This window comes from Streptomyces sp. NPDC006529 (genome assembly GCF_040611795.1).
Taxonomy (GTDB): Bacteria; Actinomycetota; Actinomycetes; order Streptomycetales; family Streptomycetaceae; genus Streptomyces.
The window spans coordinates 53,765-110,786 of record NZ_JBEXPB010000015.1; the positions used below are offsets into that span (position 1 = coordinate 53,765).

General features: G+C 73.6%; 48 protein-coding genes, 3 pseudogenes and 1 riboswitch (2 of these 52 cut by a window edge). Of the genes and pseudogenes, 23 read left to right on the forward strand and 28 right to left on the reverse strand.

Annotated features, from left to right (window positions below):
• Positions 1–414, reverse strand: the start of a protein-coding gene (locus ABZY31_RS14070) for an alpha/beta fold hydrolase (RefSeq protein WP_356409131.1). Its footprint begins 735 nt before the window's first position; only the first 414 of its 1,149 coding nucleotides appear in the window; its start codon is at positions 412–414; its stop codon lies beyond the left edge, outside the window.
• Positions 415–735: 321 nt separating this feature from the next.
• Here ABZY31_RS14070 and ABZY31_RS14075 point away from each other — a divergent pair, with 321 nt between their 5' ends.
• From ABZY31_RS14075 to ABZY31_RS14105, 7 genes and pseudogenes are all read left to right on the forward strand, one after another.
• On the forward strand, positions 736–2,007 hold the full coding sequence (locus ABZY31_RS14075; RefSeq protein ID WP_356409134.1) for an inorganic phosphate transporter: 1,272 nt from the start codon (positions 736–738) through the stop codon (positions 2,005–2,007).
• A gap of 20 nt (positions 2,008–2,027) precedes the next feature.
• The gene (locus ABZY31_RS14080) at positions 2,028–2,249 is read left to right on the forward strand and encodes a hypothetical protein (RefSeq protein ID WP_356409137.1); all 222 of its coding nucleotides are present in this window, start codon (positions 2,028–2,030) and stop codon (positions 2,247–2,249) included.
• 112 nt (positions 2,250–2,361) lie between these two features.
• Positions 2,362–2,501: riboswitch (cobalamin riboswitch) on the forward strand.
• 36 nt (positions 2,502–2,537) lie between these two features.
• Complete coding sequence (locus ABZY31_RS14085) at positions 2,538–3,524, forward strand: cobalamin biosynthesis protein (protein ID WP_356409138.1); 987 nt, start codon at positions 2,538–2,540, stop codon at positions 3,522–3,524.
• Positions 3,521–5,038, forward strand: a pseudogene (locus ABZY31_RS14090) (cobyric acid synthase); the annotation flags it as partial. The gene ABZY31_RS14085 and the pseudogene ABZY31_RS14090, both read left to right, overlap by 4 nt.
• Positions 5,039–5,222: 184 nt before the next feature.
• Entirely contained in the window at positions 5,223–7,355 is a 2,133-nt protein-coding gene (locus ABZY31_RS14095) for a putative cobaltochelatase (protein WP_356409141.1), read from the forward strand.
• Positions 7,355–7,954, forward strand: a complete 600-nt coding sequence (gene cobO, locus ABZY31_RS14100; RefSeq protein ID WP_356409143.1) for a cob(I)yrinic acid a,c-diamide adenosyltransferase — start codon at positions 7,355–7,357, stop codon at positions 7,952–7,954. Before ABZY31_RS14095 ends, cobO begins: the two co-directional genes overlap by 1 nt.
• A gap of 5 nt (positions 7,955–7,959) precedes the next feature.
• A complete protein-coding gene (locus ABZY31_RS14105; RefSeq protein WP_356409146.1) occupies positions 7,960–9,444 on the forward strand; it encodes a cobyrinate a,c-diamide synthase in 1,485 nt (494 codons plus the stop codon).
• A gap of 2 nt (positions 9,445–9,446) precedes the next feature.
• Here the strand turns inward: ABZY31_RS14105 and ABZY31_RS14110 are convergent, their stop codons facing one another.
• Entirely contained in the window at positions 9,447–10,193 is a 747-nt protein-coding gene (locus ABZY31_RS14110; protein WP_356409149.1) for a ZIP family metal transporter, read from the reverse strand.
• A gap of 104 nt (positions 10,194–10,297) precedes the next feature.
• Here ABZY31_RS14110 and cobC point away from each other — a divergent pair, with 104 nt between their 5' ends.
• Positions 10,298–11,734 carry an Rv2231c family pyridoxal phosphate-dependent protein CobC gene (gene cobC, locus ABZY31_RS14115; RefSeq protein ID WP_356409152.1) on the forward strand — a complete coding sequence of 479 codons (1,437 nt, stop codon included), beginning with the start codon at positions 10,298–10,300 and terminating at the stop codon, positions 11,732–11,734.
• A 112-nt stretch (positions 11,735–11,846) separates the two neighbouring features.
• The gene (locus tag ABZY31_RS14120; protein WP_356409155.1) at positions 11,847–13,100 is read left to right on the forward strand and encodes a CapA family protein; all 1,254 of its coding nucleotides are present in this window, start codon (positions 11,847–11,849) and stop codon (positions 13,098–13,100) included.
• Positions 13,101–13,123: 23 nt separating this feature from the next.
• Here ABZY31_RS14120 and ABZY31_RS14125 read toward each other — a convergent pair whose 3' ends face one another.
• Both ABZY31_RS14125 and ABZY31_RS14130 read right to left on the reverse strand, forming a co-directional pair.
• Positions 13,124–14,077, reverse strand: a complete 954-nt coding sequence (locus ABZY31_RS14125) for an SCO1860 family LAETG-anchored protein (protein ID WP_356409158.1) — start codon at positions 14,075–14,077, stop codon at positions 13,124–13,126.
• A 262-nt stretch (positions 14,078–14,339) separates the two neighbouring features.
• Positions 14,340–15,434, reverse strand: a complete 1,095-nt coding sequence (locus ABZY31_RS14130; RefSeq protein WP_356409161.1) for an amidohydrolase family protein — start codon at positions 15,432–15,434, stop codon at positions 14,340–14,342.
• A 64-nt stretch (positions 15,435–15,498) separates the two neighbouring features.
• Here ABZY31_RS14130 and ABZY31_RS14135 point away from each other — a divergent pair, with 64 nt between their 5' ends.
• Entirely contained in the window at positions 15,499–16,596 is a 1,098-nt protein-coding gene (locus ABZY31_RS14135) for an aminotransferase class V-fold PLP-dependent enzyme (protein ID WP_356409164.1), read from the forward strand.
• Positions 16,597–16,664: 68 nt separating this feature from the next.
• Here ABZY31_RS14135 and ABZY31_RS14140 read toward each other — a convergent pair whose 3' ends face one another.
• The 8 genes from ABZY31_RS14140 to ABZY31_RS14175 form a co-directional block, all read right to left on the reverse strand.
• On the reverse strand, positions 16,665–17,798 hold the full coding sequence (locus ABZY31_RS14140) for an aminotransferase class V-fold PLP-dependent enzyme (RefSeq protein ID WP_356409167.1): 1,134 nt from the start codon (positions 17,796–17,798) through the stop codon (positions 16,665–16,667).
• 91 nt (positions 17,799–17,889) lie between these two features.
• On the reverse strand, positions 17,890–18,600 hold the full coding sequence (locus tag ABZY31_RS14145) for a DsbA family oxidoreductase (RefSeq protein WP_356409170.1): 711 nt from the start codon (positions 18,598–18,600) through the stop codon (positions 17,890–17,892).
• Positions 18,601–18,723: 123 nt separating this feature from the next.
• Positions 18,724–19,218 carry a GNAT family N-acetyltransferase gene (locus ABZY31_RS14150; protein ID WP_356409173.1) on the reverse strand — a complete coding sequence of 165 codons (495 nt, stop codon included), beginning with the start codon at positions 19,216–19,218 and terminating at the stop codon, positions 18,724–18,726.
• Positions 19,219–19,281: 63 nt separating this feature from the next.
• A complete protein-coding gene (locus tag ABZY31_RS14155) occupies positions 19,282–20,739 on the reverse strand; it encodes a penicillin-binding transpeptidase domain-containing protein (protein WP_356409176.1) in 1,458 nt (485 codons plus the stop codon).
• A gap of 62 nt (positions 20,740–20,801) precedes the next feature.
• Positions 20,802–21,464: a response regulator transcription factor gene (locus ABZY31_RS14160; RefSeq protein ID WP_356409178.1), complete on the reverse strand. Its 663-nt coding sequence runs from the start codon at positions 21,462–21,464 to the stop codon at positions 20,802–20,804.
• A complete protein-coding gene (locus tag ABZY31_RS14165; RefSeq protein WP_356409290.1) occupies positions 21,461–22,798 on the reverse strand; it encodes a histidine kinase in 1,338 nt (445 codons plus the stop codon). The genes ABZY31_RS14160 and ABZY31_RS14165 overlap by 4 nt, the downstream gene beginning before the upstream one ends.
• A 150-nt stretch (positions 22,799–22,948) precedes the next feature.
• Positions 22,949–24,016, reverse strand: coding sequence for a hypothetical protein (locus tag ABZY31_RS14170; RefSeq protein ID WP_356409181.1), 1,068 nt, complete (start codon positions 24,014–24,016; stop codon positions 22,949–22,951).
• Between the two features lie 92 nt (positions 24,017–24,108).
• Positions 24,109–24,903 carry an IclR family transcriptional regulator gene (locus ABZY31_RS14175; RefSeq protein WP_356409184.1) on the reverse strand — a complete coding sequence of 265 codons (795 nt, stop codon included), beginning with the start codon at positions 24,901–24,903 and terminating at the stop codon, positions 24,109–24,111.
• A gap of 135 nt (positions 24,904–25,038) precedes the next feature.
• Here ABZY31_RS14175 and ABZY31_RS14180 point away from each other — a divergent pair, with 135 nt between their 5' ends.
• The 4 genes from ABZY31_RS14180 to ABZY31_RS14195 all read left to right on the forward strand — a co-directional run bounded on the left by ABZY31_RS14180 (position 25,039) and on the right by ABZY31_RS14195 (position 28,524).
• Positions 25,039–26,583, forward strand: coding sequence for an aldehyde dehydrogenase (NADP(+)) (locus ABZY31_RS14180; protein WP_356409187.1), 1,545 nt, complete (start codon positions 25,039–25,041; stop codon positions 26,581–26,583).
• A 107-nt stretch (positions 26,584–26,690) separates the two neighbouring features.
• Positions 26,691–26,912, forward strand: coding sequence for a hypothetical protein (locus ABZY31_RS14185; RefSeq protein WP_356409190.1), 222 nt, complete (start codon positions 26,691–26,693; stop codon positions 26,910–26,912).
• 104 nt (positions 26,913–27,016) lie between these two features.
• On the forward strand, positions 27,017–28,231 hold the full coding sequence (locus tag ABZY31_RS14190) for a TerD family protein (protein WP_356409192.1): 1,215 nt from the start codon (positions 27,017–27,019) through the stop codon (positions 28,229–28,231).
• 113 nt (positions 28,232–28,344) lie between these two features.
• Entirely contained in the window at positions 28,345–28,524 is a 180-nt protein-coding gene (locus ABZY31_RS14195) for a hypothetical protein (protein ID WP_356409195.1), read from the forward strand.
• Between the two features lie 49 nt (positions 28,525–28,573).
• Here ABZY31_RS14195 and ABZY31_RS14200 read toward each other — a convergent pair whose 3' ends face one another.
• Positions 28,574–30,019: an alkaline phosphatase PhoX gene (locus tag ABZY31_RS14200; RefSeq protein ID WP_356409198.1), complete on the reverse strand. Its 1,446-nt coding sequence runs from the start codon at positions 30,017–30,019 to the stop codon at positions 28,574–28,576.
• Positions 30,020–30,191: 172 nt separating this feature from the next.
• Positions 30,192–31,751 carry a hypothetical protein gene (locus ABZY31_RS14205; protein WP_356409201.1) on the reverse strand — a complete coding sequence of 520 codons (1,560 nt, stop codon included), beginning with the start codon at positions 31,749–31,751 and terminating at the stop codon, positions 30,192–30,194.
• 246 nt (positions 31,752–31,997) lie between these two features.
• Between ABZY31_RS14205 and ABZY31_RS14210 the strand changes: the two genes are divergently transcribed.
• Positions 31,998–33,842, forward strand: coding sequence for an endonuclease/exonuclease/phosphatase family protein (locus tag ABZY31_RS14210; RefSeq protein ID WP_356409204.1), 1,845 nt, complete (start codon positions 31,998–32,000; stop codon positions 33,840–33,842).
• Positions 33,843–34,036: 194 nt separating this feature from the next.
• Complete coding sequence (locus ABZY31_RS14215) at positions 34,037–34,291, forward strand: hypothetical protein (protein ID WP_356409207.1); 255 nt, start codon at positions 34,037–34,039, stop codon at positions 34,289–34,291.
• 108 nt (positions 34,292–34,399) lie between these two features.
• Here the strand turns inward: ABZY31_RS14215 and dapD are convergent, their stop codons facing one another.
• The 11 genes and pseudogenes from dapD to ABZY31_RS14270 form a co-directional block, all read right to left on the reverse strand.
• Positions 34,400–35,380, reverse strand: a complete 981-nt coding sequence (gene dapD / locus ABZY31_RS14220) for a 2,3,4,5-tetrahydropyridine-2,6-dicarboxylate N-succinyltransferase (RefSeq protein WP_356409210.1) — start codon at positions 35,378–35,380, stop codon at positions 34,400–34,402.
• Positions 35,381–35,602: 222 nt separating this feature from the next.
• Positions 35,603–36,119, reverse strand: a pseudogene (locus ABZY31_RS14225) (hypothetical protein); the annotation flags it as partial.
• Positions 36,116–37,510 carry a hypothetical protein gene (locus ABZY31_RS14230; RefSeq protein ID WP_356409213.1) on the reverse strand — a complete coding sequence of 465 codons (1,395 nt, stop codon included), beginning with the start codon at positions 37,508–37,510 and terminating at the stop codon, positions 36,116–36,118. The pseudogene ABZY31_RS14225 and the gene ABZY31_RS14230, both read right to left, overlap by 4 nt.
• Before the next feature lie 241 nt (positions 37,511–37,751).
• On the reverse strand, positions 37,752–38,096 hold the full coding sequence (locus ABZY31_RS14235) for a metal-sulfur cluster assembly factor (RefSeq protein WP_330329783.1): 345 nt from the start codon (positions 38,094–38,096) through the stop codon (positions 37,752–37,754).
• A complete protein-coding gene (gene sufU / locus ABZY31_RS14240) occupies positions 38,093–38,554 on the reverse strand; it encodes a Fe-S cluster assembly sulfur transfer protein SufU (protein WP_053681643.1) in 462 nt (153 codons plus the stop codon). Before sufU ends, ABZY31_RS14235 begins: the two co-directional genes overlap by 4 nt.
• Positions 38,555–38,594: 40 nt before the next feature.
• On the reverse strand, positions 38,595–39,851 hold the full coding sequence (locus tag ABZY31_RS14245) for a cysteine desulfurase (RefSeq protein WP_356409216.1): 1,257 nt from the start codon (positions 39,849–39,851) through the stop codon (positions 38,595–38,597).
• Entirely contained in the window at positions 39,848–40,615 is a 768-nt protein-coding gene (gene sufC, locus ABZY31_RS14250) for a Fe-S cluster assembly ATPase SufC (protein WP_356409219.1), read from the reverse strand. The genes ABZY31_RS14245 and sufC overlap by 4 nt, the downstream gene beginning before the upstream one ends.
• Before the next feature lie 7 nt (positions 40,616–40,622).
• A complete protein-coding gene (locus ABZY31_RS14255) occupies positions 40,623–40,940 on the reverse strand; it encodes a non-heme iron oxygenase ferredoxin subunit (protein ID WP_330329787.1) in 318 nt (105 codons plus the stop codon).
• The gene (gene sufD / locus ABZY31_RS14260; protein WP_356409221.1) at positions 40,940–42,151 is read right to left on the reverse strand and encodes a Fe-S cluster assembly protein SufD; all 1,212 of its coding nucleotides are present in this window, start codon (positions 42,149–42,151) and stop codon (positions 40,940–40,942) included. The genes ABZY31_RS14255 and sufD overlap by 1 nt, the downstream gene beginning before the upstream one ends.
• 67 nt (positions 42,152–42,218) lie before the next feature.
• Entirely contained in the window at positions 42,219–43,634 is a 1,416-nt protein-coding gene (gene sufB / locus ABZY31_RS14265) for a Fe-S cluster assembly protein SufB (RefSeq protein WP_356409224.1), read from the reverse strand.
• The gene (locus ABZY31_RS14270; RefSeq protein ID WP_356409227.1) at positions 43,631–44,410 is read right to left on the reverse strand and encodes an ArsR family transcriptional regulator; all 780 of its coding nucleotides are present in this window, start codon (positions 44,408–44,410) and stop codon (positions 43,631–43,633) included. The genes sufB and ABZY31_RS14270 overlap by 4 nt, the downstream gene beginning before the upstream one ends.
• A gap of 173 nt (positions 44,411–44,583) precedes the next feature.
• On the opposite strand from ABZY31_RS14270, the gene ABZY31_RS14275 reads away from it, so the two are divergent.
• From ABZY31_RS14275 to ABZY31_RS14290, 4 genes are all read left to right on the forward strand, one after another.
• A complete protein-coding gene (locus ABZY31_RS14275) occupies positions 44,584–45,510 on the forward strand; it encodes an ABC transporter ATP-binding protein (protein WP_356409230.1) in 927 nt (308 codons plus the stop codon).
• A complete protein-coding gene (locus ABZY31_RS14280) occupies positions 45,507–46,289 on the forward strand; it encodes an ABC transporter permease (protein ID WP_356409233.1) in 783 nt (260 codons plus the stop codon). Before ABZY31_RS14275 ends, ABZY31_RS14280 begins: the two co-directional genes overlap by 4 nt.
• A 152-nt stretch (positions 46,290–46,441) precedes the next feature.
• Positions 46,442–47,599, forward strand: coding sequence for a hypothetical protein (locus ABZY31_RS14285; RefSeq protein WP_356409236.1), 1,158 nt, complete (start codon positions 46,442–46,444; stop codon positions 47,597–47,599).
• Positions 47,600–47,603: 4 nt separating this feature from the next.
• Positions 47,604–48,596 carry a COX15/CtaA family protein gene (locus tag ABZY31_RS14290; protein ID WP_356409238.1) on the forward strand — a complete coding sequence of 331 codons (993 nt, stop codon included), beginning with the start codon at positions 47,604–47,606 and terminating at the stop codon, positions 48,594–48,596.
• Between the two features lie 16 nt (positions 48,597–48,612).
• Here the strand turns inward: ABZY31_RS14290 and ABZY31_RS14295 are convergent, their stop codons facing one another.
• From ABZY31_RS14295 to ABZY31_RS14305, 3 genes and pseudogenes are all read right to left on the reverse strand, one after another.
• A complete protein-coding gene (locus ABZY31_RS14295; protein WP_356409241.1) occupies positions 48,613–49,737 on the reverse strand; it encodes an amidohydrolase family protein in 1,125 nt (374 codons plus the stop codon).
• A 1,665-nt stretch (positions 49,738–51,402) separates the two neighbouring features.
• Positions 51,403–51,747, reverse strand: a pseudogene (locus ABZY31_RS14300) (hypothetical protein); the annotation flags it as partial.
• A gap of 24 nt (positions 51,748–51,771) precedes the next feature.
• Positions 51,772–52,713: a heme o synthase gene (locus ABZY31_RS14305; RefSeq protein ID WP_356409243.1), complete on the reverse strand. Its 942-nt coding sequence runs from the start codon at positions 52,711–52,713 to the stop codon at positions 51,772–51,774.
• Between the two features lie 284 nt (positions 52,714–52,997).
• Between ABZY31_RS14305 and tkt the strand changes: the two genes are divergently transcribed.
• The 3 genes in view from tkt to zwf are tightly spaced (at most 33 nt apart) and all read left to right on the forward strand, a layout consistent with a single transcriptional unit that may run on beyond the window.
• Entirely contained in the window at positions 52,998–55,085 is a 2,088-nt protein-coding gene (gene tkt, locus ABZY31_RS14310) for a transketolase (RefSeq protein ID WP_356409245.1), read from the forward strand.
• 33 nt (positions 55,086–55,118) lie between these two features.
• Positions 55,119–56,237 carry a transaldolase gene (tal, locus tag ABZY31_RS14315; RefSeq protein WP_356409247.1) on the forward strand — a complete coding sequence of 373 codons (1,119 nt, stop codon included), beginning with the start codon at positions 55,119–55,121 and terminating at the stop codon, positions 56,235–56,237.
• Between the two features lie 11 nt (positions 56,238–56,248).
• A protein-coding gene (zwf, locus tag ABZY31_RS14320) for a glucose-6-phosphate dehydrogenase (RefSeq protein ID WP_356409250.1) crosses the window boundary here: on the forward strand, positions 56,249–57,022 show its 5' portion. 750 nt of this gene lie beyond the right edge of the window; 774 of the gene's 1,524 nt are visible here — the first part of the coding sequence; it begins with the start codon at positions 56,249–56,251; the stop codon falls past the right edge of the window.

Genomic DNA, 57,022 nt, shown 5'->3' on the forward strand with positions numbered 1-57,022 from the left:
GAGGCCGAGGGCGGCGCGCGGGTTGCCGGCGTGGATCTGCGGGGTGAGCAGGACCCGGGTGCCGGGGGCGAGGGAGCCGTGGGTGACCCCGACCAGGCGCCGGACGACGGTGTCCGGGTCGTGCGGGGCGTCGGGCAGGACGGCCCCGACGACCGCGTGCACACCGGGCGCGGCCAGGCCGTACGTACCGGGCCACAGGGAGGCGAGGGACCGGGTCAGGGCGACGCGGTCCGCGGTGGCGGAGTGGACGACGAGCTTCGGTCCGCCGGGCAGCGGGCGGCCGGGTTCGGTCCGCAGGGCGGCGTTGGCGGCGTACCGGCCGGCGGCGACGGCGGCCACCCCGGCGGCAGCGGCCAGTCCGGCGGCGGTGAGGGCGGCGGTGACGGCCGCTGCCGTCGTGGTTGCGGGGGGCACCGCTCCAGTGTCGGCCGGGGCGGCGGGCCCGGCCAGTGGAGGCGGTCGTTCCGGTGACCGGGGACGCGCGCCGGGCGGGCGTGATCCGGGTCTCACCCGGGGTCCCGGACGCACGCGACGGCGGGGTGGGAGACCCCCGGTCGGCCGGGGGTCCATCCAGCCCCTGACGTGCGTAAACAGGTGCATCAGCGGTCCAATGGGGACGAGCGCGGCGAACCGTCCCCGGATCGGTACACCGCTCCGCCCGGTCCAGTTCATCTTCCGTTCACTCAAGTTGCCTACGGTCGGCGAGCCACTGACGTCAAACAGAAGCCTGGGTAAATGGAGCACATAACGCTTCTCCTCGGGATCGTGATCATTACCGCTCTCGTGTTCGACTTCACGAACGGTTTCCACGACACGGCCAACGCGATGGCCACCACCATCTCGACCGGCGCACTCAAGCCCAAGACGGCGGTGGCCATGTCCGCCGTGCTGAACCTCGTCGGCGCGTTCATGTCCGTGGAGGTCGCCAAGACGATCTCCAAGGGCCTGGTCAACGAGCAAGGCATCCAGCCGGAGGTCATCTTCGCCGCGCTGGTCGGCGCCATCCTCTGGAACCTCGTCACCTGGCTGGTCGGCCTGCCGTCCAGTTCCTCGCACGCCCTGATGGGCGGCCTGGTCGGTGCGGCCGTCGCCTCCGCCGGTCTCGGCGCCGTCAACGGCGGCACGCTCGTCACCAAGGTGCTGCTCCCCGCGGTCGCCGCGCCCATCGTGGCCGGAGTGGCCGCGATGCTGGCCTCGCGGCTCACCTACAAGGTGGGCAAGAACGTCGACGAGAAGACCTCCGCCAAGGGCTACAAGGCCGGTCAGATCGCCTCGGCCGGACTCGTCTCCCTGGCGCACGGCACCAACGACGCGCAGAAGACCATGGGCATCATCACCCTGGCGCTGGTCGCCGGCGGTGCGCTCGCCCCCGGCTCCAACCCGCCGGTCTGGGTCATCTTCTCGGCCGGCATGGCGATCGCGATGGGCACCTACCTGGGCGGCTGGCGCATCATCCGCACCATGGGCAGCGGCCTGACCGACCTCCAGCCGCAGCAGGGCTTCGCCGCCCAGACCTCGGCCGCCAGCGTCATCCTGGCCTCCTCCAGCCTCGGCTTCTCCCTCTCCACCACCCACGCCTGCTCCGGCGCGGTCATGGGTGCGGGCCTGGGCCGCAAGGGCGGCGTGGTCCGCTGGTCCACCGCCAGCCGGATGTTCATCGCCTGGGGCCTGACCCTGCCGGCCGCCGCCCTGGTGTCCGCGGGCGCCGAGCTCGTCATGCGGACCGGTGACGTCGGCGTGGCCGCCGTCGCGCTCTTCCTCGTCGGCTCCTGCGTCGCCATCTGGCTCGTCTCGCGCCGCCAGGTCGTCGACCACACCAACGTGAACGGCACGCCGGACGCCCCGGCCGAGGCTCCCGGCGTGGTCACCACCGCGATCGCCGCCGTCGTCGTTCCGCCGCTCGCGGGCACCACCGCCGCGGTCACGGACGAGGCCTTCAAGGCGACCATCCCCACCCCGGCACCGGCCGCTCCCCCGGCCCCGGCGGCTCCCGCCGCCGCGGTCTGACCCACAGAGGAATCGGCAGTATGAAGATCGACTGGGCAGCACTCGGCTCCGTGTTCGGCGTCAGCCTCTCCGCCACCGTCGCCCTCGTGACCCTGTTCACCCTGGGCATCGTGGGCCTGTCGAAGCACGAGGCCGCGACCGGCCGGGGCGGCGCCGCCCACCTGGCACGCACCGGCGCCTACGCCTGCTTCTCGCTCTGCGCGGTGGCCGTCGGCTACGCGATCTACCTGATCGTCAGCTGACGCCGCGCGGTCACCCCCGCGCGTCCCACCCGCCCCAGCACGTCCGAAAGCTCCCTCCGGCCCACCGCCGGGGGGAGCTTTCGCAGGTCAACGGCAAGTTGACGGGCGTTCGCGGGGCGTGGTGGACTGCCGGAGCCAACACGGCGGCATGAAGAGGAAGTCCGGTGCGAATCCGGCGCGGTCCCGCCACTGTCACCGAGGAGCCGACGGCTCCCCGGAAGCCAGGAACTCTCGCCACCGGACACGTCGAACCAGGGCGCGGACCCTGAGTGAGGACCTACCTGCCACATGCGTGCCGATCGCGTTTTCGCGTACGGCGCGACGGCCGGCCTGATCGGCGACCGGATCCTCGGTGATCCGCGCCGCGGGCATCCCGTCGCCGCCTTCGGGCGGACCGCCGCCACCGTCGAACGGGCCCTGTGGGGCCACAGCCGGGCCCGGGGCGCCCTGCACACCCTGGTGTGCGCGGGGGGCGCGGCCGCCGTCGGCGCGCTCGGCGCCCGCGCCGTGCGCTCCCGGCCCGCCGCCGCCCGCATCGCCCTGACCGCCGCCGCCACCTGGGCGGTGGTGGGCGGCACCTCGCTGGGCCGCGAAGCCCTGGCCATCGGGGGCGCCCTGGCCGCCGGGGACACCGAGGTGGCCCGGGAGCGGCTGCCGCACCTGTGCGGACGCGACCCGCAGGCCCTGGACGAGCAGCAGATCGCCCGCGCCGTCGTGGAGTCCGTCGCCGAGAACACCTCGGACGCCGTCGTCGGCGCCCTGGTCTGGGGCGCCCTGGCGGGGGTGCCCGGGCTGCTGTTCTTCCGCGCCGTGAACACCCTGGACGCGATGGTCGGCCACCGCTCCCCGCGCTACCTGCGCTACGGCTGGGCCTCGGCCCGGCTCGACGACGTCGCGGGCTGGCCGGGCGCCCGGCTGACCGCGCTGGCCGCCGTGGCGGCCGGACCCGACCGGCGGGGCGCCGTACGGGCCTGGCGCGCGGACGCCGCCGCCCACCCCAGCCCGAACGCCGGCCCGGTGGAGGCCTCCTTCGCGGGCGCGCTCGGGGTCCGCCTCGGCGGGACCCTGGCGTACGCGGGGCGCGTGGAGCACCGGGCGGTGCTGAACGGGGCGGCGGGCCGTCCGGTCGACGCCCCGGACATCGAGCGCGCCGTACGGCTCTCGCGCCGGGTCACCTGGATCTCCCTCGGGGCATGCGTGGCCCTGCGGTCGCTGGTGTCGTCACTGCGCGCGTCACGCCGCGCATCCGGTCGTACGACGAAGGGAAGCGCATGAGCGGCGCACGGCGCGGCGGCGGACTCCTGGTCGCCGGCACCACCTCCGACGCGGGCAAGAGCGTGGTCACCGCGGGCATCTGCCGCTGGCTGGCCCGCCAGGGCGTGAAGGTGGCGCCCTTCAAGGCACAGAACATGTCGCTGAACTCCTTCGTCACCCTGGAGGGCGCCGAGATCGGCCGCGCCCAGGCGATGCAGGCCCAGGCGGCGCGGGTCGAACCCACCGCGCTGATGAACCCGGTGCTGCTGAAACCCGGCAGCGACCGCAGCAGCCAGGTCGTGCTGCTGGGCAAGCCGGTGGGTGAGATGAGTGCGCGCGGCTATCACGGGGGGAGGCAGGAGCAGTTGCTCGGCATCGTCACGGACTGCCTGGAGCAGCTGCGGGGCACGTATGACGCCGTGATCTGCGAGGGGGCGGGCAGTCCGGCCGAGATCAACCTGCGGCGCACGGACATCGTGAACATGGGGATCGCGCGGGCCGCGCGCTTCCCGGTGGTCGTGGTCGGCGACATCGACCGCGGCGGGGTCTTCGCCTCCTTCTTCGGTACGACGGCCCTGCTGTCGCCCGAGGACCAGTCGCTGATCGCGGGCTACCTCGTCAACAAGTTCCGCGGGGACGTGTCCCTGCTGGAGCCGGGCATGGAGATGCTGCGCGGGCTGACCGGGCGGGCGACCTACGGGGTGCTGCCCTTCCGGCACGGGCTCGGCATCGACGAGGAGGACGGCCTGCGGGTCTCGCTGCGCGGCGCCGTACGGGAGTCCGTGGTCGCCCCGCCGGTGGGCGAGGACGTGCTGCGGGTGGCGGTGTGCGCGGTCCCGCTGATGTCGAACTTCACGGACGTGGACGCGCTGGCCGCCGAACCGGGCGTCGTGGTGCGGTTCGTGGACCGGGCCGAGGAACTGGCCGACGCCGACCTGGTCGTCGTCCCCGGCACCCGCGGCACCGTGAAGGCGCTGGCCTGGCTGCGCGAGCGCGGCCTCGCCGACGCGCTGGCCCGGCGGGCCGCCGAGGGGCGGCCGGTTCTGGGCGTCTGCGGTGGCTTCCAGGTGCTGGGCGAGTCCATCGAGGACGAGGTCGAGTCCCGGGCCGGGGTCGTCGAGGGGCTCGGGCTGCTGCCCGTGCGCGTCCGCTTCGAGCGGGAGAAGACCCTCGCGCGGCCGAGCGGGAGCGCGCTGGGCGAGAGCGTCCAGGGGTACGAGATCCACCACGGCGTGGCCGATGTGCGGGGCGGCACCCCCTTCCTGGACGGGTGCCGGGTCGGTGAGGTGTGGGGCACCCACTGGCACGGGTCGCTGGAGAGCGACGGCTTCCGGCGGGCCTTCCTGCGGGAGGTCGCGCGGGCCGCCGGCCGCCGGTTCGTTCCGGCCCCGGACACGTCGTTCGGCTCCCTGCGGGAGGAGCAGCTGGATCTGCTCGGCGATCTGATCGAGGAGCACGCCGATACCGATGCGCTGCTGCGGCTGATCGAGTCCGGCGCCCCGGCGGGGCTCCCGTTCCTGCCGCCGGGCGCGCCGTGACGGCGCCCCGGGCCCTGCGGGGCTCTCCCCCACCCCGCCCCTTCCCGAAACCGGGCTCCGCCCGGACCCGGTCCTCAAACGCCGGACGGGCTGACACCCTCCAGCCCCGCCCGCGATTGAGGCGCGGGGTCCGGGGCGGAGCCCCGGGTACGGTCCGCACCTTCGAAGGAGTGAGCAACACGTGAGCACCCCCTACCCGTTCACCGCACTGGTCGGTCAAACCGACCTGCGCCTCGCGCTGCTGCTCAACGCGGTGAGCCCCGCGGTCGGCGGCGTGCTCGTGCGCGGCGAGAAGGGGACGGCCAAGTCCACCGCCGTCCGCGCGCTGTCGACGCTGCTGCCGCACGTGGACGTCGTCCCCGGCTGCCGGTTCAGCTGCGCGCCCACCGCACCGGATCCGGCCTGCCCCGACGGCCCGCACGAGCCCGGCCCGGCCGCCGCGCGCCCCGCGCGGATGGTCGAGCTGCCCGTCGGCGCCTCCGAGGACCGGCTCGTCGGCGCGCTGGACATCGAACGGGCCTTGTCCGAGGGCGTGAAGGCCTTCGAACCGGGCCTGCTGGCCGACGCGCACCGCGGGATCCTCTACGTCGACGAGGTCAACCTGCTGCACGACCACCTCATCGACCTGCTCCTCGACGCCGCCGCGATGGGCGCCTCCTACGTCGAGCGCGAGGGCGTCTCCGTACGGCACGCCGCCCGCTTCCTGCTGGTCGGCACGATGAACCCGGAGGAGGGTGAGCTGCGGCCGCAGCTGCTGGACCGGTTCGGGCTGACCGTCGAGGTCGCCGCCTCCAGGGAGCCCGCGCAGCGCGTCGAGGTGGTGCGCCGCCGGCTCGCGTACGAGGACGACTCCGCGGGCTTCGCCGCGCGCTGGGCCGGTGACGAGGCGGACGTACGGGCCCGGGTGATCGCGGCCCGGGCGCTGCTGGGCCGGGTGGTGCTCGGGGACGGCGCACTGATGCAGATCGCGGCGACCTGCGCCGCCTTCGAGGTCGACGGGATGCGGGCCGACATCGTGATGGCGCGCACCGCCACCGCGCTGGCGGCCTGGGCCGGGCGCACCGACGTGCGCAAGGAGGACGTGCGCCAGGCCGCGCTGCTGGCGCTGCCGCACCGGCGGCGGCGCAACCCCTTCGACGCGCCGGGGCTGGACGAGGACAAGCTGGACGAGATCCTCGACGGGTTCCCGGACGAGGAGCCCGAGCCCGACCCGGAGCCGGAGCCGGAGGGTCCGGACGACGGCGGACCGGAGGGCGGCCCCGGGGACGGCCCCGACGGGGACCCCGACGGCGGCCCGGACGGCGGCGGGCTGCCGCCGCAGGGCCACGGGCAGGACCCGGCGCCACAGACCGGACCGGCGGACGCGCCGGAGGCGGACGGACCGGCCGGTCCCGCCGAGCCGGAAGGGGCCCCCGAGCCCGCCCCGGCCCGCGCCGACGCGGCCGAAGGACCCACCCAGGCGGCCGTGCGCGCCGCCGACCCCTTCCGGACCAAGATGCTCAGCGTCCCGGGGCTCGGCGAGGGCGCGTCCGGGCGGCGCTCGCGGGCCCGTACCGCGCACGGGCGCACGACCGGCGCGCAACGCCCCCGGGGCCAGCTGACCAAGCTGCACCTCGCGGCGACCGTCCAGGCGGCCGCCCCGCACCAGCTGGCCCGCGGGCGCAGCGGCCGCGGCCTGGTCGTGCGCAAGGACGATCTGCGCCAGGCGACGCGCGAGGGCCGCGAGGGCAACCTCGTGCTCTTCGTCGTCGACGCCTCGGGATCGATGGCGGCCCGCAAGCGGATGGGCGCGGTCAAGGGCGCGGTCCTGTCGCTGCTGCTGGACGCCTACCAGCGGCGCGACAAGGTCGGCCTGATCACCTTCCGCGGCGCCGGCGCCGAGCTGGCGCTGCCGCCCACCTCGTCGGTGGACGCGGCGGCGGCCCGGCTGGAGCAGCTGCCGACCGGCGGGCGCACCCCGCTGGCGGCGGGGCTGCTCAAGGCCCACGAGGTGCTGCGCGTGGAGCGGCTGCGCGACCCGTCGCGCCGCCCGCTGCTGGTGGTCGTCACCGACGGGCGCGCCACCTCGGCGGGTCCGGCGGGCGGTGACGCCCGGGCGCTCGCGCGCCGGGCCGCGCTGCTGCTCCAGGGCGAGCACGTCGCCTCGGTGGTCGTGGACTGCGAGTCGGGTCCCGTCCGGCTGGGGCTGGCCGGGGTGCTGGCCGCCGACCTGGGCGGCCCCGCGGTGACCCTCGACGGGCTGCGGGCCGACTCGCTGGCCGGGCTCGTGAAGAACGTACGTACCTCATCCCCGACCCACAGGAGGGCCGCTTAATGCCGCAGGGACAGCCGTCCGTCGTTCCCGACGACGGGCTCACGACGCGCCAGCGCCGCAACCGGCCGCTGGTCTTCGTCCACACCGGACCCGGCAAGGGCAAGTCGACGGCCGCCTTCGGGCTGGCGCTGCGCGCCTGGAACCAGGGCTGGCCGGTCGGGGTGTTCCAGTTCGTCAAGTCGGCGAAGTGGAAGGTCGGCGAGGAGAACGCGCTCAAGGCGCTCGGCGAGACGGGCAAGGGCGGTCCGGTCGTCTGGCACAAGATGGGCGAGGGCTGGTCCTGGGTCCAGCGCGACGCGCAGCTCGACAACGAGCAGGCGGCCAAGGAGGGTTGGGAGCAGGTCAAGCGCGACCTGGCCGCCGAGACGCACGCCCTGTACGTCCTGGACGAGTTCACCTACGCGCTGCACTGGGGCTGGATCGACGTGGACGAGGTGATCGAGGTGCTGCGCGGCCGTCCCGGAACCCAGCACGTCGTCATCACCGGCCGCAACGCCCCCGAGAAGCTGGTCGAGTTCGCGGACCTGGTCACCGAGATGACCAAGGTCAAGCACCCCATGGACACCGGCCAGAAGGGCCAGCGAGGCATCGAGTGGTGACGTCCGTGACCGTCCCGCGCCTGGTGATCGCCGCGCCGTCCTCCGGCAGCGGCAAGACCACCGTCGCGACGGGTCTGATGGCGGCCTTCACGGAGCGCGGCCTCGCCGTCTCCCCGCACAAGGCCGGGCCCGACTACATAGACCCGGGCTACCACGCGCTGGCCACCGGCCGGCCGGGGCGCAACCTGGACGCCTTCATGTCCGGCCCGGACCTGATCGGCCCGCTGTTCGCGCACGGCGCGGCCGGGTGCGACCTCGCCGTGGTCGAAGGTGTCATGGGCCTCTACGACGGGGCGGCCGGCCGTGGTGAGCTGGCCTCGACGGCGCAGGTCGCCAAGCTGCTGCGGGCGCCGGTGGTGCTGGTGGTGGACGCGTCCTCGCAGTCCCGGTCGGTGGCGGCGCTCGCGCACGGCTTCGCGTCCTTCGATCCGCAGGTGCGGATCGGGGGCGTGATCCTGAACAAGGTCGGCTCCGACCGGCACGAGGTGATGCTGCGGGAGGCGCTGGAAGAGGCCGGGATGCCGGTGCTCGGCGTGCTGCGCCGGGTGCCGCAGGTCGCGGCGCCCTCCCGGCACCTGGGGCTGGTCCCGGTCGCCGAGCGCCGGGCGGACGCGCTGGCCTCGGTGGCGGCGCTGGCCGAACAGGTGCGGGCGGGCTGCGATCTGGAGGCGCTGATGGCGCTGGCCCGGACCGCGCCGCCGCTGGACTGCGCCGCGTGGGCCCCGGAACAGGCCCTGTTCCGGGCGCCGGACGGGCTGGATCTTCCAGCCCCGCCGGCGTTCGAGGCGCGGGGTCCGGGGCGGAGCCCCGGCGGCGGCGCCGCACCCGTCGTCGCCGTCGCGGGCGGGCCCGCCTTCACCTTCTCTTACGCCGAGCACGCGGAGCTGCTGAGCGCCGCCGGGGCGCGGGTCGTCACCTTCGACCCGCTGCGGGACGAGGCGCTGCCCGAGGGCACCGCCGGGCTGGTCATCGGCGGCGGGTTCCCCGAGATGTACGCGCCCGAGCTCTCGGCCAACGCACCGCTGCGCGCGGCGGTGGCCGCCTTCGCCGCGTCGGGGGCGCCGGTCGCCGCCGAGTGCGCGGGGCTGCTCTACCTGGCGGGTTCGCTGGACGGCAAGCCGATGTGCGGGGTGCTGGACGCCGACGCGCGGATGTCGGACCGGCTCACCCTGGGCTACCGGGAGGCGGTGGCGGTCTCCGACAGCCCGCTGGCGCGGGCGGGGACCAGGCTGCGCGGCCACGAGTTCCACCGCACGGTGATCGAGCCCGGGGCGGGGACCGGCGACGGCGCCGGGGCGGGCGCCGCGCCCGCGTGGGGCTTCACCCGTCCCGAGCGCCGGGTCGAGGGCTTCGTCCTGGGCTCCGTACACGCCAGTTACCTGCACACCCACTGGGCCGCGGAGCCGTCGGTGGCGTGGCGCTTCGTCGCCGCGGCGCGCGCGGCCGCCGTGCGCGCGGGGGCGCCGGCGGGGGCAGCGGACGTCCCGTGAGGTCAGTCCGCGAGGCCCACGAGCAGCCAGATGCCCGCGACCCCGCCCACCGTGCACATCAGCGTGGACAGGGCGGGGTGGCGGTGGTGCGCCTCGGGCAGGATCTCGGCCGACGCGAGGTAGAGCAGGATGCCGGCGAAGAAGCCGAGGTATCCCCCCAGCGGTTCCTCCGGAAGGGTGAACAGCAGGGTGGACGCCGCTCCGGCGACGGGGGCCACGGCGTCCGCGAAGAGCATCATCAGGGCCTTGCGGCGGGCGTTCCCGTACAGGCTGGTGAGGGTGTAGGTGTTGAACCCGTCGGCGAAGTCGTGGGTGATGACGGCCAGTGCGACGGCCACCCCCATCCCGCCGCCGACCTGGAAGGCGGCGCCGAGCGCGACACCGTCGGCGAGGCTGTGGCCGACCATCGCGCCCGCCGCCGTCAGGCCGACCTGGGGCACCCTGGCCCCGTGCTCGCCGTGCCCGGAGCCGTTCGCGCCGCCGTGCGAGGCCTGGCGGACCGCCAGGGCCCGCTCCACCACGTGCGCGACGAGGAACCCGGCCACGAAGAGCAGCAGGGCGAGCGGGACGCCGAACACCTCGTCCCCGGCCGCCCGCATCGCCTCCGGCAGCAGGTCCAGGCCCACGACGCCGAGCATCAGCCCGCCCGCCAGGCCCAGCACGAGGTGGCGGCGGTCGGTGACGCGTTGCGCCGTCCACCCGCCCGCCAGCGTCATCAGGAACGCGCCCAACGCCACGATCACGGCCATAGGCCCCTGGATACCGACTGCCGGGCCCGCGCGCACCTTCGCGCGCGGGGCGGCGGACGATGCGAAGTTGACGGCTGACGATGTCGAGGGAGCGAGGGTCACCGGTGGGCGAGCAGGGCGGTTACAGCGGGTACGAGCGGGTGGTCGTCGGGGTCGGCGGCCGTTCGGGGGTCTCGGCGGCGGAGGTCTGCGCCCTGGTCGAGGAGACGCTGCGGGATGCGGGACTGGCCGTGGCGGCGCTCACCGCGCTGGCCACGGTGGAGTCGAAGGCGGCCGAGGCCGGGATCTTGGGCGCGGCCGAGCGCTTCGGCGTGCCGCTGCTGACCTACGGGCCCGGGGAGCTGGAACGGATCGCGGTCCCGCACCCGAGCGAGGCCGCCCGGGCGGCGGCCGGCACGCCCTCGGTGGCGGAGGCGGCGGCGCTGGCGGGGGGCGGCGAGCTGCTCGTCCCCAAGCGGAAGTCGGCGGCGGCCACCTGCGCGGTGGCCCGGGCCGAGGCGCACGACCTGCGCCACCACGGGGACGCGGAGCTGGTGGACGCGCCGGGGCGGCTGGTCGACCTGGCCGTCAACGTACGGTCCGGCACTCCCCCGGCCTGGCTGAAGGAGCGGATCGCCGCCTCGCTGGACGCGCTGTCGGCCTATCCGGACGGGCGGGCGGCGCGCGCGGCGGTGGCCGCGCGCCACGGGCTGCCCGTGGAGCGCGTCCTGCTGACTGCCGGGGCGGCGGAGGCGTTCGTCCTGATCGCCCGGGCGCTGGGGGCCGTACGGCCGGTGGTGGTGCACCCGCAGTTCACCGAGCCGGAGGCGGCGCTGCGCGACGCCGGGCACCGGGTGGAGCGGGTGCTGCTGCGGCCCGAGGACGGCTTCCGGCTGGATCCGGCCGCGATACCCGAGGACGCGGACCTCGTGGTCATCGGCAATCCGACCAACCCGACGTCGGTGCTGCACCCCGCGGCGGGGCTGGCCGCGCTGGCCCGGCCGGGGCGGACGCTGGTGGTCGACGAGGCCTTCATGGACGCGGTGCCGGGGGAACGCGAGGCGCTGGCCGGCCGGACGGACGTGCCCGGGCTGGTGGTGCTGCGCAGTCTGACCAAGACGTGGGGGCTGGCCGGGCTGCGGATCGGCTACGTGCTGGCCGATCCCGCGGTGATCGCCGCGCTGTCGGCCGCGCAGCCGCTGTGGCCGGTGTCGAGCCCGGCGCTCGCGGCGGCCGAGGCCTGCGTGGGCCCGGCGGCGCTGGCGGAGGCGGAGGCTGCCGCGCGGCAGATCGAGGTGGACCGCATCCACCTGCTGGCCGGGCTGGCCGAATTCGACGAGGTCACGGTGGCGGGAGAGGCGGCGGGCCCGTTCGTCCTGATCCGGGTGGACCGGGCGCCGGAGGTACGGGACCGGCTGCGGGCCCTCGGCTTCGCCGTCCGGCGCGGGGACACCTTCCCCGGGCTGGACCGGTCCTGGCTCCGGCTGGCGGTGCGCGACCGCGCGACGACGGGGCGGCTGCTCCAGGCGCTGGACCACGCGCTGACGCTGACGTCCGCCTGAACGCGGGGCGGCCCGTGATCGCCTCGCCCGCCGCGAACGACCGTGCGAGAGTGTTCGGACACGAAGCGTGGCCGGAACGGACCGGTGCGCGAGGCTCCGGGGGAACACCAGGATGAGGACATCCGTCAGGATCGCGGTGGGCGCGGCGGGGCTGGCCCTCGTCGCGGGCGGCGTTCACGCCGTGCCGAGGCTGCTCGACGGCGGCGCCCCGGCGGCCGGGCAGCGGCTGGCCGCCGACGCGCCCGAGCCGGGCGGGACGGGCGGTACGGGCGGGACCGGCGCGGCGACGGGCGGGGCGGCCACCCCTTCGGACGCCCGGCCCTTCACCCTCGTCGGGACGGGCGACATCATCCCGTACCCCTCGATCATCGAGCGCTCGGCGCTGGACGCGGGCGGCGACGGCGGCCACGACTTCCGCAAGATACTCGCGGGCGTCAAACCCGTGGTGAGCGCCGCGGACGTGGCGATCTGCCACCACGAGATACCGTACGGGGAGCCGGGCGGCCCCTTCACCGGCTACCCCACCTTCAAGGCCCCGCACGAACTGGCCGACGCCCTGAAGGACACCGGGTACGACAGCTGCTCGACGGCGTCGAACCACACCCTGGACGCCGGTTACCCCGGCCTCGCCCGGACGCTCGACCACCTCGACCGGGTCGGCCTGGGGCACACCGGCTCGGCCCGCAGCGCGGCCGAGGCCAAGACCCCGGCGCTGCTGAGCGCGGGCGGCGCGAAGATCGCCCAGCTGTCGTACACCTACGGCACGAACGGCATCCCGGTCCCCGAGGGCAAGCCCTGGTCGGTGAACCTGATCGACCAGGGGCGGATCCTGGCCGACGCCCGGGCGGCGCGGGCGGCGGGCGCCGACGTGGTGGTCCTCAGCGTGCACTGGGGCACCGAGTGGCAGACCGCGCCCGACGCCCAGCAGCTGGAGCTGGCGCGGGCGCTCACCGCGTCCCGCACGGACGGGCAGCCGGACATCGACCTGATCCTCGGCACCCACAACCACGTGCCGCAGCCGTACGAGAAGATCAACGGCACCTGGGTGGTGTACGGGATGGGCGACCAGGTCGCCAGCTTCGTGCCACCGGAGATGAAGCGCGGCAACATGGGCTCGATCCCGCGCTTCACCTTCTCCCCGTCGGCCTCCCGGCCGGGCCGCTGGGAAGTGACCAAGGCCGAATTCCTCACCCAGTACTCGGACATGGACGCGCCGTTCCGCGTGGTGTGTGCCTCCTGCGCCGCCTCGGACACCGGGCTCGGCGCCGGCAAGCGGGCGGAGTACGCCGCCGTCGACCGGCAGGTGACGGAGGCGGTGCTCTCGCGCAAGGCGGCCGAGCAGGGGCTGACGCACGCCAACCGCTAGCGCTGTGGCCGGGGTCGGGACCGCTACTGGGTCCGGCCGCGGCCCCGGCCGCGGGTCACCACGAGGGCGGCGACGCCCGCCCCCAGCAGGAGCAGCGCGCCGCCCGCCACGTACGGGGTGACCGAACCGGCCCCGGTCTCGGCGAGGTTGGCCCCGCCGCCCTGCGACCGGGGCTTGACGTCGGCCACCGCGGCGGGCTTCACGGCAGAGGGCGGCGCCGCGGACGGGGCGACGGAGGGCACGATGCCGCCCGCCCGCTCGCAGTGCGCCTCGGCCAGGACCACCTCGCCGGTCACCTGGGCGACGTTCAGGTTGCCCGGGTTCAGCGACACCGTGAGCCGCAGGGCGGCCGCGGCGGCGGTGGTCGAGGTGGTCCGCGTACTGGACAGCTCCAGGCCGACCTCGCCCACGCCGGGGACGGCGACGCGGGTCGGGCCGCCGGCGGACAGGGTGATCTTCTTGCCGAGCGCGGTCACCGTGCCGAGCACGTTCGAGGTGGCCACCGGCGCCCTGCCGGGCTCGCACACGGCCTTCGAGGTGACCTTCTCGACCTCGATCAGGGAGAGCGCGGGCAGTCCGGGCACGTGCACCTTGGCGTGCGCGAGGTTGGCCTCGGCCCGGGCGCCGGTCTTGTCCGCGGTCGCCTTCGAGGTGGCGGCGTCGGCGCGCAGGACGCTCACCGGCTGCCCCTGGTCCACCCCGTCGAGGGTGACGGTCAGGGCGGTCTTCGCGGCGTCGGCGGGGGCGCTGACCTCGTTCAGGGTGGCGGTCAGCGGGATGTCGACGGCCTTGTTGAGCAGGCCCACGTCGAGCCCGGTGCGCAGGACGACGGCTCCCGCCGTGCCGACGGCGCCCGCGCCGCCCTTCGTCGCGGTGCCGGAGCCGCCCGTGGCGTGGGCGGCGGGGGCGGTGAGCAGGGCGACCGCGCCCGCGGCGAGCAGGACGGCCGCGGGCATGCGGAAGGTGTTGCTGTTCACGGTGGTGGAACCTCCGGGGAGGTGGATGCCGTCGCGTCGCCCATGGGGGACATCGCGCGCCGACGGCCTGGACCCCGGAATCTTTACGCACGGAGAGTGAACGGGCGGCAACCTGACGTGAGTTCACCCCAAAGGGTGGTTTCCACGCAGATATTCGAATCAGGGGGCACAGGAGTGCGCCACAGTCCCGCACCCCACACGTTTCGGCCACTCCCAACGACCGGGCACCGGTCGGCGTCACGCACCGGTCAACCCGGCGCCCTCAGCCGCGGATCCGTCCCGCCAGTACCACCCGGCGCGGGTCGGCCAGGACGGACACGTCCGCGCGCGGGTCCTCCCCGTAGACCACGAGGTCCGCCGGAGCGCCCTCCTCCAGTCCGGGCCGGCCCAGCCATGCGCGGGCTCCCCACGCCGTCGCGGAGAGCGCGGCCGATGCCGGGATGCCGGCCTTCACCAGCTCGGCGACCTCCGCGGCGACCAGCCCGTGGGGCAGCGAACCGCCCGCGTCCGTCCCGACGTACACCGGCACGCCCGCGTCGTACGCCGCGCGCACCGTGTCGTAGCGCCGCTCGTGCAGCCGCCGCAAGTGGGCCGACCAGCGCGGGAACTTGGCCTCGCCGCCCGAGGCCAGCCGGGGGAACGTCGCGATGTTCACCAGCGTCGGGACGATCGCGACCCCGCGCTCGGCGAAGAGCGGGATGGTGTCCTCGGTCAGGCCGGTGGCGTGTTCCACGCAGTCGATGCCCGCCTCGACGAGGTCGCGCAGCGAGTCCTCGGCGAAGCAGTGGGCGGTCACCCGGGCGCCCAGCCGGTGCGCCTCGGCGATCGCCGCCTCCACCTCGGCGCGCGGCCAGCAGGCCGTCAGGTCACCCACCTCGCGGTCGATCCAGTCACCGACCAGCTTCACCCAGCCGTCGCCGCGCCGCGCCTCGCGGCCGACGTACGCGACGAGGTCGGCGGGCTCGATCTCGTGGGCGTAGTTGCGGATGTAGCGCCGGGTGCGGGCGATGTGCCGGCCGGCCCGGATCACCTTGGGCAGGTCGTCGCGCGCGTCGATCCAGCGGGTGTCGGAGGGGGATCCGGCGTCCCGGAGCAGCAGGGCGCCCGCGTCCCGGTCCGTCAGCGCCTGCTTCTCGCTCGTCGCGTCGTCCACCGGACCGTGGGCGTCGAGCCCCACGTGGCAGTGCGCGTCCACCAACCCCGGCAGCACCCAGCCGCTCACGGTGGTCACCTCGTGCGCACCGGCCCCGGCGCGCGGGCGCTCGTACGAGATCCGGCCACCGACGACCCACAACTCGTCGCGGACCTCGTCCGGCCCGACGAGCACCCGCCCCTTCACGTGCAGCACATCGCTCATGGCGGCACTGTAGCCACCCGCTCGGTACGCTCTGCCGGTAACCTCGGACGAAGAGAGCACCCCCGTGACCAGCACCGCGCCCCACCCCCTCCTTGACCTGCCGCCGCTGACGGCGGAGCGCTTCGCGTCGATCGAACGGGGGGTCGCGGAGCTCCTCTCCACCCGCCAGGACGTGGTGATCACCCAGGGCGAGGCGCTGCTCCCGCTGGAGGGCTGCATCCGCTCGGGGGCGCGGCCCGGTTCGACGGCGCTGAACGTCGTGACGGGGCCGTACGGGACCACCTTCGGCAACTGGCTGCGCGACTGCGGCGCGACCGTGGTGGACCTGACGGTGCCGTTCGACACCGCCGTGAGCGCGGCGCAGGTCGAACGCGCCCTCGCCGAACGGCCGGAGATCGACTTCGTCTCGCTGGTGCACGCGGAGGCGGCGACCGGGAACACCAACCCGGTCGCGGAGATCGGCGAGGTCGTCCGGGCGCACGGCGCGCTGTTCATGCTGGACGCGGTGGCCTCGGTGGGCGCGGAACCCCTGCTGCCGGACGCGTGGGGCGTGGACCTGTGCGTGATCGGGGCGCAGAAGGCGATGGGCGGACCGGCCGGGGTGTCGGCCGTGTCGGTCTCGGAGCGCGCGTGGGCCCGGTTCGCGGCGAACCCGTCGGCGCCGCGCCGCTCGTACCTCTCCCTCCTGGACTGGAAGGAGCGCTGGATCGACGGCGGCCGCACCACCTTGCTGCACGCTCCGGCCCAGCTGGAGATGCTCGCGCTGGAGGCGTGCCTGGCCCGGATCGCCGAGGAGGGCCCGGCGGCCGTGATGGCCCGCCACGCGGCCGCCGCGGCGGCGACCCGGGCGGGCGCGGCGGCGCTGGGGGTGGACCCGTACGTCGTCGACGCGGCGGACGCGGCCCCGGTGGCCACCACCTTGCGGGTGACGGGGGCCGCGTCGGTGGTCGCACGGGCCCTCGCCGCCGACCCCTCGGCCCCGCTGGCCGCGGGCGGCGGCGCGCTGGCCCAGGAGATGATCCGGGTGAACCACTTCGGCCCGGCCGCCGCGCTCCCCGCGGTGCACGCCTCGCTGACGGCCCTGGCCGCGGCCCTGTCCGTCCCGGCGGCTCCGGCCGTGGACGCGGCCACGGCGGCGTGGGGGCGCGCCGGGGCCGCCTGAGGCCGGGGGTCGGACGGGCAGCGGTCGGACGGGCAGCGGTCGGACGGGCAGGGCTCAGCCGGACAGGCTCAGCCGGACAGGGCGTCGAGGGCCCGGTCCACGTCCGCCTCCGTGGTGTAGAGGTGGAACGAGGCCCGCAGCGCGCCCGCGCGGGCGGCGGTGGGGATGCCCGCCGCGAGCAGCGCGGGCTGGCGGTCGGCCAGGCCCGGGACGGAGACGATCGGGGCGCTGCCCGGGACGGGTTCGTGCCCCAGGCGCGCGAGCCCGGCCCGGAACCGGGCCGCCAGGGCGGTGTCGTGGGCGTGCACCGCCTCGATGCCGACCCGCTCCAGCAGGGCCAGCGACGGCTCGGCGGCGTGGTAGGCGAGGAAGGCCGGTGATTCGTCGAACCGGCGCGCGTCGTGGGCTAGTTCGGGCATCGGCCCGTAGAAGGACTCCCGCCCCGGGGTGGCCGCCACCCAGCCTGCGTGCAGCGGCACCAGCGTGTCCTGCGCCTCCTCGGAGACCGTCAGGTACGAGACCCCGCGCGAGGCGAGCAGCCACTTGAACCCGGCGGTCACGGTGTAGTCGTAGGGCGCCGCGTCGAAGGGCAGCCAGCCGACCGCCTGCGTCGCGTCCACCAGCATCCGCGCCCCGTACCCGGAGGCCGCCTCACGGATCGCCGCGAGGTCGGCCAGCCGGCCGTCCGCGGACTGTACGGCGCTCAGCGCGACCAGCGCGGTGCGCTCGCCGACGGCTTCGGCGACCGATTCCAGCGGGACGAACCGCAGCGTGAGGTCGCCCCGCACCACGAAGGGGTTCAGCACGGAGGCGAAGTCGTCCTCGACGCACAGGACTTCGGCCCCGGCGGGCAGGGCGGCGGCGATCAGCGCCACATGGGTGGACACCGCCGAGCCGACGGCCACGCGCGACGGCGCGACCCCGGCCAGCCGCGCGAAGCCCTCGCGCACCCGGCCCACGACGCCGAGGTCACCGAACCCCGCGGGATCCCCGGCCCCGGCGGCGTCCGCCAGGGCGTGCACGGCCGCGACGGCGGCGCGCGGGAGGATCCCGCAGGTGGCGGTGTTGAGGTAGGCGGTGGTGTGGCCGAACTCGGCCCGGACCGCATCGGCGAGCCCGGGTTCGGCGCGACCGGGTTCGGCGCGGCTCGGTTCGACCGGACTCGGTTCGGCACGGCTCACGTCGGCACGGGGAAGATCCATGGTCCCCACTCTGCGGGAGCAACAGCCCCTCGTCCATGGCCGGTTCGGCCGAACGTTGCGGGATCCGGGGCCCGGCGCGGGCCCCCGGTTCTCAGCCCTGGCCCGGCACCGCGCACGCGCCGTCCGGCTCGCAGGCCTCCGCCGCGGCCGGGGCCGGTACGTCCTCGCGCCCGGCCCACGCCTGCTCCAGCGCCCGGGTGAACACCTCGGCCGGCTGTCCGCCGGAGATCCCGAAGCGGCGGTCCAGGACGAAGAACGGCACGGCGTTCGCGCCGAGTTCGGCCGCCTCACGCTCGTCGGCGCGCACGGCGTCGGCGTAGGCGGTCGCGTCGGCGAGCACCGCGGCCGCCTCGCCCGCGTCCAGGCCCGCCTCAACGGCGAGGGCCAGCAGGGTCTCGGAGTCGAAGACGGACCGCTCCTCGGCGAAGTTCGCCCGGTAGGCGAGGTCGAGCAGCTCGTCCTGGCGGCCCCGGGCGGCGGCCAGGTGCAGGAGGCGGTGGATGTCGAAGGTGTTGCCGTGGTCGCGGCCCTCGGTGCGGTACTCCAGCCCCTCGGCGCGGGCGCTCGCCGCGACGTGCTCCTCCATGCCGCGCGCCTCATCCAGGGTGCGGCCGTACTTCTTGGCCAGCATCTCCAGGACGGGTGCGACGCTCCCCTTGGCACGGTTCGGGTCGAGCTCGAAGGACCGGTGGACCACCTCGACCTCCTCGCGGTGCGCGAAGGCGGCCAGCCCCTTCTCGAAACGGGCCTTGCCTATGTAGCACCAGGGGCAGGCGATGTCGCTCCAGATCTCGACGCGCATGATCCTTCTTCTCTCCGGGTCCGGGTGGGCTCTGGGGGTGCGCAGGGGTCGCCTCCGCCGTCCCAGCGGCACAACGCCCACCCGGCGCCGCTCATTCCCCGGCGCGCCGCCCCCCGGTACGTCTCACTCCTCTCCGACCGTCAGCCAGAGCGTGTGGTGGGAGCCCGCCCGGGGGGTGCGCGGGTCGGGGCGCCAGCCGTGGGCGGCGTAGAAGGCCTGGGCGCGCAGGTTGTGTTCGTAGACCTCCAGCCGGACCCGGGGTATGCCTGCCCGGCGCCAGCGGTCGAGGCAGGCGGCGTGCAGGGCGGTGCCGGTGCCGCGCCGCCAGTGGCCGGGGTCGACGTGCAGCTGGGTGAGCGTGGCCTCGCCGTCCACGGTGCGGAAGGCGGCGACTCCGGTCAGCTCGCCGTCCTGCTCGGCGCAGAGCACCGCGCTCGCGCCCTCGGCGCCGCCGTCTCCGCGGGCGACGGCCCGGGCCCATCCCTCGCGGGTACGGGCCCGCTCGCCCTCGCCCGCGTAGGCGTCCGCGGGGATCCTGCCCCGGTAGTAGGTGGCGCGGGCGCGGGCGTGCAGGTCTGCGATCGCGTCGAGGTCGGCGGGGAGTGCGGTCCTGATCATGGGAGACAAGACGCGCCGGGACCCCCTCGGGTTCCCGGCGCGCTCGCACTTCTGTACGGGCGGCTACTTACCGAGCCACGCGCTCATCATCTTCTGGGCCACGGGGGCGGCGAGCCTGCCGCCGCCGATCTCGGAGCGGTCGGTGTCCGAGTTCTCGATGACCACGGCGACCGCGATCCGCTTGCCGTTCGCCTTGCCGTAGGAGGTGAACCAGGCCAGCGGGGCGAGGCTGTTCTTGACGCCCCGCTGGGCGGTGCCGGTCTTGCCGCCGACTTCGGCGCCGGAGACCTGCGCGGGCTTGCCGCCGCCGTCGGAGACCACCGTCTTCATGGCGTCGCGGACCATGGCGGCCGTCCGCTCGCTCATGACCTGCTGGGACTTCGGGTCCTTGAAGCTCTCCAGGACGTTGCCGCTGGAGTCGGTGACCTCGGAGACCACGTGCGGGGCGACGAGCTTGCCGCCGTTCTCGATCGCCGCCGTCACCATCGCCATCTGGAGCGGGGTGGCCTGGACGTCGAACTGGCCGATGCCGGTCTGCGCCACCTGGTCCTTGGACATCTTCTTCGACGGGTACTTGCTCGTCGGAGTGGTGCCGATCGGGATCTTGGTGTCCGCGTTGAAGCCGAGCTTCTCCGCCATGGCGCGCATCTTGTCCTGGCCGAGCCGGTAGGCCAGCTCGGCGAAGACGTTGTTGCAGGACTTCTTCAGGCCCTCGCGCAGGGTCACGTTGTTGCAGCCCGGGGTGGGGGCCTCGCTCTTCAGCACGGTCGTGGTGCCGGGGATCGTGTAGGGGTCCGGGATGCCGGTGGGCGTGTCGATGGAGCTGAACAGGCCGTTCTCCAGGGCCGCCGCCAGCGTGACCAGCTTGAAGGTGGAGCCGGGGGCCTGCGGCTTGCGCAGCGCCACGTTGAGCATGGGGGCGCCCTGGTTCTCCGAGAGCTTCACCCACGCCGCCTCGTCGGCCTTGGTGTTGCCCGTGATGCTGCCCGGGTCGTAGGACGGGTTGTTCACGATGCCGAGGATCTCCCCCGTCTCCGGGTCCATCGCGACGGCGGCGCCCTGCTTGCCCTGGAGCGCGTCGTACCCGGCCTTCTGTACGTCTTTGTCGATCGTCGTCAGGACGTTGCCCGGGTCGGCCCGCTTGTTGGTGAGGACGTCCATGAACGACTTGAGCCGGTTGTCCGAGCCGTTCAGGACGTTCTTGTAGATCCCCTCCAGCATGGTGGAGGTGTACGCCTGCGAGGTGTGACCGGTGATCGGCGCGTACAGCGGGCCGTCAGCGTACGTCCGCTTGTAGGCGTAGGTCTTGCTCCCCTCGGTCTTCGTCGAGCCGGTGATCGCTTCCCCGCCCACGATGATGTTGCCCAGCGGGTTCTCGTACTGCCCGATGATGTTCCGCTGGTTGTTCTTGTCGTCTGCGAGGGCCTGGCCTTGGTACGCCTGCACCCAGGTGACCCGCACCAGCAGGGCAAGCACCAGAAGCAGACAGAAGACCGACGCGCGCCTGATCGTCTTGTTCATCTCCCGGAAAGACGCACCGGCGTCCCCGGACGTTCCACTCTGCCCCGATTGTGGCGGGCTTCTCAGCCTTTCCTCATGAGGAAGCCCCCCTCGTAGGCGGCGATGACCGCCTGGGTCCGGTCACGGGAACCGGTCTTGGCCAGGACCGCCGCCACGTGGGTCTTCACCGTCTGCGGGCCGACCCCGAGCCGCTCGCTGATCTCGTGGTTCGACAGCCCGGTCGCCATCAGGCGCAGCACGTCGGCCTCCCGCTCGGTCAGCCGGGCCGCCCAGGCCGCGGCGGCGGGGCGGCCAGGCCGGTGGGCGGCGGCCAGCGAGCGGACCGCCGCCGGGAAGAGCAGCGAATCACCGCGGGCGACGAGGCGGACGGCGCCGATCAGCTCCTCCGGATGGGCCCGCTTGAGCAGGAACCCCGCGGCGCCCGCGCGCAGCGCCTCGTACACGTACGAGTCGTTCTCGAAGGTGGTCACCACCACGATCCGGGGCGGCTCCGCCATGGTCGCCAGGATCTGGCCGGTGGCCCGGATGCCGTCGGTCTCCGGCATCCGGACGTCCATGAGGACCACGTCGGGGGCCAGGGACCGGACCAGGGAGACGGCCTCGGCGCCGGTTGCCGCCTCGCCCACCACCGTGAGGTCCGGCTCGGCGTCCAGGATGACCCGCAGGGCGGTGCGGACCATGCGCTCGTCGTCCGCGACCACGATGCGCAGCGGCGGCCGGTTCACCGGGCGCCGCCACCGAAGGGGAGGACGGCGCGCAGCAGCCACCGGCCGTCCCGTTCCCCCGCCTCCACCCGGCCGCCGAGCAGCGCGGCGCGCTCGGCGGCCCCCCGCAGCCCGCGCCCCCCACCGGTCCGCGGCTCCCGCCCATCGGCCGTACCCGGGGGGTTGGTCATGATCAACTCCAGTTCGCGCGGTCCGGGGTGACGGTGTTCCCCGTGGCGGTCGTCGTGGGGGCCACGCGCGCCGGGGTCGCCGGGGGCACCGGGGGCGCGCCGGTCACCGGGGGCGTCGGGGACGGCGGCGCCCGGGCGTCCACCGCCGCGCCGCGGTTCGCTTACCCGAATCCGCAGGTCGATCGGCCCGCCGCCGTGCCGCAGCGCGTTGCTCAGGCCCTCCTGGACGATCCGGTACGCCTCCCGGGAGACGACCGCGGGCAGCTGACCCCAGTCGCCGACGGGTCCCGGGTCCTGGAGGGCCGTGATTCGCACACCCCCCGCCCGGCTGCGGACCAGCAGCCCGTCCAGGTCTGCGGCCAGGGTCGGCGCGGGCGCCGCGCCGGGTCCCTCGCCCACTCCCTCGCCCTCCCGGAGCAGCCCCAGGACGGTGTCCAGCTCCCCCACCGTGCGCCGCGTGGTGTCCTCGATCGCGGCCAGCGCCTCCCGGACGAACTCCGGATCCGTGTCCAGCACCCGCCGGGCCGCCCCCGCCTGGAGGGTGACGGCGCTCAGCGCGTGCCCCACCGCGTCGTGCAGCTCCCGCGCCAGCCGGCCCCGCACCGCGAGGTCGGCCGCCCGCTCCTCGGCCGCGGCCAGCCGGTCCGCTCCGGTGGGCCCGAGCAGTACGGGCGCCAGCCGGGCCAGCAGTGCCCCGGCCCCCGCCGCGCACAGCGCCAGCCCGCCGAGCAGCCCGAACCCGAGCAGCGGGGCGACGTACGCCGCGGCCCCGGTACCGGTGCCCACCCAGCCGAGTCCCCGGCGGACGTCCCGCAGCCCGCTCACGAACGGCAGGACGATCAGCACCACCGCCATCGGCGGCACCGCCAGCGTCATCCCGCTCAGGGCCGCCCCGACCCCCAGGTGCAGGGTCCACCACGCCGAGGTCCGCCCCCGGGCCGGCCAGGACCGGCCGGGTCCCTGCGCCAGCCGCTCCCCCGGTACCCCGCACAGCGCCCGGACCGCGGCCACCGACATCGGCCTCACCAGGGGGAACACCGCACTCACCGCCACCAGCGGCAGCGCCGCCGCGTACGCGATGAGGGTCAGCGGGAAGGAGCTGAGGGCATTGACCCCGCCTGCCAGCACCCCCACCACCACCTGGGCCAGCAGGAAGTACGGCATCAGCAGCGCCCCGCCGAGCACCAGGTGCACCCAGCGCAACCCGAACGCCTTCAGCCCGGCCCTGCTCACCCCCGCCCCCGCCACCCGAACCCCTCCGATCGCCGAACCACCCGATCCCCCCCGATCATCCGGATCACCCCGACCACCCGCTCACCGGTCCGTGCGCCGGGCGGTGAGGAACCTCGCGAGCACGGCGACCCCGAGCAAACCGGTGATCATCTGGCCAGCGTAGGCCAGGTACATGCCACCCGTGGTGCCCTGCGCACCCTCGAACTCCCCGCTCAGGGAAGCGATCAGGAGCCAGGCCCCCCAACTGAGCGCCGCCGCCGAGCCGGTCCACGCGAGGGCCAGCGGCCAGCGGGCCCGGCCCCGAGCCGATCCCCTGCCCGGCCACCACCCCCGGGCCAGGAGCACCGCGCCCGCACCGGCGCCCCCCGCACAGGCCGCGTGGATCACCGACACCACGGTCCAGTCCGCGGTGCGCTCGGCCCGCTGCCCCGCGGTCAGCCCGGCCGTGCCCCCGAACCCCCAGTACAGGTAGGCCGCGCCCACCAACAGGCCCGCCGCCGCCGCGGCTCCCGCCACCACCCCCGTGGACGACGGAAGCCGCGGACCCGGCACGCCCTGCCACCGGTGGCCCCAGCGCTGTCGCGCGTAGGGCACGAACAAACCGGCGAGGGCGAGTCCTTGAACGGTGAAACCGGTGTAGACGACGTCGAACACCCACGGATCGAGGAAGGGCTCCCGGACGGCCCGGGCCGCGCCCGTGTCCGCCTCCACCCCCAGCGCCCGTATGAGCAGCTGGCCCGGAAACCCCGTGAGGATCGGCGTGAGCAGCCCGGTGGCCACGAAGGCGGGGACGACCAGCAGCCAGGCCGGCACCCGCATGCCCCAGGGCCGGGTGAGCACCAGCACGAGGGCGATGAGGCAGGCGTCCATCGCCAGCGTCAGGGAATTGGCCACGGTGAAGAACAGCCCCGGATCCCGCAGCACGCTCCCCCGCGGTATCCCGATCCCGCTCCCCGCCAGCCAGGCCGCCTTGAGCGTCAGGTACGGCACGGTGGCGGCCAGTGCCACCGCCCCCAGGACCCTGCGGCCGACACCGATGCCCGCCCCGGCCCCGCCCGCCGTCCCGAGTGCCGGGGATTGCGGGCCGGGTACCTGGTCGAGGTCCGCCGATCGCGTCGGATGCGCCGTCTTCACGGCTCGCGTGTTCATGGGTCCACGGTCCCGCCTGCGCCGCCCCGCCACCTCCCCCGTGAAGGTGATCCGTCTCCCCCGCCCGGGGGAGACACCCCGGGCCGGACGCCTCACATCCGCCGCGTCGCCACCGTCAGCCGGTCCCGCGCCTCGAACAGCGCCGCCTTGATCGCCCGCTCGTGCCCCGGCGTCAGCCGCGCCACCGGCACCGAGCAGCTCACCGCGTCCCGCGCCGGAGTCCGGTAGGGCACCGCGACCCCGAAACAGCGCAGCCCCAGCGTGTTCTCCTCCCGGTCCACCGCGTACCCCTGCTCGCGCACCAGCGCCAGTTCCTCGATCAGCGCCTCGCGGTCCGTGATCGTGTGCTGCGTGACCGCTTCCAGCCGCTCCGGGAGCAGCAGCCGCACCTCCTCGTCGGTGTGCGTGGCCAGCAGCGCCTTGCCCAGCGCGGTCGAGTGCACGGGCAGCCGCCGGCCGACCCGGGTGAAGGGGCGCAGGTAGTGCTGGGACTGGCGGGTGGCCAGGTAGACCACGCTCGTACCGTCCAGCCGGGCCAGGTGGATGGTCTCGGTGGTCCCGTCCGAGAGCCGGTCCAGGGTCGGCCGGGCGGCCGCGACCACCTCGTCCCCGTCGATGTACGAACTGCCGACGAGCAGCGCCCGTACCCCTATGCCGTAGCGGGTCCCCTGGGCGTCGGTCTCCACCCATCCCATGCCCACCAGCGTGCGCAGCAGCATGTACAGGCTGGACTTGGGCAGTCCGAGGTCGTGCTGGATGTCGGCCAGGCTGTGCAGACCGGGCCGCGCCGCGAAGTGCTCCAGCAACCGCACCGTCCGCACCGCGGACTTCACCGGCGCGCCCGCCGCCGCACCCTCCTCCGTACCCGCCGACCCGGCTGTCGTCATGCGCGTTTTCGCCCCTTTGCCTTGTCAACCCCGAAGACCCGGAAATAGAGTCCGCAGCGGATGTGATCATTCATCCACCAGAACGGCGTTCAGAATACTGAACGATCCCTCTCCAGGCCCAGGAGGCAGTGCAGCATGGCAGGAACACCAGTCTGGAGTGTGGACCCCCGTACCGGGAAGCAGCGCGATCAGGTCGCGGCCGAGGCCACACCCCGTGAGGTGGACCAGGCCGTGCGCGCGGCCCACGCCGCCCGCGGCGCGCTCGCCGACCGCGCCGTCCGCGTCGCCTTCCTGCGCGCCGCCGCCGCGCTCCTGGACGCCTCCGCCGCGCAGGTCGTCGAGGCCGCCGACGCGGAGACCGCCCTCGGCGCGGGCCGCCTCACCGGCGAGCTGGGCCGCACGACCTACCAGCTGCGCGCCGTCGCCGACGCCGTCGAGGACGGTTCGTACCTCGACGTCCGGATCGACCGCGCCGACCCCGACCTCAGCCCGCCCCGGCCCGAACTGCGCCGCTACAAGGTGCCGCTCGGCGTGGTCGCGGTCTACGCCGCCTCCAATTTCCCGCTCGCCTTCTCCGTCCCGGGCGGCGACACCGCCAGCGCGCTCGGCGCGGGCTGCCCCGTCGTGGTCAAGGCGCACCCCGACCACCCCGCCACCTCCGCGCTGTGCGCCGCGCTGCTGCGCCGCGCCGCCGAGGAGAGCGGGCTGCCGCCGGACGTGGTGTCCGTCGTCCACGGGTTCGACGCGGGCCTGGAGCTGATCCGTCACCCGCTCGTCAGCGCCGCCGGGTTCACCGGTTCCATCCGGGGCGGCCGGGCCCTGTTCGACGCGGCCGCCGCCCGGCCCGTCCCCATCCCCTTCCACGGCGAACTGGGCTCCCTGAACCCGGTGGTGGTCACGCCCGCGGCCGCCGCGGAGCGCGCCGAGGAGATCGGCGGCGGCCTCGCGGGCTCGGTCACGCTCGGCGTCGGCCAGTTCTGCGTCAAGCCCGGGCTGGTGCTCGTACCCGAAGGAGCGGACGGCGACCGGCTCACCGGCGCGCTCACCAAGGCGCTCGGGGAGACCGGTCCGGGGGTCCTGCTCGACCACCGGATGCGGGAGAACTTCGTCGCCGGCGTCCGCGAGCGGGCCGCGCTGCCCGGGGTCACCGCGCCCGTCGCGCCCGGATCCGGCGGCCCGCACACGGTCGGCGCGGGCTACCTGACCGTCGCCGCGAACGGCCTGCTGGCCGAGCCGCAGACGTACGGGGCGCTGCTGGAGGAGTGCTTCGGCCCGGTCACCGTCGTCGTGCGGTACGCCGACCAGGGCGAGGCGGCCGCCGTCCTGTCCTTGCTCTCCGGCAACCTCACCGCCACCCTCCAGCTGTCGGCGGCGGAGTGTGCGGGCACCGGGCCCGAGGGCGCGACCGCCCCGGCGACGGAGCTGATCGGGCTGGTCACGCGGCTGGCCGGGCGGGTCGTGGTGAACGGCTGGCCGACCGGTGTCGCGGTGGCCCCCGCCCAGCACCACGGTGGCCCGTACCCGGCCGCGACCTCGCACTCCACCTCGGTCGGCGGGACCGCGATCGAGCGGTGGCTGCGCCCGGTGGCCTACCAGTCGGTGCCGGACCCGCTGCTCCCGCCGGAGCTGCGCGAAGCCAACCCGCTGGGCCTGCCCCGCCTGGTGACCGGCGCCTCCTAGCCGCTCCCTCAGCCGGACGTCATGACGGCCGTCGTGGCGTCCGGCCCGGGCCGCCTCGGCGGCAAATCCGGTTGCCCGCGCCTCCCGGCGGGAGGCAGGCTGCCGCCATGCCGAGACCGCACGGATTCACGTACGAACAACGCCGCGACGGCGCCGTCGTCATCACCCACCAGGGCCGCGCGGCGGGCACCCTGCGCGGGGCGCGGGCGGAGAAGTTCCTGGCCGAGGTGGCGTCGGGGGATGCCCAGCTGGTCATGGCCCGCTGGACCGGCGCCTACAAGTTCGGCAACGAGCGGACGGCGCGGAACCACCCCCGCAACCGCCGGTAGCCCGCGGCCCGGGACCAGCAGGGCCGGACGGGGCCGGATGGGGCAACCGGATGCGCCGCTCGCGGGTAAGGGAACGGCAAAGGGCCTTCGGTCGTTCTCCCGGCATGACCGCTATGACCCCTGGTTCGAACCTGCCGCTCCATGCCGTCCGCGTGACGGTGGATGTGGCCGCTCCGGTACGGCTGGACGTATCCGGGCTCCTGCTCGCCGCCGACGGCAAGGTGCGCTCCGACGCCGACTTCATCTTCTACAACCAGCCCGCCGGCCCCGGTGTCAGCTACCGGTCCGGTGGCGGTTCGGCGCCGGACTCGATCACCGTGGACACCTCCGCGGTCCCGCCCGGCATCGAGCGGATCGTGGTGACGGCCAGCCCCGACGCCGCCGGGCAGAGCTTCCAGGGCGTCGAGCCCACCGCCACCGTCCGCGACGCCGACGGCGGCGCGGTGATCGCCACCTTCACCCCGCCGCGGCTGGGCACCGAGACCGCCCTGGTGGTCGTCGAGGTGTACCTGCGCGGCGGCGCGTGGAAGGTCCGCGCCGTCGGCCAGGGGTACGCCAACGGCCTCGCCGGGATCGCCACCGACTTCGGCGTCTCGGTGGACGAGGAGCCCGCCGCCCCCGCCCCCGCGCCCGTCCCGGCCGCCGTCCACACCCCGCCGCCCTCCCCCGCCGCGGCCGCCGCCTTCCCGCCGCCGCAGGCGCCGCCCGCCGCCCCGCCGGCCCCGCCCGCCCCCGGCGCCGGGAAGATCAACCTCGACAAGGGCCGGGTCAGTCTCCAGAAGAACCAGACCGTCTCCCTGGTGAAGGGCGGCCGCCCACTGCTCTCCCAGGTCAAGATGGGCCTCGGCTGGGAGCCGGCCTTCGGCGGCCGGGACATCGACCTCGACGCCTCGGTCATCGCGTACGGCCCGCAGCGCAACCACATCGACAGCTGCTACTTCGGCAAGCTGTCGATCCTGAACGGCGCCATCAAGCACTCCGGCGACAACCTGACCGGTGAGGGCGCCGGGGACGACGAGGTCATCGTCGTGGACCTCGGCCGGATCCCCGCCGAGGCCACCGGCCTCGTCTTCACGGTCAACTCCTTCTCCGGCCAGAAGTTCACCGAGGTCGCCAAGGCGTACTGCCGGTTGATCGACGCGGCCAGCGGCGAGGAGCTGGTCCGCTTCGACCTCACCGGCGCCGAACCGCAGACCGGCGTGATGATGGCCAAGCTGATCAAGCAGTTCTCCGGCGAATGGGAGATGACGGCCATCGGAGATTTTGTGAAGTCCCGCACAGTGCGCGGCATGGTCAAGCCCGCCGCTCAGGCGCTCTGACGCAGGTCGGCGCCGCCCGCCGGGTCCGGCGGAGGGCCCGGGGTGACCCACGCCACCCCGGGCCGCGGTTTAACCGGGGGTGGCTGTCAGTGCCCGCCCGTAGCCTTGACCCCATGTACAAGACACTCCCGACCGCGGGTCCCGCCCGCCCGTCCGCCGCAGAGGCGAACGAGGCGATCCGGCACCTCGTCGAGACCGGGGTGGACAGCGAGTGGCCCTCCGAGGCGTATGAGTTCCTCCTCGGCGAGTGGGCCGCGGGCAGCCACGAAGAAGTCGGCTCCCTGGCCCTGTAGGCCGCCGCCGTCCCCCCGGTCCCGGCGACGGGCCCACCCTCCCCTTTTCTCAGTGCTGCTTGGAGCGGCGCCACGGTCCGGTGACCGCCAGCATGATGCCCGGCTCCTGAATGTTGGCGAAGAGCGTCCGCCCGTCCGGGGAGAAGCAGACACCCGTGAACTCCGAGTACTCGGGCTCGGCCGCGGTCCCGATGTTCAGCTCGTTGCGCGCGAGCGGGTAGGTGCGCCCGTCCTCCGTGGCCCCGAAGAGGTGCTGCAGCCCGCTGCCGTCCTCCGCGATGATCAGGCCGCCGTACGGGGACACCGTGATGTTGTCGGGGCCGTCGAAGCCGCCCTCCGCCGACGGGTCGGCGTTCACCCCGATGACGACCATCAGCCGGACCGTGCGCCGCTTCGGGTCGTAGAACCACACCTGGCCGTCGTGCGCCGCGCCCGGGCTCTCCTCGCGGGCGTAGGAGGAGACGAAGTACGCGCCTCCGTCGGCCCACCACATGCCCTCCAGCTTCCGGGCCCGCGTCACCGCGCCCGCCCCGAACTGCTTGCGGACCGACACGGTGCGCGCGTCGCGGTCGGCGACCGTCACCCAGTCGACGCCGTACACGGTGCCCACCGTGGTGGCGCGCGAGAGGTCGTCCACGAACTGCCCGGCCTTGTCGAAGCACTTGGCGGCCGCCAGCACGCCCGCGTCGGGGGCGAGCGTCCGCAGTTTGCCGCGCCCGTGCCGGAAGCCCTGCGGCGGGGTCCAGCGGTAGAGCAGCCCGTTGGGGCCTGAGGCGTCCTCGGTCAGGTAGGCGTGGCCGCTGCGCGGGTCGATCACCACCGCCTCGTGGGCGTACCGGCCGAAGGCCTTCACGGGGCGGGGGTCGCGGTTGGCGCGGCGGTCGTTCGGGTCGACCTCGAAGACGTAGCCGTGGTCCTTGGTCATGCCGTTCTTGCCGGCGAGGTCCTCGGTCTCCTCGCAGGTCAGCCAGGTGTCCCACGGGGTGGCGCCGCCCGCGCAGTTGGTGGAGGTACCGGCGACGCCCACCCATTCGGCGACTTCGCCGCCGCGCCGGACCTCGACGACCGTACAGCCGCCGGCCGCGGCCGGGTCGTAGACGAGGCCCTCGGTCAGCGGGACCGGGTGGGCCCAGTTCTCCCGCTTGCCCTTGAGCTCGTGGTTGTTGACCAGGAGGGTGACCCCGCGGTGGCCCTCGAAGGCGGCCGTGCCGTCGTGGTTGGACGGGGTGCTCTCACCGGAGTCGAGCTTCGTCACGCCGCTGTGGGTGATGACGCGGTACGAGAACCCGGCCGGGAGGGCCAGGAGTCCGGCCGGGTCCGGGACGAGCGGCCCGTAACCGGGCCGGCCCGGGCGGCCGTACGCGTCGGCGGTGGCGGTGTCGTCCGCGGCGAGGGCTCCCGGGGCGGTGGCGAGGGCGCCCACCGTTCCGGTGAGCGCGACGCCCGCTCCGGCGAGGACGGTGCGGGCGGTGAAGTCTCTGCGGCTGAGCGGCATCTGTTCTCCTGGGTGGGGAATGGGCCGGAATCGTGCGGTCGGCGAGGCCAGAATCGCGCCCCTATGTGAACGGCGGCTGACTTCCCCGCCAAGAGGAGTGGTCCCCTTTCCCGCCGTCGATTGGCCGACTCCCACCCAGGAACGGCGTATTAGGGGGCGTCCTCCCTGTCGCCTAGGCTCCGGACGACTGCCGCGAACGCGCCTTGAAGGCCGCCTTGCGGGCCTCCTTGGCGGACCTGCGGTCGGGGTGCAACCGGCCCATCGCCTCCAGCACCTGCGCCGTGTACGGGTGCTCCACCCGCCACACCGCGTCGAAGAAACCCGTGTGATGCGCCGTCAGGCCGGCCATCAGATCCGGCAGTTCAGCGGACTCGGCGTCCTCGGCCAGCTGCGCCGCGATCGTGTCGACGGTCAGCCAGAACACCATGGTCTCGGTAGGGGCGGGGACATCGGCGGCGCCGTGCTCGGCGAGCCAGACCCGGGCCAGCCCGCCGAGTTCGGCGTCGTCCAGGACCGCCCGGACCACCGGTTCCGCGGCCGGTCCGGCCGGGGCGAGGGCCTGCTGGCAGCGCAGGCGGCGCAGCGGCCCGCCGGCGTCCGCGCCACGCGCGGCGGCGAGCAGCTCGGCGACCGCCTCCGGCAGTTCGCGGCCCTCGATCCACCGCTCGATCTCCGCCTGCGCGGCCCCTTCGGGGTAGCCGGACACCGCGTCGAGCAGCGCGTCCGCACCCTTGTCGGCCAGATCGCCGATGGCGGGCGCCTCGACGCCGGCCTCCCGCATGCGGGCGCGGATCCCGTAGAGGCCGAGCGGGGTCAGCCGGACCATGCCGTACCGGGAGACGTCCTCGTCGTCGAGGTCGTCGGGCGCGGGGAGCGGCTCCTCGTCGTCGGTCTCCGCCATCAACTCCTCGTCCACGGGCCGGAAGACGACCAGCCCGATCGGCTCCAGCTGCCGGAACTGGTCGTCCAGGCGCATCATCGCGTCCGAAACCTGCTCCAGCACCTCGTTCGTGGGGTCGGCCATGCCGTCGGGCACGACCATCGAGGCGGCGAGGACGGGCAGCGGCACCGGGGTGTCGGCCGCGCCGCCCTCCGCGACGGTGAGCAGGTAGAGGTTGGCGAGCACGCCGTCCAGGAAGTCGGCCTCGCGCTGCGGGTTCCAGTCGAGCCGGGTGAAGTCGATGTCGCCGCCCGCGTCGAGGGCGTCGACGAGGTCGTCGAGGTCGGGGACCGCCGCGTCCGCGAGGACGGCGTCGAGCGCGGCGAGCCACAGGTCCAGTACGTCGCCGGGCGCGCCGCCGGTCACCAGGGCGAGGTCCTCGCCCGGCTCGGCGACACCGAAGACGTCCGGCGCGGCGTCCGCGTCCGCCTCCGCGTCCTCCTCCGCACCGGCCTCCCCGGCGGCGACCGAGGCACTCGCCCCGGCGTCCTCCTCCGCGAGGTCCTCGACGTCGGTCACCTCGATGAGGCCGGTGTCCACCGCCACCCGCCAGGCCTCGCTCGCGTGCGCCGCCCCGTCCGGGTCGTCGTCCCCGAACCCGAGGAGGCGCACCGCCTCGGGCAGCCGGTCGGCGAGGAGTTCGCCGCCGGCGCCGACCGGGGTACCGGGGGCGGTCCAGCGGGCCAGGCGCACGGCGCGGGCGAACAGCGGTGCGGCGAGGGCGTCGCGCGCCAGTTCGGCCTCGGAGTGCAGCCGGACCGGCGGCAACGTGGGGTGCGCCTCAGCGGGCATGGGGTGTTTCTCCTCGCGTGAACTGTGTGACAGCGCTCACCAGCGTAGACGCATCGGGGCGGCGCCCCGGGGGCCATCGCCTTTGGTTCATCCCACAGTCGGCCGCCGTATCCCCTGGAGGCCTTGACAACGTCGCGGCTCAGGAAGGAAATTGACGCGCGTAGATCTGTTCGGCGGCCCACCCGGATGCCGGACGGGTCGCGCACCCGCTCCGCTTCACCCACCCACACACCGGAGTTCCCGCCCATGCGTTCCTCGCATCCCCGTTCCGCCGCCGTCGCGGCCCTCGTGGCCACCGCCCTGGCCACCGGTCTGCTCGCCGGCTCCGCCGATGCCGCCGAAGGCGCCACGGCCGCCGACCCGGTGCGCATCCACGACATCCAGGGCACCACCCGCATATCCCCGCTGAACGGCAAGCCGGTCGCGGACGTCGCCGGGATCGTGACGGGCGTCCGCGCCTACGGCTCGCGCGGGTTCTGGATCCAGGACCCGGACGCGGACGACAACGACGCGACCAGCGAGGGCATCTTCGTCTTCACCAGCTCGTCGCCGACCGTCGCGGTCGGCGACGCGGTGACGGTCTCCGGCACCGTCGGCGAGTACGTCCCCGGTGGCGCGTCCTCCGGCAACCAGTCGATCACCCAGATCTCCAAGCCCGTCGTGACGGTGGTCTCCTCCGGCAACGCGCTCCCCGCGGCCGTCGCGGTCAACGAGTACTCGGTCCCGGCCGAGTACGCCCCCGCCGGCGACCCCGCCGCGGCCAACGGCATCAACGGGCTGACCCTGGAGCCCGCACGCTACGCCCTGGACTACTACGAGTCACTGGAGGGCATGAACATCAAGATCGGCACCTCCCGCGTCGTCGGCGCCACCGACCCGCACGCGGAGCTGTGGGTCACCGTGAAGGGCTGGGAGAACCCCCTCAAGCGCGGCGGCACGCTCTACGGTTCGTACGAGTCCCAGAACACCGGCCGGCTCCAGATCCAGCAGCTCGCCCCGCTCGCCACCCAGCCCTTCCCCGTGGCGAACGTCGGCGACAAGCTGACCGGCACCACCGAAGGCCCGCTGGACTTCAACCAGTTCGGCGGCTACACCCTGGTGGCCCGCACCCTCGGCACCGTCAAGGCGGGCACCCTCGCCCCCGAGAAGACCAAGCCGCAGGCCGGTTACGAGCTGGCGGTGGCCACGTACAACGTCGAGAACCTCGACCCGAGCGACCCGCAGACGAAGTTCGACAACCTGGCGAAGGCCGTCGTCGAGAACCTCGCCTCCCCCGACATCGTGGCCCTGGAGGAGATCCAGGACGACAACGGCGCCACGAACGACGGCACGGTCTCCGCCGAGCAGACGCTGGCCAAGTTCACCGCGGCCATCACCGCCGCGGGCGGCCCCGCGTACCAGTGGCGCACGGTGAACCCCGAGAACAACAAGGACGGCGGCGAGCCCGGCGGCAACATCCGCCAGGTCTTCCTCTTCAACCCGCTGCGCGTCTCCTTCACCGACCGCGCCCCGGGCGACGCGTTCACCGCGACGGAGGTGACCGCGGACCACAAGGGCCAGGCGGCCCTGACGCACTCCCCCGGCCGGATCGACCCGGCGAACCCGGCGTGGGCCGACAGCCGCAAGCCGCTGGCCGGCGAGTTCGTCTTCCACGGCAAGACGGTCTTCGTGATCGCCAACCACTTCGGCTCCAAGGGCGGCGACGAGGGCCTGACCTCGGTCCACCAGCCCCCGGTGCGCTCCTCGGAGGCCAAGCGGCTGCTCCAGGCGCAGGCCGTGAACGGCTTCGTGAAGAGCCTGCTGGCCACGCAGAAGGACGCGAAGGTCCTGGCGGTCGGTGACATCAACGACTTCGACTTCTCGGGCACCACGACCGCGCTCAGGGACGGCGGGGCGCTCTACCCGGCGATCCAGTCGCTGCCGAAGTCGGAGCGCTACTCGTACGTCTACCAGGGCAACGCCCAGGTGCTGGACCAGATCCTGACCAGCCCGGCGATCACCGGCTTCACGTACGACAGCGTGCACATCAACGCCGAGTTCTCGGCGCAGAACAGCGACCACGACCCGCAGGTGCTGCGCTTCCGCCCGTAACCCGCGCCCCGTGGGAGGCCCGGCCGCCGTCCCGGCCGGGCCTCCCACCCCGAGCCCGGAGCCGGAAAAGGGCCCGGATCGGGACCTTCGGCCCTGGCGTGATCCTGACCACAGCCCCACCGCATTTCGCGATGTGTGGTGGAGAGTGTCCTCACGCCCGATTTCGTACCGCCCGCACTCCCCGGGAGGACCACGTGTTCCCCTCCGTTTCGCTCGCCCAGGAAATCGGCCTCGCCGTCCTGCTGGTGGCCGCCTTCATCTGGATCCTGGGTCTCGGCCACATGCTGTGGGACAGCCGGTTCCACCACCCCGGGCCGGGCGCCTTCGAGGGCCTCCCGGTGATCCCTGCCCAGCGCGACCGCGACGCCCACCCGCTGGAGCGCGTGGAGCTGACGGAGGCGGAACAGCAGGCCTTCGCGGGCCTGGTCCGCACGATCCCGCTGCACTGACCTGCCGGACGGGACGCGCAAGCACAGCGCACGAAGCACAGACGACGCAGGCCCGTCGGCCGGATCTCCGGCCGACGGGCCTCCGTCGTGACGAGCGGTGCGGACGGCTCAGTTGTGGCTGTGCAGGATCTCGTTCAGCCCGCCCCAGACCGCGTTGTTCGGGCGGGCCTCGACGGCGCCGGTGACCGAGTTGCGGCGGAAGAGGATGTTGTCGGCGCCGGAGAGCTCCAGGGCCTTGACGATCTGGCCGTCCGGGAGCGTTACGCGGGTGCCCGCGGTCACGTAGAGGCCGGCCTCGACGACGCATTCGTCGCCCAGCGCGATGCCGACGCCCGCCTCGGCGCCGACCAGGGAGCGCTCGCCGATCGAGATGCGCTGCTTGCCGCCGCCGGAGAGGGTGCCCATCGTGGAGGCGCCGCCGCCGATGTCGGAGCCGTTGCCGACCACGACACCCGCGGAGATCCGGCCCTCGACCATGGAGGTGCCGAGGGTGCCCGCGTTGAAGTTCACGAAGCCCTCGTGCATGACCGTGGTGCCCTCGGCGAGGTGCGCGCCGAGGCGGACGCGGTCGGCGTCGGCGATGCGCACGCCCTTGGGGGCGACGTAGTCGGTCATGCGCGGGAACTTGTCGATCGAGGTGACCTGGAGGTGCAGGCCCTCGGCGCGCGCGTTGAGGCGGACGGTCTCGATCTGGTCCACGGCGACCGGGCCCAGCGAGGTCCAGGCGACGTTGGCGAGCAGGCCGAAGAGGCCGTCCAGGTTCTGGCCGTGCGGCTGGACCAGGCGGTGGCTGAGCAGGTGCAGGCGCAGGTACGCGTCGTGCGCGTCCAGCGGCTTGTCCTCCAGGGAGGAGATCACGGTGCGGACCGCTACGACCTCGACGCCGCGGACCTCGTCGCGGCGGACCGCCTTCGGCGCCCCGGCGCCGAGCAGCTCGGCGGCCTGCTCGGCCGTGAGGCGCTCGGTGCCGGCCGGGCCGGGATCGGCGACCAGCTCGGGGGCGGGGAACCAGGTGTCGAGGACGGTGCCGTCGGCGGCGAGGGTGGCAAGTCCGGCGGCGACGGCGCCGGTGGTACGCGTAGCAGTCATGCCCGAAACCTAACCGGCGACGGCCCGCCGGGGCGAACCGGTCTCATGTGCCGGTCGCGGCGCGCGCCGCGCCACCCGTCCGGACCTGCGCGAACACGCCCGGCACGACGGCCCGGCGGCCCCGGCCGGCGGGGCGTGCAGCGGCTACTTGGGCATGTTCCGCGCGCCGTCGGCCGCCAGGGGCTGCGGCGCTCGCGGGAGCCGTGTACCGGCCGGCCGCGCTCAGTGCGTGGCGGGCCGCAGGACCCGGGCCAGCACCTCGCGGGCGTAGGCCTCGTCGTACGGGGCCCCCGTCAGCAGCGCCTGGAGGCCGACCCCGTCCAGCACCGCCACCAGCGCGCGGGCCGTCACCGGGTCCGTGCGCCGCGCGAGGGCCTCGGCCGTCGCTCCGCACCACTGCGCGGCCGCCGCGCCGCAGCGCGGCGCGGCGCAGGGCGGCCGCCGCGCCGCAGCGCGGCGCGGCGCAGGGCGGCCAGGTACAGCTCGTACTCCAGCTCCATCCGGCTCCATCCGGCTCCATCCGGCTCCGGTCCAGGGCCAGGGCCTCGCCCAGCAGCCGGGCCAGCGCGGTCGCGAGGTCCACCGCCGGGTCGGCCAGGGCGGGGCTCTCGGCGAGGTCCCGGGCGACGCCCTCGTTGGCCGCAGGGCCGCGACCAGCAGGTCGTCCAGGGTTCTTGAAGCGGTAGATCGTCGAACCGAGCGGTACGTCCGCCGCCGCGGCCACGCTGCGATGCGTCAGCCGATCGTGAACCAGCCCGAGCGCGCCTTCTTCCACTCCGGGTGCGTCAGGTCCTTGGCGTCGGTGCCGTCCCCGTACAGGTCCGCCGAGCCGCAGTCGGTGATCAGCTGCACCCGGGCCCCCGGCACGCCCAGGTCCGGCACCTCGACGATGGCCTCCCAGCCGCCCGCGTCCCGGGTCGGCAGGTCGGTCCGCTTCACCGGGGCGTGCCCGGGCACCCCGTCCCAGGAGTACAGGGCGTAGGGGTCGGTGTTGTCGTCGGCGGCCCAGGAACCGGCCAGGATCAGGTACTGGTCGGCCGCGTTCTTGCGGATGTCCCGCACCGCGAGGCCGCCGAGGTCCAGCTCGATGCCCGCGCCGAAGGTGGCCTTGGCACCGCTCGCGAGCACCCGGTCCATGTTGGTCACCGGCACGAGCAGGGCCTTGCCGCCGGGCACCGCGGGGGCCAGCGGCGCGCGGAAGCCCAGGTAGGCGGTGGTGGTGGAACCGGGCGCGAACTCCAGCCCTTCCACGTTGAACCCGTCGATCTGCTTGGGCGCCTCGCCGTCGGCGGTGCCCGCCGCGAACCCGTAGCGGTTCCCGTGCGCCTTGTCCCAGGCCACCAGGTCGTCGCGGAGCTTCTTGTAGGAGCGCCCGTACGCGAGCTGCGTCGTGGACCCGGACCCGCTCACCTTCGTGGTGAACACCGTGTTCCGGGGGGCCTTGTACTCGCCGTCCTTGTTGTTGCCGAGCGAACCGGTCCAGTAGATGGTGTCGCCGACACGCGTGGCGCCCTCGATGTCCACCTCCTTGGTGACCCCGAGCTGCGTGCTGAAGTCCCAAGTGCGCACGGGGGCGCCGGAAGCGGAACGGTCGTACAGCCGCAGCACGTTCGACTCGTCGTCGGCGACGACGGTGTAGCCGCCCCCGACGTCCACGGCCGCCGAGGCGTCCGCGGATCCGGTGAGGTAGCGGGCGTCGGCCGGGTTGCCCACGGCTCCCGAAGCGGCGTACGCGAGGGTCTTGGTGGCGCTCTTGCCGCCGAGCCCGGTCACCTTGACGGTGAGGTTGGTGTAGCCCCGGCCGCGCGCGGTGACGGCGAGCCGGCGGACCGCCCCGGCACCGGTGACGCTCACGTCGCCGGTGCCGGCCACCGAGGACTTGCTCGACGCGGTCGCGCTGACGGTGAGCGCCGACGCGTCGGCGCCGCTCTGGCCCACCGTGACACCGACGACCGGATCGCCGACCCCGCCGACGGCCCCGGAGAGGTACCCGGCGGAGAACGCGATGGTCGGTGTGCCGTAACTGACGGCCTGGGCGGGCATGTTCATCAGGCCGGCCAGCATCAGCGCGGCGATTCCCGCCGTGCCCAGCTGCTTCGTGAACGGCTTCATCGGCTTCATCGGCTTCATTCGGTGTCCCTCGGACGGATGCGAGCGCGAACCATGCGGACCGGAACTCTCGCCCGTGGAGCGGCGGAAGTCCATGGTCATCGTCGAGAAGGTTCGGCGACCGCGGCCAACTCCCGGTGCACGCGATCCGTCCGCCGGGAGAACACGCCGGGAGAACAGCGGCCCGGAAATGCGGAAGACCCCCCGCGTACCCGTGCGGGGGGTCTCTGCCGACGCGCTGCGTCGAAGGTCGTGCGACCGGTCAGACGTTGAAGCCGAGCGCGCGCAGCTGCTCGCGGCCGTCGTCCGTGATCTTGTCGGGGCCCCACGGCGGCATCCACACCCAGTTGATGCGCAGCTCGTTGACGATGCCCTCCGTCGCCGACTTCGCCTGGTCCTCGATCACGTCGGTCAGCGGGCAGGCCGCGGACGTCAGCGTCATGTCGAGGGTGGCGATGTTCGCGTCGTCGACGTGGATGCCGTAGATCAGGCCCAGGTTGACCACGTCGATCCCCAGCTCGGGGTCGACCACGTCGTAGAGGGCCTCGCGGACCTCTTCCTCGCTGGCCGGCGTGATCGACGCCTCGGGCGTCGCGTTCTCGGTCATGCCGTCTTCCTCTCCGCGTCGCCCAGAGCCTGGGCGGTCGCGTCCTTCCACGCCATCCAGCTCAGCAGAGCACACTTGACCCGCGCGGGAAACTTGGCGACACCGGCGAACGCGACCGCGTCCTCCAGCACCTCTTCCATGGCCTCGTCGGGCTCGATCTTGCCCTTCGACTGCATCAGCTCCAGGAAGGTCTCCTGGATCCGGCGCGCGTCGGCGAGGTCCTTGCCGACCAGCAGCTCGTTCAGCACGGACGCGCTGGCCTGGCTGATGGAGCAGCCCTGGCCCTCGTAGGAGACGTCGGTCAGCGTCTCGCCGTCGTACTTCACGCGCAGCGTGATCTCGTCACCGCACGTCGGGTTGACGTGGTGCACCTCGGCGTCGCCGTCGCGCAGGCCGCGCCCGTGCGGGTGCTTGTAGTGGTCCAGGATCAGTTCCTGGTACATCGAATCCAGCTTCACTGCGTCCTCGTCGCCTTCGTCGCCCTCGCCGCCTTCGTCGTTATCCGAAGAAGTTCCGTACGTGCTCCAGCCCGTCGATCAACGCGTCGACCTCGGCCGGAGAGGAGTACAGGTAGAACGACGCCCTGGTGGTCGCAGGAATTCCGTAGCGCAGGCAGACGGGGCGCGCGCAGTGGTGTCCCACGCGGACCGCGATGCCCTGCTCGTCCAGGACCTGGCCGACGTCGTGCGGGTGGATGTCCCCCAGCGTGAAGGAGATGGCCGCGCCGCGGTCCTCGGCCGTGGTGGGGCCGATGATCCGCAGGTCGGGCACCTCCAGCAGGCGCTTGACCGCGTACTCGGTGATCGCGTGCTCGTGGGCGGCGATCTTGTCCATGCCGATCGCGGTCAGGTAGTCCACGGCCGCACCGAGGCCGACGGCCTGGGCGATCGGGGGCGTGCCCGCCTCGAACTTGTGCGGGGCGGGCGCGTAGGTCGAGGCGTGCATCGACACGGTCTCGATCATCTCGCCGCCGCCGAGGAACGGAGGCAGGTCCTCCAGCAGCTCCTGGCGTCCCCACAGGACGCCGATGCCGGTCGGGCCGCACATCTTGTGGCCCGTGAAGGCCACGAAGTCGGCGCCGAGCGCCTGCACGTCGAGCGGCATGTGCGGAGCGGCCTGCGAGGCGTCGATCAGCACCAGCGCGCCGACCTCCTGCGCGCGCCGGACGATCTGCTCGACCGGGTTGACCGTGCCCATGATGTTGGAGACCAGCGTGAAGGAGACGATCTTCGTCTTCTCCGTGATGACCTCTTCGATGTTGGACAGGTCGAGGCGGCCGTCGTCGGTGAGGCCGAACCACTTCAGCTTCGCGCCCGTGCGCTGCGAGAGCAGCTGCCACGGCACGATGTTGGAGTGGTGCTCCATCTCCGTGATGGCGATCTCGGTCTCGCGGTCGACCCGGTAGGGCTCGTCCGCCCAGCCGAGCATGTTCGCGACCAGGTTGAGCGACTCCGAGGCGTTCTTGGTGAAGATCACCTCGTCGCGGCTCGGCGCGTTGATGAAGGCGGCGACCTTGTCGCGGGCGCCCTCGTACAGCGCCGTGGCCTCCTCGGCGAGCACGTGCACGCCGCGGTGGACGTTGGCGTTGTGCTGCTCGTAGTACTCGTTCAGCGCGTCGAGCACCTGGCGCGGCTTCTGCGAAGTCGCCGCGTTGTCCAGGTAAACGATCTTCTTCCCGTCGTGGACCACACGATCCAGCAGGGGGAAGTCCTTGCGGATCGCCTCGATGTCGAGGAGGCCGGGCAGCTGCGTCACGCGGTAGCGCCACCCTTCGTGCTGTACGCCACGTACCCCTCGGCCTCCAGCTTGTCGGCGAGTTCGGCGCCGCCGGACTCGACGATGCGGCCCTCGGAGAAGACGTGGACGAAGTCGGGCTTGATGTAGCGCAGGATCCGCGTGTAGTGCGTGATCAGCAGCGTGCCGACCTCGCCGCTCTCGCGGACGCGGTTGACGCCCTCGGAGACCTGGCGCAGCGCGTCGACGTCGAGGCCGGAGTCGGTCTCGTCGAGGATCGCGATCTTCGGCTTGAGGAGCTCCAGCTGGAGGATCTCGTGGCGCTTCTTCTCACCGCCGGAGAAGCCCTCGTTGACGTTGCGCTCGGCGAAGGCCGGGTCCATCTGGAGCTGCTCCATGGCGGACTTGACCTCCTTCACCCAGGTGCGCAGCTTGGGGGCCTCGCCGCGGATCGCCGTGGCCGACGTGCGCAGGAAGTTGGAGACCGAGACGCCGGGGACCTCGACCGGGTACTGCATGGCGAGGAAGACGCCCGCGCGGGCACGCTCGTCGACGGACATCTCCAGGACGTCTTCGCCGTCGAGGGTCACGGTGCCACCGGTGATGGTGTACTTCGGGTGACCGGCGAGCGAGTACGCGAGGGTGGACTTGCCGGAGCCGTTCGGACCCATGATGGCGTGCGTCTCACCCTGCTTGACGGTGAGGTCGACGCCCTTGAGGATCTCGCGGGCGCCGTTTTCGGCCTCGACGGAGACGTGCAGGTCGTGGATTTCAAGCGTTGCCATGGATACCTCAGGACTCCTGGGTGAGGGAGACGAGCACGTCGTCCCCTTCGATCTTGACGGGGTATACGGGTACGGGGCGCGTGGCCGGGAGCCCGGACGGCTTGCCGGTCCGCAGGTCGAACGCCGAGCCGTGCAGCCAGCACTCGATCATGCAGTCGTCGACCTCGCCTTCCGAGAGGGACACGTTCGCGTGCGAGCAGATGTCGTTGATCGCGAACACCTCCCCCTCGGTGAGGACGACGGACACCGGCGTGCCGTCGAGTTCCACCCTCTTGGGGGTGTCCTTCTCCAGCTCGCTCAGCGCACAGGCCTTGACGTAGGTCATCAGACGGACGCCTGCAGCTCGGTGTCGATCTTCGCCAGCAGGCGCTCCTCGATGTCGTCGACACCGATCTGCTGGACCAGTTCCGCGAAGAAGCCGCGCACGACCAGGCGGCGCGCCTCGTCGGCGGGGATGCCGCGGGACTGGAGGTAGAACAGCTGCTCGTCGTCGAAGCGGCCGGTCGCGGAGGCGTGGCCGGCGCCGACGATCTCGCCGGTCTCGATCTCCAGGTTCGGCACCGAGTCGACCCGCGCGCCGTCCGTGAGGACGAGGTTGCGGTTCATCTCGTAGGTGTCGGTGCCCTCGGCGGTCTTCTCGATGAGGACGTCGCCGATCCAGACCGCGTGCGCGTCCTGGCCCTGCAGGGCGCCCTTGTAGACCACGTGGGACTTGCAGTGCGGGGCGCCGTGGTCGACCAGGAGGCGGTGCTCCTGGTGCTGGCCCTTGTCGGTGAAGTACAGGCCGAGCAGCTCGGCCTCGCCGCCGGGACCGGCGTAGTTCACGCGGGGGTGCAGCCGGACGAGGTCGCCGCCGAAGGTGATCACGATCGACTTGAAGGTCGCGTCGCGGCCGACCAGCGCGTTGTGCTGGGAGCAGTGGACGGCGGTGTCGTCCCAGTCCTGGACCGAGACGACGGTGAGCTTGGCGCCGTCGCCGACGAGGAAGTCGACGTTGGCGGCGCGCACGCCGTCACCGGTGTGGTCGATGACGATGATCGCCTCGGCGAAGGGCTTCACGTCGAAGACCGTGTGGCCGAAGGTCGTGCCGCCCTCGCCGTGCAGCGAGACGCGCACCGGCTCGGTGAGCACCTGCTCCTTGGGCACGGTGACGACCGTGGCCTTGGCGAACGAGGAGAACGCCTGGGCCGCGACGCGGTCGACCGGCGTGCCGGCCTTGCCGACGCGGGCGTCGTCGCGGTCCACCGACTCGATGGTGACGCCCTCGGGCGCGTCGATCTGCGCCTTCATGGTGCCGTTGGCGACCGCGGTGCCGTCGTGGAGACCGCGCAGGCGGGCCAGCGGGGTGAAGCGCCACTCCTCCTCACGCCCGTGCGGCACGGGGAAGTCCGCCACGTCGAAGGACGGGGGCGCGCTCATCCGGGTGGCGACGGTGGATTCGGCGGCCACCGCGATCGCGCCGGCGGTGGTCGAACCGACCGCGGGGGTACCTCCCGGGACCGTCGGGTCCTTGGGGGCGTTCTGAGCCTCTGCCATGGCTGTCGTCTTGCTCTCTTCCTGCGTCGTGCGTCAAAGGGATCTGCGCTGCGGGGGTGGGGCCGGACTAGCCGACCGAACCCTCCATCTGCAGCTCGATCAGCCGGTTCAGCTCCAGCGCGTACTCCATCGGCAGTTCGCGCGCGATCGGCTCGACGAAGCCGCGCACGATCATGGCCATCGCCTCGAACTCGGTCAGACCGCGGCTCATCAGGTAGAAGAGCTGGTCGTCGGAGACCTTGGAGACGGTGGCCTCGTGGCCCATGGACACGTCGTCCTCGCGGACGTCCACGTACGGGTACGTGTCCGAGCGGGAGATGGTGTCGACGAGCAGGGCGTCGCACAGCACGTTGCTCTTGGAGCCGTGCGCACCCTCGCCGATCTCGACCAGACCGCGGTACGAGGTGCGGCCGCCGCCCCGCGCCACCGACTTGGAGACGATGTTCGAGGAGGTGTTCGGCGCCATGTGGACCATCTTGGAGCCGGCGTCCTGGTGCTGGCCCTCGCCCGCGAAGGCGATGGAGAGGGTCTCGCCCTTGGCGTGCTCGCCCATCAGGTAGACGGCCGGGTACTTCATGGTGACCTTGGAACCGATGTTGCCGTCGATCCACTCCATGGTCGCGCCCTCGTACGCCACGGCGCGCTTGGTGACCAGGTTGTAGACGTTGTTCGACCAGTTCTGGATCGTCGTGTAGCGGCAGCGGCCGCCCTTCTTCACGATGATCTCGACGACGGCGCTGTGCAGCGAGTCCGAGGAGTAGATCGGCGCGGTGCAGCCCTCGACGTAGTGGACGTAGGCGTCCTCGTCGACGATGATCAGCGTCCGCTCGAACTGGCCCATGTTCTCCGTGTTGATCCGGAAGTAGGCCTGGAGCGGGATGTCGACCTTGACGCCCTTGGGCACGTAGATGAACGAGCCGCCCGACCACACGGCGGTGTTCAGCGACGCGAACTTGTTGTCGCCGACCGGGATGACCGTGCCGAAGTACTCCTGGAAGAGCTCCGGGTGCGTCTTCAGCGCGGTGTCCGTGTCGAGGAAGATCACGCCCTGCTCCTCCAGGTCCTCACGGATCTGGTGGTAGACGACCTCGGACTCGTACTGGGCCGCGACACCGGCGACGAGGCGCTGCTTCTCCGCCTCCGGGATGCCGAGCTTGTCGTACGTGTTCTTGATGTCCTCGGGCAGGTCCTCCCAGGAAGCGGCCTGCTTCTCGGTGGAACGCACGAAGTACTTGATGTTGTCGAAGTCGATGCCGGAGAGGTCGGAGCCCCAGTTCGGCATGGGCTTCTTGTCGAACAGCTTGAGGCCCTTGAGGCGGAGCTTCAGCATCCACTCCGGCTCGGACTTCTTCGCCGAGATGTCGCGGACGACGGCCTCGGACAGACCCCGCTTGGCCGCGGCACCGGCCGCGTCGGAGTCGGCCCAGCCGTACTCGTAGGTGCCCAGGCCATCCAGCTCAGGGTGAGCGATCTCCGTGGTCATGCGGGGTTCCTCCCGGCGGTGCGTACAGAAGCTGATGCTGATGTGTCGGTCTGTGGGGCGTGCGGGGCGGACGCGGCGCTTCGTGGGATGAAGGTCGTGCACACTCCGTCGCCGTGCGCGATGGTGGCGAGCCGCTGCACGTGCGTCCCGAGCAGGCGGGAGAAGACCTCGGTCTCCGCCTCGCACAGCTGCGGGAACTGCTCGGCCACGTGGGCGACCGGGCAGTGGTGCTGGCAGAGCTGCTCTCCGCTGTGCGGCCCCGGGGCGCTCTTCGCCGTAGCAGCGTACCCGTCCGCGGTCAACGCCCTGGCAAGGGCCTCGGTGCGGTCCGCGGGATCCGCCGCCTCGACCGCTTCCCGGTAGGCGACCGCCTGCGCGTCCAGCCTCGCCCGGGCGAAGGCGGCGACCGCCGCCTCGCCCTGCTCCCCGCCGCCCGCGGACTGCGCGATCCAGCGCAGGGCCTCGGTGGCGAGGGCGTCGTAGGACTGGTCGAAGGCGTCCCGGCCGCAGTCGGTGAGCGCGAAGACCTTGGCGGGCCTGCCCCGGGTCCGGGCGCCGTACACCCGCTGCTCCCGGGCGGCGACCACGTCGTCGGCGACGAGGGCGTCCAGGTGGCGCCGGACGGCGGCCTGGGTGAGGCCGAGCCGCTGGGCCAGGTCGGCGACGGTCGACGGACCGTGGTCCAGGATCGACCGCGCGACCCGGTTGCGGGTGGACCGCTCCCCGGTCGCGAGTTCCCCGTGCGGGGTCTCGGTCAGCCGTTCGCCGTATTTCACAACGCCATTGTTGCGTAATTACCCGCGGACCGACAAGCCGCGCCGGAAGACACCCCTGGTGGCCTCCATCACTAAGGGTTACCTAATGCGTCGACGCAGTGTGACGCGGGAGGGTCCGCGGCCCCCCGACCCGGGGCCCGGGACCCCCCGGGCGGCTCCGTAGACTCACCCGCATGAGCAACGACCCCGCCGTGGAGATCCGCGGACTGGTGAAGCGGTACGGCCCCAAAACGGCGGTGGACGGCCTCGACCTCACCGTCCCGAGGGCCTCGGTGACCGCGGTCCTCGGTCCCAACGGCGCGGGCAAGACGACCACCGTCGAGATCTGCGAGGGCTACCACCGCCCCGACGCCGGATCCGTGCGCGTCCTCGGGCTGGACCCGGTCGCCGACGCCCCGGCGCTGCGGCCGCGGATCGGCGTGATGCTCCAGTCCGGCGGGATCTACTCCGGCGCCCGCGCCGTCGAGATGCTCCGCCACATGGCCGCGCTGTACGCCGACCCCCTCGACACGGGGCTCCTGGTGGAGCGGCTCGGGCTGGGCGACTGCGGGCGCACCCCCTACCGCCGGCTGTCCGGCGGCCAGCAGCAGCGCCTGGCCCTCGCCATGGCCGTCGTCGGCCGCCCCGAGCTGGTCTTCCTCGACGAGCCCACCGCCGGCCTGGACCCGCAGGCCCGGCGCGCGACCTGGGACCTCGTCCGGGAGCTGCGCGCCGACGGGGTCACCGTCGTCCTCACCACCCACCACATGGACGAGGCCGAGCAGCTCGCGGACGAGGTCGCCATCGTCGACGCGGGCCGCGTCGTCGTCCACGGCACTCCCGAGCGGCTCTGCCGCGGCGGCGCCGAGAACACCCTGCGCTTCACCGGCCGACCCTCCCTCGACCTGGGCTCCCTGCTCAAGGCGCTGCCCGACGGCACGCAGGCGGCCGAGACCGGCCCCGGCGTCTACCGCCTCACCGGCGCCATCGACCCACAGCTGCTGGCCACCGTCGCCTCCTGGTGCGCCCAGCACGGGGTCATGCCGGACAGCCTCACGGTCGAACGGCACACCCTGGAAGACGTCTTCCTCGACCTCACGGGCAAGGAGCTGCGCGCATGAGCGCCGGTACGTTCACCCCCGGGCCGGGGGCCGCGCCCGTGTCCCGCATGATCTTCGCGCAGACCGCGCTGGAGACCCGGATGCTGCTGCGCAACGGTGAGCAGCTGCTGCTCACCGTGATCATTCCCGCGCTGCTGCTGGTGCTGTTCTCCACCGTCGACATCGTCGCCGTCCCCGCGCGGGAGGGCGGCCCCGGCCGGTCGGTGGACTTCCTCGCCCCCGGCGTCCTGGCCCTCGCGGTGCTGTCCACCGCCTTCACCGGCCAGGCCATCGCCACCGGTTTCGACCGCCGCTACGGGGTCCTCAAGCGGCTCGGCGCCTCGCCGCTGCCGCGCTGGGCCCTGCTGACGGCCAAGACCCTCTCGGTGCTGGTCACCGAGGTGCTCCAGGTCGCCCTTCTGTCGGTGATCGCGCTCGCGCTCGGCTGGTCGCCGCAGGGGAACCCGCTGTCCGTGGCCGCGCTGCTGCTGCTCGGCACCGCCGCCTTCTCCGGGCTCGGGCTGCTGATGGCGGGCACGCTCAAGGCCGAGGTGACGCTGGCCGCCGCGAACCTGGTGTTCCTGCTGCTGCTGGTCGGCGGCGGGGTGATCGTGCCGATGGAGAAGTTCCCGGAGGCGGTGCGTTCCGTACTCGAACTGCTGCCGATCACGGCCCTCTCCGACGGGCTGCGCGCGGTGCTCCGCGACGGCGCGGGGCTGCCGTGGGGCGACGCGGCGGTGCTGGCGGTGTGGTCGGCGCTGGGCCTTGGCGCGGCGGCGCGGTTCTTCCGCTGGGAGTAGTCTTCCGGCCCCGCTGACCACGCCCCCCGGCGGGGCCGCGCGGGAGTGACCGGTTCCGTATCGCGCCGGCAGGAAGGCCTTCCTTCTGCCGCCGGCTTCCCGCGAGGATGGGCGCCTCCACACTCCACACGACACGAGGCCGGGGGGCGGGCATGGCGCAGCGGGAGGCCGCACTGCGGCTGGACGAACAGTGGGACCGCATCCGGTCGGGCGCCGCGCACGCGCAGCCGGGCGACCGCGCGCGGCTGCTGGGCGAGCTGATCTCCGCCCTGCGGGAGCCCGCGCTCGGCGATCCCGAGTGCGCGGCCCGGCTCGGTCTGCGCCTGGGCGACCTGGCGGCCCGCCGGTTCGCGGACGGGGACCGGGCGGGAGCGCTGTCCGCCCTGGAGGACGGCCTGCGGCACGCGCGGCAGGCCGCCGGGCACTCCCCCGAGTACGCGCGCTGGTACGCCCGCGGCCTGATCAACCAGGGGGTCTGGCTGGCCTGGCCGCTGAGCGACGCCGACCGGCTGCCCCGGCACCCGCTCGGCGCGGCGGCCGAGGAGGGCCCGAGCCCGATGGAGCGGGCGGCCGGCGAGCGGGCCCTGGACGTGACCCGCGCGGCGGTGGACGTCCTGGCCGGGCTGGACCCGCGCGATCCGGTCAACCAGCGCGGCCTGGCCCAGGCCAAGGTGTTCCTCGGGGACCGGCTCGCCGAGCTGGGACTGGCCGAGGACTCGGTCGCCTGGGCCGTCGACGCCGAGCGGGACTTCCGGCGGCTGCTCCAGGTCGGCCCGGGGCCGGAGGAGGCCCGGGAGGCCGAGGACGCCCTGGCCCACATCGAACGCCAGCTGGAACTGCGGCTGCGCTTCCTCGACTTCGCGTCCCTGACGGGGCTGCGCTCGGACGGGCTGCTGCCCGAGCGGCTGCTCCCGCGGGCCGCGGTGGCCGCGCGCATCCAGGGCGTGGAACCGGAGCGGATCGCCGCGGGGCTGCGCCTGGACGGTGAGCGGGTGGCGGAGGCGCTCGCCGGCCTGGCGTGGCGGGCGGTGTGGCGGGTCGACGTGCGGGGCCCCGACGGGCTGTGGAACGTACAGGGACATCCCTGGCACAGCGCCGCAGACGTGACGAACCGGACGGCGGAGCAGGTCGCGCAGGAGGTGTACCGGGGCTTCACCGGCTCCCCGGACTACCCAGGCCCCGGCGCGCATTGGCGGATCCGGGTCTGGTGGCAGGAGGAAGGGGACCCGGCGGGCGCCCGGTTCCGGCTGGTCATCGCACCGGAAGGGCCAAGTGACGCGCCTGACACACCTGGCGGCGCCCCCTCGTGAAAGTTTGCACAAGGCGCCGCCTACGATAGGGGGCGTGTTCTCCCCCCTCGCTTACATCGCCAGCCGCTGGACGCCCTCCGCGCGCACCGTCCAGCGAGCCGCGCTCATCGCAGTCGTGATGAGCGTGGTCATCGTCGTCACCGGCGGCGCCGTCCGGCTGACCGGCTCCGGCCTGGGCTGCGACACCTGGCCCAAGTGCACGGACGACAGCCTGTTCGCGACTCCCGCCCAGGGCTTCCACGGGGCGATCGAGTTCGGCAACCGCATGCTGACGTACGTCCTGTGCGCGGCCGTCGGCTGGGGCATCATCGCGGCCCGCTCGGCCAAGCCGTGGCGCCGGACGCTGACGCGGCTCGGATGGGCGCAGTTCGTCATCGTGATGGGGAACGCCGTCCTCGGCGGCATCACCGTCATGACGGGCCTCAACCCCTACAGCGTGGCGGGCCACTTCCTGCTCGCCACCTCGCTGATCACCGTCACCACGGTCACCTGGCAGCGCACCCGCGAGGGTGACATGGCGCCGCGGCCGCGGGTTCCCGCGCCGGTGCGCAAGCTCTCCTGGGCGCTGCTCGCGGCGACGCTGGTGCTGATCGCGGCGGGCACGGTGGTCACCGGTTCCGGTCCGCACGCGGGCGACAGCAGCGACATCAAGCGGATGCCGTTCGACTGGTCGGGCACCGCACACGTGCACGCCATCGCGGCCTGGGTGGTGTGCGCGCTGGCGGTGGCGACGTGGCTGGTGCTGCGGGTGGTGGACGCGCCGGACGACACCCGGGCGCGCGCCCGTGACCTGCTGGTGGTGCTGCTCGCCCAGGGCGCCATCGGATACGTCCAGTACTTCACCAAGCTGCCGGAAGCGCTGGTCGCCGCGCACATGCTCGGCTCCTGCCTGGTGTGGATCGCCGTCCTGCGCGTCGTGCTGAGCCTGCGCGAGCGCACGGCCGAGCGGGCGGGGATCCCGGCCCAGTCCGACCCGGCGCTCCCCGCGTCGGTCTGACGGCCGCCCGGAGGCGCTACGGCCGGTCCAGGGCGTAGACGCGGCGGGCGTTGCCCGCCGCGACCAGCCCCGCCACGCGCTCCGCGTCCCGCCAGGACCACGCGCCCTCGGCGACCCAGCCGCCCAGCACCCGGCCCAGCGCCGCCCGGAACCCGCGGGCGGCCACCACGTGCAGTTCGGGCAGCTCGCGGGCGCCGCTGGAGAACAGCAGCTTGCCGAAGGGCGCCAGCTCCAACAGCTCCGCCAGCACCGCGTCGACGCGCGCGCCGGTGCGGGCGAGGGCCGGGCCGAGGTCGGCGTACACGTGCGGGAACGCGGCCGCGAGGTGGGCGGCGTGCCGGTGGTACGGGTACCCGTGCAGCAGCACCAGGTCCCCGCCCACGCCCGCCGTCGCCCGGACGAAGTCCGTCAGCAGGGCCGGATCGCCGCGGTCGGGGCACTCGTACGGATCCCCGGGGCCCGCGTGCAGCTGGAGCGGCAGGCGCGACTCCACCGCGCTCCACAGCAGGTGCCGTACGAGTACGGGGTCCCGCACCGGCCCGCCCTTGGCCCGGCGGGCCAGCCAGCGCGCCGCCGCCCCGTGCACCTCGCCGGGGCCGGGAGGGCCGGGAGCGAAGGCCAGGGCCGAGCCGTACCCGGCGCCCGCGCCCGCCCCCGCGGCGAAGGCCGCGGCTCCGGCGGCCGCGTGCTGGAGGGCCTCGGCGAGGTTGGCGAGGTAGGCCTCGGCGGTGCCGGAGGTGTCGGCGACGTGCTCGGCCAGCAGCTCCAGCCGCACGACCTCGTGGGCCTCGGCGTCCCCGGCCAAGGCCAGTTCCTTGGGGCCGGTCAGGTCCCCGGGCGCGCCGGTGTCGACGAGGTAGGCGCCGGTGCCGGAGCCGCGCAGCAGTCGGCGCGCGGACTCCTGGACGCCGAGCTCGCGGCGGCGGGCCAGGTAGCGGGCGGGCGGGCAGTGGGGCTCCAGCCCGAGCAGCGGCGGGCACCAGCGGCGCACGGCGAAGCCGGCCTGCGTGTCGAAGAAGGTGGTCCCGGCGGCGGCCGGCCCCACCGACCGGCCGAGCCGGTCCTCGAAGGTCCCGAGCCCCAGCTCCGTGCGGAGCAGTCCGTGGCAGTACTGGTCCACCAGGGGCGGCGTTTCGATCATCCGGACATCCCGTTGCGGACGTGGGCGAACGTGCGGTGCTCTTCCATCCGTCCTAACGGGTGAGCGGGGTGTGAGGTGTTGCTCGCGCTGTTGACCGACCCCGCCCCGGGCCCCGCCCCGGGCCCCGGACCGCGCCTCAATCGCCGGCGGAGGCCGGGGGCCGGCCTCCGGCAGCGCCACGCCGCCTGCGGCGAACGCCCCCTCGGCCAAGGCCCCTGCGGGGGGCCGCGGCGCCCATGCCCCGAGCCGCGCCTCAAACGCCGGCGGGGCTGGGGTTGGCAGCGGCACGCCGCCTGACGGAACGGCCCCACGGCCAAGGCCCCTACGGGCGGGCGCGGCCCCCATGCCGCAGGCCGCGCCTCAAACGCCGGCGGGGCTGGAGTTGGCTGCGGCAGCGCCGACCGGAGCGACACGCCTGCGCTGCTTGCGGGCCGGTCCTGCGCCTCAATCGCCGGCGGGGCTGAGGTCGCCTGCGGCGGGGCCCGCCGCCTGGCAGCGAACGGCCCCAGGGCCAGGGCCCGACGGGCGGCCACGGCGCCCGGCCCCGAGCCGCGCCTCAAACGCCGGCGGGGCTGGTGATCGCATGCGACAGCGCCACGCCGCCTGGCGGCGAACGCTCCCACAGCCAGGGACACGGCGGGCGGGGCGGTTGCCCCTGCCCCAGGCCTCGCCTCCAACACCGGCGGTCAGCACGGCCCGGCGTGCTCCACCGGCAAGGTCGGAGCAGCGGGGGCGCTAAACCCGGCGCGGACCCCGGCCCGGGGGTCCGCCTCGGCCGGACCGGCCGGGCTGTGGTTACTTGGCGGCCGGACCGGTCCCGTTCTCGGGCTCCGCGTTCGCCGCCTCGGGGTCGACCGCCTCGGGCTCGGAGGCCGCAGGCTCCGCCGGAGCCACGGGCTTCGGCTCGGCCTTGGCCTCGGCCGCGGGCTTCGGGGCGGCCGCCGCGCCGGCCGGTTCAGCTGCGGCCTCGGCGGCGGGCTTCGCCGCAGTCGGCTCCACCGCTGTGGGGGCGGGGGAAGCGACGGCAGCCTTCGGCTCGGCATCCGCACCGGCGCGCTTCGCCGTAGCCTCGGCAGCCGGCTTCGGCTCCGCCGCGGCGGGGGCCGGGGAAGCCGCTTCCTTCGGTTCGGCGACAGCGGCAGCCTTCGGCGCGGGGGCCTCGGTAGCCGCCGCCTTCGGCTCGGCGACCTCCGGGACCGCGGCCGGCTTCGCCTCGGCACCGGCAGGCGCAGACGCCGCGGCCGCGGAGGACGGGGCCTCCGCCGGCTTCGGCTCGGCGGCGGAAGCCGCAGGCTCGGCATCTGCCTTCGCGGCAGCAGGCACCGCGGCAGCGGGGGCCGAGGAGGCCGCCGGCTTCGGCTCGGCGACAGCGGGGGCAGCGGAAGCCGCAGGCTCGGCGTCCGGCTTCGCCGCAGCGGGGGCCGCGGCCGTCTTCGGCTCGGCGGCGGAAGCCGCAGGCTCGGCGGCCGGCTTCGCCGCAGCAGGCGCCGCGGCAGCGGGGGCCGAGGAGGCCACAGGCTTCGGCTCGGCAGCGGGAGCCGCAGGCTCAGCGGTCGGCTTCGCGGCTGCGGGAGCCGCGGCAGCGGGAGCCACCGGCTTCGGCTCGGCCGCGGCCACCGGCTCAGCCACCGGCTCCGGCTCAGCGGCAGCGCCCCGCACCGGGGGGTTCTTCGGGCCGCCCAGTTGGAGGCCCGCCATCCGGGTCCACTCGTACGGACCCGTCCGCACCCGCGCCGCCATCTCGCCGTCGAAGGCGTCCTGGAGCGTCAGGCCGGCCTGCTGCGCCGCGAGCTCGGCGCAGGCGTGGTCGGGGGCCACCAGGTCGCCCCAGCCGCCGTCGGTGCCGACGAGCACGATCCGGGTGCCCGCCTGTCCGATGTAGGCGAGCTGGCCCTCGGCGCCGCCGTGGGCCGCCGCGAAGGCGCCGATCTGCTTGGCCAGCTTCGCCGCGGTACGGGCCCGCTTCTTGTCGCCGGTGGCCTCGGGAGTGACTGCTGCGGTATCTGCCATGACTGGCATGCTACCGGCGAGTAATCAGCGGAGGAAGGGATCCACGGCCACCGCCACGAACAGCAGCGACACATAGGTGATCGACCAGTGGAACAGCCGCATCTCCTTGAGCTTCGCGCCCGTCACGCCGGACTTGGCCCGGGCGTGCAGCGCGTGCGCCTCCCACAGCCACCAGCCGCCGGCCAGCAGCGCCACGGAGGTGTAGAACCAGCCCGTGTAGCCCAGCGGGGTCAGCAGCAGCGAGACCGCCACCATCACCCAGCTGTAGAGGACGATCTGCCGCGCCACGACCCGGTTGCCCGCGACCACCGGCAGCATCGGCACGCCGACCCGCGCGTAGTCGTCCTTCACCTTCATCGACAGCGGCCAGTAGTGCGGCGGCGTCCAGAAGAAGATGACGAGGAAGAGGATGACGGCGGCCCACGAGACCTCGTTCTTGACCGCCGACCAGCCGATGAGCACCGGCATGCAGCCCGCGATCCCGCCCCACACGATGTTCTGCGAGGTGCGCCGCTTCAGCAGCATCGTGTAGACCACGACGTAGAAGAGGAGCGCACCGAGCGACAGCGCGGCGGACAGCCAGTTGACGAGCAGTCCGAAGAACAGGGTGGAGACCACCCCGAGCGAGATGCCGAAGACCAGGCATTCGCGCGGGCTGACCATGCCGGTCACCAGCGGCCGCTGCGCGGTCCGGTCCATCAGCGCGTCGATGTCGCGGTCGATGTACATGTTCAGCGCGTTCGCGCCGCCCGCGGACAGGTACCCGCCGAAGCAGGTCACCAGGACCAGCCACAGCGACGGCACGCCCTGCTCGGCGAGGAACATCACCGGCACGGTCGTGATGAGCAGCAGCTCGATGATCCGCGGCTTGGTCAGCGCCACGAAGGCCATGGCCCGGGCCCCGAACGGCCGGTGACCGGATGAGGTACCGAGCACCCCCGCTGGACGGGATTCGACGGCCGTCACGCACACCCCTGACAGAGACTCCCAGCAAGCTCCGGGCGGGAAGGCCCGGTGAAGACTTGCGCGTACCACGCCACTGTAGACGTTGCCCTTGTGTCGCCCCGCGCGGGGGTCGCTCCGTGTTGGGCCGATCGCGGTGAACCCGGCGGGCCCGGGGGACGTGCCAAGGTGGTGACGGCGTGGTGGCACTCGAATAGCTGCACGCCGCCGCGGGGGTAGGCTCGGAATCGCGCCGGTGCACGGTACGTCACCGGGATTCGACATGTGGAGAGGAGCCCTGACCCACGGTGAGCACCAAGCCGACGACCACAGAGCTCGAGTGGACCGAACTGGACCAGCGCGCCGTTGACACGGCCCGCATCCTCGCCGCTGACGCGGTGCAGAAGGTCGGGAACGGCCACCCCGGGACGGCCATGAGCCTGGCCCCCGCCGCCTACACCCTCTTCCAGAAGGTGATGCGGCACGACCCGTCGGACCCCGACTGGGTCGGCCGGGACCGTTTCGTGCTCTCCGCGGGGCACTCGTCCCTCACCCTGTACACCCAGCTCTACCTGGCCGGTTTCGGTCTGGAGCTGGACGACCTCAAGGCGTTCCGCACCTGGGGTTCCAAGACCCCCGGCCACCCCGAGTACGGGCACACCGCGGGCGTCGAGACCACGACCGGCCCGCTCGGCCAGGGCGTGGCGAACGCCGTGGGCATGGCGATGGCCGCCCGCTACGAGCGCGGCCTGTTCGACCCGGAGGCCGCCCCCGGCACCTCCCCGTTCGACCACATGGTCTACGCGATCGCGGGCGACGGCTGCCTCCAGGAGGGCATCTCCGCGGAGGCCTCCTCGCTGGCCGGCCACCAGAAGCTCGGCAACCTCGTGCTGCTGTGGGACGACAACCACATCTCCATCGAGGGCGACACCGAGACGGCCGTCTCCGAGGACACCCTCAAGCGGTACGAGGCGTACGGCTGGCACGTCCAGCGCGTCGCCCCGAAGGAGGACGGCGACCTCGACCCCGCGGCGCTGTACGCGGCCCTGGAAGCGGCCCGCGCCGAGACGCAGCGCCCGTCCTTCATCGCGCTGCGCTCGATCATCGCCTGGCCGGCCCCGGACGCCCAGGGCACCGAGGCCGCGCACGGCTCGGCCCTCGGCGACGACGAGGTCGCCGCGACCAAGCGCGTCCTCGGCTTCGACCCGGAGCAGACCTTCGAGGTCTCCGACGCGGTCATCGCGCACACCCGCAAGGCGCTGGACCGCGGCCGCGACGCCCGGGCCGCCTGGGAGAAGGACTTCTCCGCCTGGCGCACCGCCAACCCGGAGCGCGCCGCCGAGTTCGACCGCATCCAGGCCAACGAGCTGCCCGCCGGCTGGGAAGACGAGATCCCCGTCTTCGAGACCGGCAAGAGCGTCGCCACCCGCGCCGCTTCGGGCAAGGTCCTCGGGGCGCTCGGCGCGGTCATCCCGGAGCTGTGGGGCGGCTCGGCCGACCTCGCGGGTTCGAACAACACCACCATCGACAAGGACTCCTCGTTCCTGCCGGTGGGCAACCCGCTGCCGGAGGCCGACCCGTACGGCCGCACCATCCACTTCGGCATCCGCGAGCACGCCATGGCCGCGGCCATGAACGGCATCACCCTGCACGGCCACACGCGTGTCTACGGCGGCACCTTCCTGGTGTTCTCCGACTACATGCGCAACGCCGTGCGCCTGTCCGCGCTGATGCACCTGCCGGTGACCTACGTGTGGACGCACGACTCCATCGGCCTCGGCGAGGACGGCCCGACGCACCAGCCGGTCGAGCACGTCGCCGCGCTGCGCGCGATCCCGGGCCTGAACGTGGTCCGCCCGGCCGACGCGAACGAGACCGCCATCGCCTGGCGCGAGATCCTGCGCCGCCACACCAAGGTGTACGGCAAGGGCGCGCCGCACGGTCTGGCGCTGACCCGCCAGGGCGTGCCGACGTACGACCGCAACGAGGACGCCGTCAAGGGCGGCTACGTGCTCTTCGAGGCCGAGGGCGGTCCCGCCGAGGTCGTCCTCATCGGCACCGGTTCCGAGGTCCAGCTCGCCGTCGCCGCGCGCGAGGCGCTGCAGGCCGAGGGCGTCCCGGCCCGTGTGGTCTCGATGCCCTGCGTCGAGTGGTTTGAAGAGCAGGACCAGGAGTACAAGGACAGTGTGCTGCCTCCCTCGGTGAAGGCGCGCGTCGCCGTCGAGGCCGGCATCGGCCTGACCTGGCACCGTTACGTGGGCGACGCGGGCCGGATCGTCTCGCTGGAGCACTTCGGTGCCTCGGCCGACGCGAAGGTGCTGTTCCGCGAGTTCGGCTTCACCCCCGAGGCCGTGACCGCGGCCGCCCGGGAATCGATCGCCGCCGCCGCGCGCTGACGCCCGTACAACACAAGTAGGAGATGCAATCCCATGACAGACGCACTCAAGCGCCTCTCCGACGAGGGCGTGGCGATCTGGCTGGACGACCTGTCCCGCAAGCGCATCACGTCCGGCAACCTGGCCGAGCTGATCGACCAGCAGCACGTGGTCGGTGTCACCACCAACCCGTCGATCTTCCAGAAGGCCATCAGCCAGGGCGACGGTTACGACCAGCAGCTCTCGGACCTCGCCGCCCGCAAGGTGACCGTCGAGGAAGCCATCCGGATGATCACGACGGCGGACGTCCGCGACGCCGCCGACATCCTGCGGCCGGTCTTCGACGCCACCGACGGCCAGGACGGCCGGGTCTCGATCGAGGTCGACCCGCGCCTGGCCCACAACACCAAGGCGACCACCGCCGAGGCCAAGCAGCTGGCCTGGCTGGTGGACCGCCCGAACACGCTCATCAAGATCCCGGCGACCATGGGCGGCCTGCCCGCGATCACCGAGGTCATCGGCCGGGGCATCAGCGTCAACGTCACGCTGATCTTCTCGCTGGAGCGCTACCGCCAGGTCATGGACGCCTACGTGGCGGGTCTGGAGAAGGCCAAGGCCGCGGGCCTGGACCTCTCCAAGATCCACTCGGTGGCCTCCTTCTTCGTGTCCCGCGTGGACTCGGAGATCGACAAGCGCCTCGACGCCATCGGCACCGACGAGGCCAAGGCCCTCAAGGGCAAGGCGGCGCTCGCGAACGCCCGTCTGGCCTACGAGGCCTACGAGGAGGTCTTCTCCTCCGAGCGCTGGGCGGCCCTGGACAAGGCGCACGCCAACAAGCAGCGTCCGCTGTGGGCCTCGACCGGCGTCAAGGACCCGGCGTACAAGGACACCCTGTACGTGGTGGACCTGGTCGCCCCCGGCACGGTCAACACCATGCCGGAGGCCACCCTGGAGGCCACCGCCGACCACGGCGAGGTCACCGGCGACACCATCCGCGGCACCTACGACCAGGCGCGCGCCGAGCTGGCCGCGGTCGCGAAGCTGGGCATCTCGTACGACGATGTGGTGCAGCTACTCGAAGACGAGGGCGTCGAGAAGTTCGAGGCGTCCTGGAACGACCTGCTGAAGTCGACCGAGGCGGAGCTTGAGCGCCTCGCACCCACGGAGGCCTGAACACTTTGTCTGTGAACGGAGCGAACCCGCTTCGTGACGCACAGGACCGGCGGCTCCCGCGCATCGCGGGGCCGTCCGGCCTGGTCATTTTCGGCGTTACGGGTGACCTGTCGCGCAAGAAGCTGATGCCCGCCGTCTACGACCTGGCGAACCGCGGCCTGCTGCCGCCGGGTTTCTCGCTGATCGGCTTCGCCCGGCGCGAGTGGCAGGACGAGGATTTCGCACAGGAGGTGCACGACGCGGTCAAGGAGCACGCCCGCACGCCCTTCCGTGAGGAGGTCTGGCAGCAGCTGGTGCAGGGCTGCCGGTTCGTCCAGGGCGACTTCGACGACGACGAGGCGTTCGAGACGCTGAAGTCGACGATCGAGGAACTGGACAAGGCGCAGGGCACGGGCGGCAATTTCGCCTTCTACCTCTCCGTCCCGCCCAAGTTCTTCCCGAAGGTCGTCGCCCAGCTCAAGAAGCACGGGCTGGCGGATCAGAAGGAGGGCTCCTGGCGGCGCGCCGTCATCGAGAAGCCGTTCGGTCACGACCTGACCAGTGCCCAGGAGCTCAACCAGCTGGTGCACGACGTCTTCCCGCCCAACGAGGTCTTCCGGATCGACCACTACCTCGGCAAGGAGACCGTCCAGAACATCCTGGCGCTCCGCTTCGCGAACACGATGTTCGAGCCGATCTGGAACCGGTCGTACGTCGACCACGTGCAGATCACCATGGCCGAGGACATCGGCATCGGCGGCCGGGCCGGGTACTACGACGGCATCGGCGCCGCGCGCGACGTCATC

Coding starts and splice junctions, on each gene's coding strand:
- sufC (WP_356409219.1), bottom strand. CDS start 40,615: ATGGCAACGCTTGAAATCCACGACCTGCACGTCTCCGTCGAGGCCGAA.
- ABZY31_RS14280 (WP_356409233.1), top strand. CDS start 45,507: ATGAGCGCCGGTACGTTCACCCCCGGGCCGGGGGCCGCGCCCGTGTCC.
- ABZY31_RS14195 (WP_356409195.1), top strand. CDS start 28,345: ATGTACAAGACACTCCCGACCGCGGGTCCCGCCCGCCCGTCCGCCGCA.
- sufB (WP_356409224.1), bottom strand. CDS start 43,634: ATGACCACGGAGATCGCTCACCCTGAGCTGGATGGCCTGGGCACCTAC.
- ABZY31_RS14190 (WP_356409192.1), top strand. CDS start 27,017: ATGACCGCTATGACCCCTGGTTCGAACCTGCCGCTCCATGCCGTCCGC.
- ABZY31_RS14130 (WP_356409161.1), bottom strand. CDS start 15,434: ATGAGCGATGTGCTGCACGTGAAGGGGCGGGTGCTCGTCGGGCCGGAC.
- ABZY31_RS14165 (WP_356409290.1), bottom strand. CDS start 22,798: ATGCCGTACTTCCTGCTGGCCCAGGTGGTGGTGGGGGTGCTGGCAGGC.
- ABZY31_RS14175 (WP_356409184.1), bottom strand. CDS start 24,903: ATGACGACAGCCGGGTCGGCGGGTACGGAGGAGGGTGCGGCGGCGGGC.
- ABZY31_RS14170 (WP_356409181.1), bottom strand. CDS start 24,016: ATGAACACGCGAGCCGTGAAGACGGCGCATCCGACGCGATCGGCGGAC.
- sufD (WP_356409221.1), bottom strand. CDS start 42,151: ATGGCAGAGGCTCAGAACGCCCCCAAGGACCCGACGGTCCCGGGAGGT.
- ABZY31_RS14230 (WP_356409213.1), bottom strand. CDS start 37,510: ATGAAGCCGATGAAGCCGATGAAGCCGTTCACGAAGCAGCTGGGCACG.
- ABZY31_RS14145 (WP_356409170.1), bottom strand. CDS start 18,600: ATGCGCGTCGAGATCTGGAGCGACATCGCCTGCCCCTGGTGCTACATA.
- ABZY31_RS14140 (WP_356409167.1), bottom strand. CDS start 17,798: ATGGATCTTCCCCGTGCCGACGTGAGCCGTGCCGAACCGAGTCCGGTC.
- ABZY31_RS14085 (WP_356409138.1), top strand. CDS start 2,538: ATGCGTGCCGATCGCGTTTTCGCGTACGGCGCGACGGCCGGCCTGATC.
- ABZY31_RS14200 (WP_356409198.1), bottom strand. CDS start 30,019: ATGCCGCTCAGCCGCAGAGACTTCACCGCCCGCACCGTCCTCGCCGGA.
- dapD (WP_356409210.1), bottom strand. CDS start 35,380: ATGACTGCTACGCGTACCACCGGCGCCGTCGCCGCCGGACTTGCCACC.
- ABZY31_RS14285 (WP_356409236.1), top strand. CDS start 46,442: ATGGCGCAGCGGGAGGCCGCACTGCGGCTGGACGAACAGTGGGACCGC.
- ABZY31_RS14110 (WP_356409149.1), bottom strand. CDS start 10,193: ATGGCCGTGATCGTGGCGTTGGGCGCGTTCCTGATGACGCTGGCGGGC.
- ABZY31_RS14150 (WP_356409173.1), bottom strand. CDS start 19,218: ATGATCAGGACCGCACTCCCCGCCGACCTCGACGCGATCGCAGACCTG.
- ABZY31_RS14080 (WP_356409137.1), top strand. CDS start 2,028: ATGAAGATCGACTGGGCAGCACTCGGCTCCGTGTTCGGCGTCAGCCTC.
- ABZY31_RS14075 (WP_356409134.1), top strand. CDS start 736: ATGGAGCACATAACGCTTCTCCTCGGGATCGTGATCATTACCGCTCTC.
- ABZY31_RS14235 (WP_330329783.1), bottom strand. CDS start 38,096: ATGACCGAGAACGCGACGCCCGAGGCGTCGATCACGCCGGCCAGCGAG.
- ABZY31_RS14180 (WP_356409187.1), top strand. CDS start 25,039: ATGGCAGGAACACCAGTCTGGAGTGTGGACCCCCGTACCGGGAAGCAG.
- ABZY31_RS14255 (WP_330329787.1), bottom strand. CDS start 40,940: ATGACCTACGTCAAGGCCTGTGCGCTGAGCGAGCTGGAGAAGGACACC.
- cobO (WP_356409143.1), top strand. CDS start 7,355: ATGCCGCAGGGACAGCCGTCCGTCGTTCCCGACGACGGGCTCACGACG.
- ABZY31_RS14295 (WP_356409241.1), bottom strand. CDS start 49,737: ATGATCGAAACGCCGCCCCTGGTGGACCAGTACTGCCACGGACTGCTC.
- ABZY31_RS14155 (WP_356409176.1), bottom strand. CDS start 20,739: ATGAACAAGACGATCAGGCGCGCGTCGGTCTTCTGTCTGCTTCTGGTG.
- ABZY31_RS14205 (WP_356409201.1), bottom strand. CDS start 31,751: ATGCCCGCTGAGGCGCACCCCACGTTGCCGCCGGTCCGGCTGCACTCC.
- ABZY31_RS14120 (WP_356409155.1), top strand. CDS start 11,847: ATGAGGACATCCGTCAGGATCGCGGTGGGCGCGGCGGGGCTGGCCCTC.
- ABZY31_RS14210 (WP_356409204.1), top strand. CDS start 31,998: ATGCGTTCCTCGCATCCCCGTTCCGCCGCCGTCGCGGCCCTCGTGGCC.
- ABZY31_RS14185 (WP_356409190.1), top strand. CDS start 26,691: ATGCCGAGACCGCACGGATTCACGTACGAACAACGCCGCGACGGCGCC.
- ABZY31_RS14275 (WP_356409230.1), top strand. CDS start 44,584: ATGAGCAACGACCCCGCCGTGGAGATCCGCGGACTGGTGAAGCGGTAC.
- tal (WP_356409247.1), top strand. CDS start 55,119: ATGACAGACGCACTCAAGCGCCTCTCCGACGAGGGCGTGGCGATCTGG.